The sequence below is a fragment of the Streptomyces sp. NPDC079141 genome (assembly GCF_040686775.1).
GTDB lineage: Bacteria > Actinomycetota > Actinomycetes > Streptomycetales > Streptomycetaceae > Streptomyces.
Genome location: NZ_JBFBLP010000011.1, coordinates 168,162 through 224,366, shown reverse-complemented (window position 1 = coordinate 224,366; position 56,205 = coordinate 168,162). Strand labels below are relative to the sequence as shown.

Sequence of the window (56,205 nt, the reverse complement as noted above, 5' to 3'; positions counted from 1 at the left end):
CCTCCAGTTCCTGGGGCTTGCGGACGTCGCCGAGATGGACGACGGCGCGTTCGGGGTGGCGGGTGCCCGGGCGGTAGGTGATCTCGGCCTGGGGCCAGCCGAGTTGGCGGTCACGCCGGCCGGGGCGGACCAGGGTCGCCTCGTTCAGTGAGCGGTGCCCGTCCGCGTCCTCCTGGACGATCACCATCAGGAACCGGTCCTCGAACCGGACCGGGCACCAGATCCAGTGGAAGCCCTCGGTCGGGTGCTCCTCGGCGAGCCGTCCACCCTCCTCCCCCGGTACGGGCCGCACGCCCCAGCTGCGGTCGCGGGTGCCGGTCCACTCGGCGGCGGTGACCCGGAACTCCTCGCCGGCCGCGCGGATCACGCCTGCCACGCTTCCCGCCTGCACGAACCGGCGCCCTTCGAGGGTCAGCCGGTCACCGCGGCGCTGGAGGTGATGGGGTTCCCACAGGGCCGGGAAGTCGGCGGTCCAGGTCAGGTCGTACGACAGGGAGTCGTCCTCGCCGACCAGCCGCAGTCGGCTCAGCGGCCGCTCGACCTCGATCCTCAGCGGTCCGACGGCGAGCCGCATCCGATCGTCGCCGAGCGCGTCCGAGGCCCGTACCGCGTGCAGGGTGTCGCCCACGCGCAGGGTCGCGTAGGAGTCGATCACCCCGAGGTTGGGATACACCCCGAGGCCGAGGATCAGCAGGGCTCGCCCCCGGTGGTCGAGGACGTGGAAGATGCAGCGGTCGTAGGCGTTCCGGTCGCCGGTCGCGACATGCTTCATGGACAGCGGGACCTGGTGCACGGGGTACTCGTCGAGCGGTACCGGGCGGTCGTCGTCGGCCACGGGAAACCTCCCTGGAGGCGGGCTGGCCTGACGGTACGTCAGGCAACCTCGGGTGGCCAGAGAAGGAACCGGACGCCCGCGAACGCACGCCCGATTCCGTCCATCGGTGACCTGCCCGGTCGCCCCCGCGTTCCCCTGGTATGACCCCCACATATTCAACGACCGGGCGTCAGCGACGCATCTTCGTGCCACCACCCGCAGAATCGGTTCCGCAGCCCCCTCCGCCGCATCGGGCCCCGCCGCCCCAGCCGGCGCCGCCGCAGCTCCAGGACCCGCCCATCTACCGTGATCTGCTGCGGACCTGGGCCGACCGCGGCCGCACCCTGCCGGGCCGCCACGACCCGGAGTGGGTCCGGCTGGCGGCGCCGACAGTGCGGCCGGGGCAGTTCAGCGCCCCTCGGGACCCGCGAGGTGACGGGCGATGACCATGCGCTGGATCTGGTTGGTGCCCTCGACGATCTGGAGCACCTTGGCCTCGCGCATGTAGCGCTCGGCCGGGAAGTCGGCGGTGTAGCCGTAGCCGCCGAGGATCTGGACGGCGTCGGTGGTCACCTTCATCGCCGCGTCCGTGCAGTGCAGTTTGGCCATGGCCGCCTGCTTGGCGAACGGCCGGCCCGCGTCCCTGAGGCGCGCGGCGGCCAGGTACAGCGCGCGGCCCGCCTCGATCTGGGTCGCCATGTCGGCGAGCATGAAGCGCAGCCCCTGGAAGTCGGAGATCGGCCGCCCGAACTGCCGCCGCCCGGTGGCGTACGCCACGGCCTCGTCCAGGGCCGCCTGGGCCACCCCGATCGCACAGGCCGCGATGCCGAGCCGCCCGGAGTCCAGCGCGGACAGGGCGATCGCGAAGCCCTGCCCCTCCTCGCCGAGCCGCCGGTCGTCCGGGACCCGGACGCCGTCGAAGTGGACCTGCGCGGTCGGCGAGCCCTTCATGCCCATCTTCTTCTCGGGCGCGGCGCCGCTCAGACCCGCCGCGTCACCGGGCACCAGGAAGGCGGTGATCCCGCGCGGGCCGTCCTCGCCGGTGCGGGCCATGACCGTGTAGAAGTCGGCGATGCCGCCGTGGGTGATCCAGGCCTTGGTGCCGGTGATGACCCAGTCTTCGCCGTCCCGTACGGCCTTGGTGCGCAGGGACGCGGCGTCCGAACCGGACGAGGGCTCGGACAGGCAGTAGGCGCCCAGCAGGCCCCCGCCGAGCATCGCGGGCAGGTGCTCGACCTGCTGCTCCTTGGTGCCGTAGGCGGCGAGCGCGTAGGAGGCCAGCGTGTGCACGCTGACGCCGAGGCCGACGGTGAGGCGGGCCATGGCGAGCTCTTCGAGGACCTGGAGGTAGACCTCGTACGGCTGGTCGCCGCCGCCGTACTCGGCGTCGTAGGGCAGGCCGAGCAGGCCGGATTCGGAGAGCAGGGTGAAGACCTCGCGCGGGAAGTGTCCGGCGTCCTCCTCCTCGGCCGCCTTCGGGGCGATCTCACGCTGGGCGATGTCGCGGACGAGCGAGATCAAGTCCCGGGCCTCGTCCGTGGGCAGTTGACGGTCCACCGGCTGCGGGGCGTGGTCGGGCATGGCGACGCTCTCCTCCCTGTCGGGCACATCGACGGGTGTGCGCCTTGGGTGGGGCGACTCCGCCGGGTCTGACTGATGTCGGCCGATGCTCGCTCTCCCGGGTCTCGGAAGCGGCTGACCAGCGGCTGCGCGCTGTGAGTATGCCCGATCGCAGGCATCCCGTCACCAGTTAACGACCGCTTACTCCAAGAATAATCCACGGGCGAACGGCGAGGTCGCCAAATTGGTCCGAACCATTGACCGCACTGGTCTAGTCCTCCTACTGTGCGGACCAACGCTTTACCGCGTTCATGCCAATCGGCGCGCGTTCCCCTCTCCCCCACGAGGAGACACCCGATGCACACTTCGCACCGCCCCCGTGCCCGGTTCCGATCCCTGATCTCCGCCGCGTGCGCGGCCGTCCTCGGCGCCGGGCTGCTGGCCGGCGCGGGCACGGCCACCGCCAAGTCCTCCGCCCCGGAGGTGACCGCCGGCTCCAAGGTGATCGGCTACTTCACCGAATGGGGCACCTACGACCGCAAGTACTACGTCAAGAACATCGAGACGTCGGGCTCCGCGGCCAAGCTCACCCACATCAACTACGCCTTCGGCAACGTCACCGGCGGCAAGTGCGTGATCGGCGACAACTACGCCGCCACCGAACGGACCTACACCGCGGCCGAGTCGGTGGACGGCGTCGCCGACACCTGGGACCAGCCGCTGCGCGGCACCTTCAACCAGCTGCGCGAGCTGAAGAAGAAGCACCCGAACCTCAAGGTCCTGTGGTCCTTCGGCGGTTGGACCTGGTCGGGCGGCTTCGGCGAGGCGGCACGGAACCCGGCCGCGTTCGCCCAGTCCTGCTACAACCTCGTCGAGAACTCCAAGTGGGCGGACGTCTTCGACGGCATCGACATCGACTGGGAGTACCCCAACGCCTGCGGCGCCACCTGCGACACCAGCGGCCGGGCGGCCTTCAAGAACCTGATGCAGGCCCTGCGCGCCAAGTTCGGCACCGGCAACCTGGTCACCGCGGCGATCACGGCCGACGCCACCGCCGGCGGCAAGATCGACGCGGCGGACTACGCGGGCGCCGCCCCGTACGTGAACTGGTACAACCCCATGACCTACGACTACTTCGGCGCCTGGGACGCCACCGGCCCGACGGCTCCGCACTCACCGCTCAACTCCTACGCGGGCATCCCGAAGGCCAACACCTACACCTCGGCGACCATCGCCAAGCTCAAGGGCCTCGGCATCCCGTCCGCCAAGCTTCTGCTCGGCATCGGCTTCTACGGCCGCGGCTGGACCGGAGTCACACAGTCGGCGCCCGGCGGTACGGCGACCGGCCCCGCCGCGGGCACCTACGAGCAGGGCATCGAGGACTACAAGGTGCTCAGGACCAAGTGCCCGGCCACCGGCACCGTGGGCGGCACGGCCTACGCCAAGTGCGGGAACAACTGGTGGAGTTACGACACCCCGGCGACCATCGCGACGAAGATGACGTACAAGAACCAGCAGGGTCTGGGCGGCACGTTCTTCTGGGAACTGAGCGGTGACACCGCAGGCGGTGAGCTGATCAGGGCCATCAACTAGCCCCCGCGAGGGGGGACTTGGGGCGGGGGACCACGAGCTCCCGCCCCTTCGTCACGCCTCCCGGCGGGCGGGCGGCGGGGCCGGGTGGGCGGGGTCGAGCTCCTCGATGGCACGCATGGCGCCGCCCAGCGTCTTCACCAGCAGCTCGCGCATGGTGTCGCGGGAGAGCGTGGGGCGGTCGATCCAGTCCAGGGCGGCGCCCTCGACGCTGCACACCCAGGCCACCAGGCCCATCCGGGCCAGCGGGGAGAGGTCGGCACGCCCGTACGCGCCCTCGGCGATGGTCGTGACGATTGCCTCGCGCACACCGTCCCGGATGGCGTGCACCTCGGCGTCGAAGCCGACGCCGCCGCTGACGATCGTGCGGTAGGCGGCCTGGTTGTGCTCGGCGTAGCGCAGATAGCTGTCGATCGTGCGGTGGACCCGGTCCACCGGGGGCAGTTCGACGCCGCTGCCCGCGTAGGTCACGAGGTCGGCGACGGAGTCCTGGATGATCGCCAGGTAGTAGCCGCGCTTGGACTGGAAGTAGTAGTAGATCAGCCCCTTGGCGACATGCGCCTGCCGGGCGATGTCGTCCATCGAGAGCGCGTCGTAGGAGATGTCGGCGAACAACCTCCGCCCGATGGAGATGAGTTCGGCACGGCGCGCCGCCGACCGCTCGGTGCCGCGCGCCCGGGGACGGGGGACGGCATCGTGCTGCTGACTGATACTCAATTTCGACCCTGGTCTCCAACGGGCGGCGGGACATCCGCAGTATGACAGGTCAAATACGGGGTCGGGCCACGGTGGACGGGGCGTTGGTCAGAGCAGGCCCAGCTGGGTCGCAAACATGGCGACGACCACGACGAGGACCCAGCCCATGACGTGCTCCAGGACCTTCGGGCCGTCGTCCTTGGGGCCGCCGGTGCGGACGCGTGCGGCGGTGGCTGAGTTCGCGGTCATGGCTTCTCGCTGACGTCGTGCGTGCGGGACGGAGCCCCGTGTCGTTCTGTCCACCTTGCCACCCGGCAGGGCATTTGCGGCGGAGACCTTGGTCACAGCGAACGGCCCCCGCCGCTGCCCCGCGAGGGCCGTTCGCCCCGGCCGTCAGCGCACGCCGACCGCCGCGAGCGCCGCGCACTGGCGCACGCTCGGACGGGCGGGGAAGTACAGATAGCAGACGCCGCCGGTACCGGAGACCACCTTTCCGGTGGAGTTGTACCGCTTTGTCCTCAGCCAGATGTTCTCGAACTCCCGCCGCAGATACACGCGCCGCACCGCCTCGTTGCTCGGCGAGGCCGGGTCGTTGGCGATCACGTCGCCCTCGGCGGTGAAGCCGATCACGGTCATCAGGTGCCCGGAGGTGCCGTAGCCCGCCCCCGTGAGCTCCTCCCTGAGGAAGGACTGGGACGTTATGGCCGGGATGCCGGCCGCGATCAGCGTCTCCAGGTCGGTCAGCGAGGCGAGCCGGGTGACCACGCCCCGGAGGTCCTTGAACGTGGCCGCGTAGGCGGCGTTGAACGGCCAGTTGCCGCAGCCCGCGTACTGGTAGTCGTAGGTGTACCGGGCCGCGTGGCACACCTGGGGGTCGGCGAAGGAGGGGTCGACCCAGGCCAGCTGCTCATCGGTGAGCCGGCCGCCCCAGTACTCGATGATCATCTGCGAGGAGGTGGGGCTGCACCAGGCCTCGCCGCCGTTGTCGTACTCGGGGTACTGGCCGACGTGGATCTCCTGCGAGTACCGCGGGACCGTCAGCTCCTGGGCGAGGCCGGGGGTGGAGGCCGGGACGGTGAAGCGGTCGGGGACGTCGGAGCCCATGGCGCCCACCCGCCACACGGTGGGGGTGATCCTCGCGCCGGGCTTGCGATAGAGCGTCAGCCGAAGCCGGTACGAGGTGAGGCGCAGCCCGGATGCCGTGTCGTCGATCGCGAAGGTGTCGGTCCAGATACTGCTCTTGCCGTCGCCCTGGTCGTCGACGGAGGTCCGCCTGATGTCCTCGTCACCCGCGGCCCACCGGCCCATCACGAACCACGGCGTGTCCGTGCCGTCGGAGTACGTCCCCCTCAGCTCGACCTGGATCCAGGTGCCTGCCGGGGTGTGCGCGTTCCAGGAGGCGATCGCCTCCGTCGAGGGCACGGTGAGCCGGTGCACCGGGGAGGTCCAGGTGGCGTACTCCCAGGTGGCGGTCTTGCCGGTGTGCGGGTCGGTGTAGTCGATGGTGCCCACCGGGGCGCCGATCACGATGCCGGGACGGGCGCCCGCGACGGCGCGGGTGCCCTTGGCGGAGCCGGAGCGCCAGTCGCTGTACGTCGTCCAGGCGCGGTTGTCGATCGTGCGGGCCGGAGCCTCGGCGGCTCCGGCGGTGTCCGTCGCGGGGCCGGCGGCCGCCGGGCCGGCGCCACCGGCCACCGCTGCGGCGACCGCGACGGCCAGAACGGTTCTGCGGGACGGCTGTTCGGATCTGCTCATGGGCGGAAGACCCCCAGGTGTCCGAGTCGGGGCAGGTCCAGTGCACGGTGTGTGCGCCAACTATGGACGCAGGCGAAGGCTCCTGCCAGCACTTCGGCCCATGCCGCGCCAGGAATATTGGCCTCGACCACTGGCATGCGCCGGGGCTCCGCATCACTAGACTTCCGGTGCACGCACGACTCACCCCGGGACCAGCCATTCACGACCTCGCCGCACGGCTTCGCCGCCTCCCCGCGTCCTGCGGGCCGGTGCGTCTGATCGGGGTCGACGGGCACGCCGGCTCCGGCAAGTCCACGTTCGCCGCACGGCTGGCCGAGGCCCTGGACGGGGCGCCGGTGCTCCATCTCGACGACCTGGCCAGCCACACCGAGCTGTTCGACTGGACCGGCCGGCTGCTCACCCAGGTGATCGAGCCCCTCTCCCGCGGCGGGACGGCGCACTACGCCCCCTACGACTGGCGCGCCCGCCGCTTCGGGACGCCACTCCCCCTGCCGCCCGCCCCGGTGATCCTGATCGAGGGGGTCGGCGCCGGACGCCGCGCGCTGCGGCCGTATCTGGCCTGTCTGCTGTGGATGGACCTGGCGCCGGCACAGTCCTGGGCGCGGGGGCGGTCGCGGGACGGTGAGGAGCAGCGAGAGTTCTGGGACGGATGGGTAAAGGCGGAACAGAGTCACTTCTCCGCGGACCCGTCGCGACCCTTCGCCGACATTCTGGTGCGGCAGTGCGAGAAGGGGTACGAGCTGCTTTCCGGGCCTGCTGGGACCGCTGAACCGGGCGGCACTTTCACTCAGAGTGATGGACCATCCGCAATGTGGTGAACTTGTGAAGACGGGCCCGCGAGAACTTGCCGGAGTGCTCCAACTCGGCTTGACCCAAGGGTCGTACAGGTCTTACGTTCTCAATGTGCGGCCGTTCGAGGCCGCCCCTCAGACGCGAAGCCCCCGGTTGTTCCCCCGTGATCGGGGGCTTCGTTCTGCCCGCGGCCCGTTTTCCGGGCGCGACGAGGCGTGATTCGCTCACCCTGGGTCACCATCCCCCGTGCATGCCATCCGCTCCCACCTCACCAAACGGCCGGTGCGGCACCCTGGGGCGGGCGACACCACCGCAGGTACGATGCCCTCGGTGCGACCTAGGACGGACTGCTCTGCGCACCGCGCAACTCCGGTCCGCAGTACGGCGGTTCGATGAAGGCGGCCGACGGGCGACGGCCCGGGGGCCAACCGACGGGGGCACGGTTTGTGGGGGACGTGATGGACTTCGGCACGCAGGGCCCCGAGGCCCCGGCCGACCTCGCCTGGCTGCGAGGCGTGGATGCCTACACCATGGGCGCTTATCCGCAGGCGGAGGAGGAGTTCCGCACCGCGGTGCGGATCGATCCCGGGATGGCCGACGGCTGGCTCGGCCTGCACGCGCTGCGCGTCGACACGACGACCGCGCTGCTCAGGATGTTCCGGCACCGGGACCGCTTCGGCGAACAGCGCTCCCGGCACCGCCGCACCCTCAACTCCTGGTACTGGCTGGGCTGGTGGGTGCAACCGGTGCTGGAGAGCCCGCGCGACCTGCTGCTCGCGCACGCCTCGCACTGGCTGGACGGCCGCCATGTCCCGGAGCTCGACCGGGCGCTCGCGGGCCTGCCGCCGGTGGACGCCGACCCCCAGGTGCGCTTCCTGCACGCCTGCCGCGCCTACCTGGTCAAGGACTGGGAGCAGCTGGTCCGGCACACCGACCCGCTCCTGGACGACGCCATGCTCGGCATCGAGGCCGGTCTGTTCGGCGGCATGGCCCGGGTCCGCCTTGAGATGTACGGCCAGGCCGAGCCCCTGCTGTCCGCGGCCCTGATGCGCTGCCGCAGCGAGCAGCCGCAGCGCAAGGAACTGCGCTACTGGCTGGCCCGGGCCCACGAGGGCACCGGCCGGTCGGCGGCCGCCCTCCCCCTGTACCGGGCGGTGCACCGGGTCGACCCGGCCTTCATGGACACCTCGGCCAGACTCGCGGCGATCGCCGAGGGCGACGGCTACGACGACGCGGGCGACCTCGCACCGATCACGCTCACCGGGCTCGGCCAGGACATGGTCGAGGGCCCGGACGGCCTCGACCCGCTGTTCGGCATGGAGGGACGGGACCTGAAGCTGTCCGACCCCGGTCTGCCGCCCACCGGTCCGCTGCCGCCGGTGCCCGATCCGGCGGTGCGCGAGAAGGCCGGGCCCAGCGCCCAGCCGTTGCCCGCCGGGCCCACCGATCCCGGGTTACTGGAGGAGGCCCTCGCCGAGCTGGAGCGCATGGTGGGCCTCGAACCGGTCAAGCGCCAGGTCAAGGCGCTCTCCGCGCAGCTGAACATGGCCCGACTGCGGGCAGGGCAGGGCCTTCCGGTCCAGCCGCCCAAGCGGCACTTCGTCTTCTCCGGCCCCTCCGGCACCGGCAAGACCACGGTCGCCCGCATCCTGGGCCGGGTCTTCTACGCCCTGGGCCTGCTCGGCGGCGACCACTTGGTGGAGGCGCAACGGGCCGATCTGGTGGGCGAGTACCTCGGCCAGACAGCCGTGAAGGCCAACGAGCTGATCGATTCCGCACTGGGTGGCGTGCTGTTCGTCGACGAGGCGTACTCGCTGTCCAACTCCGGCTACGGCAAGGGCGACGCGTACGGCGACGAGGCCCTCCAGGTGCTGCTGAAGCGGGCCGAGGACAACCGCGACCACCTCGTGGTGATCCTGGCCGGCTATCCGGAGGGCATGGACCGGCTGCTGGCCGCCAACCCCGGCCTGTCCTCGCGCTTCACGACCCGCGTCGACTTCCCCTCCTACCGTCCCCTCGAACTCACCTCCATCGGCGAGGTGCTGGCCGCGGAGAACGGTGACGTGTGGGACGAGGAGGCGCTGGACGAGCTGCGCTCGATTGCCGGGCACGTCGTGGACCAGGGGTGGATCGACGAGCTCGGCAACGGGCGGTTCCTGCGGACCCTGTACGAGAAGAGCTGTGCGTACCGGGATCTGCGGTTGACCACCTATCCCGGCACGCTGACGCGGGACGACTTGTCGACACTGCGGTTGCCGGATCTGATGCAGGCGTACGGCGAGGTGCTGTCGGGAAGGGGCCCGCAGGATCCGTCGGCCATGTGACCTCCGGATCCCGCGGGCGCCCGCCCCCGCCTACGACGCCAGCATCTGCTCCGGCTCGGGCTCCGGCTGCTTCGGCACCTCCCGGTGCGCCGGGTCGGTCACCTCGCCCACCAGCAGTTCCAGTACGTCCTCCAGCGCGACCAGCCCCAGTACCTTGCCGGACGCGTCCGCGACCTGCGCCAGATGCGTGGCCGCCCGGCGCATGACCGTCAGCGCGTCGTCCAGCGGCAGCTCCGAGCGCAGCGTCGTCATCGGCCGCCAGACCTGCTGCGGGACGGCCCGGTCGGAGTCCTCCAGGTCGAGGACGTCCTTCACATGCAGATAGCCCATGAAGGCGCCGGTCTCCACCGCGACCGGGAAACGGGAGTACCCGGTGCGGGCGGTGAGCTCGACGATCTGCCCCGGGGTGACCGACGGCGGGACCGTCACCAGCGACTCGCGCCTCAGGAGCACGTCCGTGACCGGGCGGGAGCCCAACTCCAGGGCGTCCTCCAGCCGTTCCTGCTCCTCTGGGTCGAGCAGCCCCGCCTGTCCGGAGTCCTCGACGAGCCGGTTGAGCTGCTCGCTGGTGAAGACCGCCTCGACCTCGTCCCTGGGCTCGACCCGGAAGAGCCGCAGGATGCCCTGGGCGCAGGCGCCGAGGGCGAGGGTGATCGGCCTGCACAGACGGGCGAAGGCGACCAGCCCGGGGCTGAGCCACAGCGCGGCCTTCTCCGGGGCCGCCATCGCCAGGTTCTTCGGGACCATCTCGCCGATGACGAGGTGGAAGAAGATCACGGCCGCCAGGGCGATCACATAGCCCAGCGGGTGGATCATGCCGTGCGGCAGGTGCATCCACTCGAAGACCGGCTCCAGCAGATGAGCCACCGTCGGCTCGGCAACCGCGCCGAGGGTCAGCGAGCAGACGGTGATACCGAACTGGGCGGCCGCCATCATCTGCGGCAGGTGTTCCAGGCCGTACAGGACCTGGCGGGCCCGCTTGGTGCCGAGCGGTTCGATCTGGCTGCGGCGCACGGAGACCAGGGCGAACTCGGCGCCGACGAAGAAGCCGTTGGTGAGCACGAGCAGGGCGGCGAAGAGGAGTTGGAGCACGCTCATCGGACGGCCTCCACCACAGGCGCGGTGCGCACGAGGCGTACCCGCTCGGCGCGGTAGTGGCCGACCTGGCGCACCGACAGCCGCCAGCCGGGCAGTTCGGCCCGGTCACCGGGGACCGGGATCCGGCCGAGCAGGTCGGCGACGAGTCCGGCGACGGTCTCGTACGGCCCCTCGGGCACGTCGAGGCCTATGCGCTGGAGGGTGTCGACGCGGCAGCTGCCGTCGGCGTCCCAGGCGGGGCGGCCGTCCTCCGCGGGGGCGGCGGCGAGTTCGGGGACGTCCAGACCGTCGTGCTCGTCGCGGACCTCGCCGACGATCTCCTCGACGATGTCCTCCAGGGTGACCACGCCGGCCGTGCCGCCGTACTCGTCGACGACGACCGCGATGGGCTGCTCGCTGCGCAGCCGGGCGAGCAGCGGCCGGACCGGCAGCGTCTCGGGGACCAGCAGGGCGGGCCGGGCGATCCGGCCGGCCGGGGTGCGCAGCCGCTCGGCCGCCGGAACGGCCAGGGCGTCCTTGAGGTGGACCATGCCGACGATTTCGTCGATCCGCTCGCGGTAGACCGGGAAGCGGGACAGGCCGGTGGCACGGGTCAGGTTGACCACGTCCTCGGCGGTCGCCGACGACTGCAGCGCGCTGACCCTCACCCGCGGGGTCATCACGTGCTGCGCTGTCAGCTCGCCCAGCGACAGCGTCCGTACGAACAGGTCGGCGGTGTCCTGCTCCAGGGTGCCGGCCCGGGCGGAGTGGCGGGCCAGCGAGACGAGTTCGCCGGGGGTGCGGGCGGAGGCCAGCTCGTCGGTGGGCTCGATGCCGAGCGCGCGGACGAGACGGTTGGCGACGGAGTTCAGGCCGGCGATCACCGGGCGGAACACGCGCGCGAAGAGGTGCTGCGGACCCGCTACGAAACGCGCGACCTGCATCGGCCGGGACACCGCCCAGTTCTTGGGCACGAGCTCGCCGATCACCATCTGCACGGCCGAGGCCAGGAGCATGCCGATGACCACGGAGACGCCGGAGACGGCGCCCTCGGGGATGCCGATCGCGGTGATCGGGCCGTGCAGCAGCTCCGCGAGCGCCGGTTCGGCGAGCATGCCGACCACGAGGGAGGTGATGGTGATGCCGAGCTGGGTGCCGGAGAGCTGGAAGGAGAGCTCCTTCAGCGACTCGACGACCGTACGGGCGCGGCGGTCGCCCTCGGCGGCGGCCTTCTCGGCCTCCGGCCGCTCGACCGTCACCAGGCCGAACTCGGCCGCCACGAAGAAGCCGTTGGCGAGGATCAGCAGGAATGCCGCCGCAAGGAGCAGCAGGGGGATGGTCATGCCGCCGCCTCGGTATGTCGGGAGGGGGCGGCGCAGGTACTACAGGACGATCCGTCCATCGCTGGAGGGAGTCACTCCTCGGGTAGCAGGGGGCCTCTGAGGACCAGGGGGAACATCAGCGGCGGAGGCGCCGGGAAAACGCCTCCGCCAACAGATTAATCAAGACAGGGCTGTCTACGGCAGATGCCTCGTGCCGTGGGCCTCCACGAGCGCCCGCAGCGCGCGGGCGTCGGTGATGGCCCGCTGCTTGGCGATGCCCGGCTGAATGCCGAGCGCGGGCAGGCTGGTGCCGTCACTGAGGTTGAGGAACACCCAGGGGTCGCCGGGCCGGAGGTTCACCTGGATGATCTCGGCCCAGTCCAGCTGTCGCTTGCTCGCGATGTTCACCACGGTCACACCGGAGTCGTCGGCGACGACCTTGACCCGGGCGAGCATCGCCAGGACACCGAACATCAGCGCCCCGGTGAGGATGAAGCTGAGGCGCTCTCCGGGGCCGAGCTTCTCCAGCAGCAGGGCCACCGCACTGATCACCACGAAGATCGCGGCACCGGCGGTGAGCAGCACGGCACGGGTGCGTCCCGGCCGGAAGGTGACAGGAAGGGCAGGGAGTTCGGACATGACGTACGGCTCTCAGAGGCGGCAGGCGTGGATGGCCGTCGTCAGGATGGCCCGCGCGCCGATGTCGTACAGGTCGTCCATGATCCGCTGCGCTTCCTTGGCGGGGACCATCGCACGGACGGCGACCCAGCCCTCGTTGTGCAGCGGGGAGACGGTCGGGGACTCAAGGCCGGGCGTGAGGGCGACGGCCTTCTCCAGCTGCTCGACGCGGCAGTCGTAGTCCATCATCACGTAGGTCCGGGCCACGAGGACGCCCTGGAGGCGGCGCAGGAACTGCTGCACCTTGGGCTCGTTCTCCGCGGTGGTGTCCGCGTCGATCCGGCGGATGACGACGGCCTCGGACTTCATGATCGGCTCGCCGAAGACCTCAAGGCCCGCGTTGCGCAGGGAGGTGCCGGTCTCGACGACGTCCGCGATGACCTCGGCGACACCGAGCTCGATGGCCGTCTCGACGGCGCCGTCCAGGTGGACGACGGAGGCGTCGATGCCCCGGTCGGCGAGGTGGCCCTCGACGATGCCCTCGTAGGAGGTGGCGACCGTCTTGCCCTTCAGGTCCTCGACGCCGTTCGCGGTGCCGGGCTTGGCGGCGAAGCGGAACGTGGAGCGGGCGAAGCCGAGCGGGAGGATCTCCTCGGCCTTGGCGCCGGAGTCGATCAGCAGGTCGCGGCCGGTGATGCCGATGTCGAGGCGGCCGGAGGAGACGTAGATCGCGATGTCGCGGGGGCGGAGGTAGAAGAACTCGACCTCGTTCTCCGGGTCGACGATCCGCAGCTCCTTGGACTCCCGGCGCTGCTGGTAGCCGGCCTCATGCAGCATCTCCGCCGCAGGGCCTGACAGGGAACCCTTGTTGGGGACGGCGATGCGCAGCATGAGGTCGGCTTCCTTTGTTCGTTCTCTACGGGGGTGAGGTACGGGTACGGCTCAGAGGTGGGCGTAGACGTCGTCGAGGGAGATCCCGCGCGCGACCATCATCACCTGGACGTGGTACAGCAGCTGCGAGATCTCCTCGGCAGCCGCCTCCTTGCCCTCGTACTCGGCGGCCATCCACACCTCGGCGGCCTCTTCGACGACCTTCTTGCCGATGGCATGGACGCCCTTCCCGACCAGCTCTGCGGTGCGGGAAGTGGCGGGATCGCCGTGGGCGGCCTTGTGCTGGAGCTCGGTGAAGAGCTCCTCGAACGTCTTATTGGACATGGTGGCGCCCACTCTACGCGGTACGCGAAAAGCTCAGCGCCACGGTTCAGATACTGAGCGGAGCGTGGCCGCGGTGGCCACCGCGGCCGTCACCGCCTCGTGCCCCTTGTCCTCGTTGGAGCCGGGCAGACCGGCCCGGTCCAGGGCCTGCTCCTCGTTGTCACAGGTGAGCAGGCCGAAGCCGACGGGCACGCCGGTGTCCACGGAGACCTGGGTCAGGCCCTGGGTGACGCCCTGGCACACGTACTCGAAGTGGGGGGTGCCGCCGCGGATGACGACACCGAGGGCGACGATCGCGTCGTAGCCGCGCCCCGCGAGGACCTTGGCGACGACCGGGAGTTCCCAGCTGCCGGGGACCCTCAGCAGGGTCGGCTCGTCGATCCCCAGGTCGTGCAGGGCGCGCAGGGCGCCGTCCACCAGACCGTCCATCACCTTCTCGTGCCACTGCGCCGCGATGACGGCCACCCGCAGGTCGCCCACGTTGCGTACGGACAGTTCCGGTGCACCCTTGCCGCTCACGTCTCTCCTCGGTGTCCTTGCTTACTGGTTGCCGCACGTGGAGGCGGGGGTCGCCTCCAGCCAGGGCAGGTCGTGCCCCATCCGGTCCCGCTTGGTGCGCAGGTACCGGAGGTTGTGCTCGCCCGCGGTCACGGGCATCGGCTCGCGGTCGGTGACCTTGATGCCGTGGCGGACGAGCGCGTCTGTCTTGTCGGGGTTGTTGGTCATCAGCCGGACGCTGTGCACGCCGAGATCCTCAAGGATCTGCGCCCCTGCGGCGTAGTCCCGGGCGTCGGCCGGCAGGCCGAGTTCCAGGTTGGCGTCCAGGGTGTCGCGGCCGCGCTCCTGGAGCTCGTAGGCGCGCAGCTTGGACAGCAGGCCGATGCCGCGTCCCTCGTGGCCGCGCAGGTAGACGACGACTCCGCGGCCCTCGGCCTGGATGCGCTCCAGTGCGGCGTCCAGCTGGGGTCCGCAGTCGCAGCGCAGGGAGCCGAAGACATCGCCGGTGAGGCACTCGGAGTGGACGCGGACCACGACGTTCTCGCCGTCGCCGATCTCGCCGTGCACCAGGGCGACGTGCTCGACGCCGTCGACGGTGGAGCGGTAGCCGTACGCGGTGAAGGTGCCGTGGGAGGTCGGCAGATGGACCTCGGCCTCGCGGCGGACGGTGGGCTCGGCGCTGCGGCGGTAGGCGATCAGGTCCTCGATGGAGATGATCGTCAGGCCGTGCTTGCGGGCGAACGGGATCAGCTCGGGCAGGCGCAGCATCCTGCCGTCCTCGCCGGCGATCTCGACGATCGCGCCGGCCGGGCGCAGTCCGGCGAGCCGGGCGAGGTCGACGGCGGCCTCGGTGTGGCCGTTGCGCACGAGCACGCCGCCGGACTTGGCGCGCAGCGGGAAGATGTGGCCGGGGCGGACGAAGTCGTCGGCCACGGCGTCGCCGCTCGCCAGCAGCTGGAGGGTGGTGGCGCGATCGGAGGCCGAGATGCCGGTGCTCACACCGTGGGCGGCGGAGGCGTCCACGGAGACCGTGAACGCGGTCTTCATCGACTCGGTGTTGTCCTCGACCATCTGCGGGAGCCTGAGTCGGTCCAGTTCCGCGCCCTCCATGGGGGCGCAGATCAGGCCGCGGCACTCGCTCATCATGAAGGCGACGATCTCGGGGGTGGCCTTCTCGGCGGCGATGACGAGGTCGCCCTCGTTCTCGCGGTCCTCGTCGTCGACGACCACGATGGGCCGGCCGGCCGCGATGTCGGCGATGGCCTGCTCGATCGGGTCGAGCGACCAGTCCTCGATGTTGTCGCTGCTGTACAGAACCGGAGCCGTGCTCATGCGGGCGCTCCTTCCAGGACGGGCCGCGCGTCCTTGCGGGAACGCAGCCACCAGTCGCGCATGCCCCACAGGACAAGCGCGCCGTAGATGACGTAGACGAAGCCGGAGAAGGCGTAGCCGTTGTTGAAGCTCAGGGGGACGCCGACCAGGTCGACCAGGAGCCAGGCGAACCAGAACTCGACCATGCCGCGGGCCTGCGCGTACATGGCGACGATGGTGCCGACGAAGATGTAGGCGTCCGGCCAAGGGTCCCAGGACAGGCTCGGGTACGCCTTGAACAGCAGGGCCACGGCGACGGTGCCGGCGGCGCCCGCCGCGATCATCGCGCCGCGCTCGCGCCAGGTGGCGAACCGTACGGAGATGTGTCCGTCGGCGGCCCGGCCGGTGCCGCGGTTCCACTGCCACCAGCCGTACAGGGCCACGGCCATGACGACGGCCTGCTTGCCGGCGCTGCCCGTCAGATGGCCGTAGAAGGCGCCGAAGAGGATGAGGCCGGCGGCGAACTGCACCGGCCAGCTCCACACCGAGCGCCGCAGGCCCAGGGCGAGGGCGAGGAGGCCGAAGATGTTGCCGACCATGTCCGACCAGATGATGTGCTGGTCGAACAGGACGAAGGCCTCGGAGTTGAGCCAGTTCACCGCTGCGCTCCCTGACCCGCCGCGAGCAGCCGCTCGACGTACTTGGCGACGACGTCCACCTCAAGGTTGACCGGGTCGCCGGGCTGCTTGAGGCCGAGCGTGGTCAGGGCGAGGGTGGTGGGGATGAGGCTGACGGTGAAGTAGTCGGGGCCGGCGTCGACGACGGTGAGGCTGATGCCGTCGACGGTGATGGAGCCCTTCTCGACGACGTACCGGGCGAGGTCCGCGGGGAGCGAGACCTTCACGATCTCCCAGTTCTCGGACGGCTTGCGCTCCAGCACCTCGCCGGTGCCGTCGACGTGTCCCTGCACGATGTGGCCGCCGAGGCGGGCGCCGACTGCGGTCGGGCGCTCCAGGTTGACGCGCGAGCCGACGCCGAGGGCGCCGAGGCTGGAGCGGTTCAGGGTCTCGGCCATCACATCGGCGGTGAACTCGTCGCCCTCGTGCTCGACCACGGTGAGGCAGACGCCGTTGACCGCGATGGAGTCACCGTGCTTTGCGCCCTCGGTGACGACGGGGCCCCGCAGCCGGAAGCGGGAGGCGTCGCCGAGGTTCTCGACGGCCGTGACCTCGCCCAGCTCTTCGACGATTCCGGTGAACACTTCCCGGGTCCTCCTGCCTCAATAGGGCACGGACTCCGGGGCTGTCGATGACGACAGAAAGTACGGGCGACGACACCGGGAGCGACGCCGGAAAAACCCGTCCACGAAGGGACGAGCTCATATCGGCGGCGCGCACGAATGCCCGCCCGCCGCGCACTGCCTCCCATCCGGACTTTAACCGTCGGTCCAGGAATTTCACCTGGTCAACCGGCCGCTGGAGGCGACCGGGTCGCGGACTGTAACCGCCGGTTCGGACTTTCACCGACCCCGGAGTGCGCTGCTTCTGGTACAGAGCCAGTGTGCCACGCCTGATCGGCGTCCATGCGGGTGAGGGCTGTGGGGTGGCTCACAAGCCATGACCGGATACCTCCGTTCCTCAATTGGTCCATACCTATTGACGCATTGGTCTAGTCCTCCTTAGGGTCTGCGCAACTTCCCTGGAGAGGAACCGACTTGCTGTCACGCAACCGAGCCAGACCCGCCCTGCTCGCCGCCCTCGGCGCGGTCGCCGGCCTGGTGCTCGCGGGCCTGCCGGCCACCGTCTCGCACGCCGCCGACCAGGAGTCCTGCCGTCCCGACGGGCTGTACAAGACGCCCGGCGTCGACGTCCCGTACTGCTCGGTCTACGACGCCGAGGGCCGGGAGAAGATGGGCACCGACCACCAGCGCCGGGTGATCGGCTACTTCACCGGCTGGCGCACCGGCAAGGACGGCACGCCCGCCTATCTGGCCCCCGACATCCCGTGGGACAAGGTCACCCACCTCAACTACGCCTTCGCCCACATCGACGGCTCCAACAAGATCTCCGTCGGGGCGGACGGCGCCACCAACGCGGCGACGGGCATGACCTGGCCGGGCGTGAGCGGCGCCGAGATGGACCCGGCCTACTCCTACAAGGGCCACTTCAATCTGCTCAACAAGTTCAAGAAGCAGCACCCGAACGTCAAGACGCTGATCTCGGTGGGCGGCTGGGCCGAGACCGGCGGCTACTTCGACGACAACGGCACGCGCGTGAACTCGGGCGGCTTCTACTCGATGGCCACCAACGCCGACGGCTCGGTGAACCAGGCGGGCATCGACACCTTCGCGGATTCCGCCGTCGACTTCATCAGGAAGTACGGCTTCAACGGCGTCGACATCGACTACGAGTACCCGACGACCATGAAGGACGCGGGCAACCCGCTCGACTGGTCCCTCTCCAACGCCCGCCGCGCGGGCCTGGTCAAGGGCTACGCCGCCCTCATGAAGACCCTGCGCGAGAAGCTCGACCGGGCGGGCGCGGCGGACGGCAGGCACTACCTGCTCTCGGTCGCGGCGCCGTCCTCGGGCTATCTGCTGCGCGGCATGGAGACCTTCCAGGTCCAGAAGTACCTGGACTACGTCAACATCATGTCCTACGACCTGCACGGCGCCTGGAACGAGTACGTCGGCCCGAACGCCTCGCTCTTCGACGACGGAAAGGACGCCGAACTCGCGGCCGCGGGCGTGTACTCCACCTCCCAGTACGGCGGAATCGGCTATCTGAACACCGACTGGGCCTACCACTACTTCCGCGGTTCGATGCCCGCCGGCCGCATCAACATCGGACTGCCGTACTACACCCGGGGATTCAAGAACGTCACCGGCGGCACGGACGGGCTGTGGGGCAAGGCCCCGTCCACGAACTGCCCCGCCGGGTCCGGGCTGACCAAGTGCGGTGACGGCGCCAGTGGCATCGACAACCTCTGGCACGACCTCGACACCAACGGCAAGGAGTCGCCCGCGGGTTCGAACCCGATGTGGCACGCCAAGAACCTGGAGAAGGGCGTCGTCGGGGACTATGTGACCAAGTACGGCTTCCCGGCCGACACCGCGCTGACCGGCACCTACGCCCGCAAGTACGACTCCACGCTGGTCGCGCCCTGGCTGTGGAACGCCGAGAAGAAGGTCTTCCTCTCCACCGAGGACGAGCAGTCGGTGAACGCCAAGGCCGACTACGTCGTCGACAACGGCATCGGCGGCACCATGGTGTGGGAGCTGGCCGGTGACTACGGCTGGAACGCGGCCAAGGGCCAGTACGAGCCGGGGTCCACGCTGACGACGGCCATGTACGAGAAGTTCAAGTCGGCCTCCCCGTACGGCGCGAAGCGGTCGACGATCGACCTGCCGAGCCAGGCGCTGGACATCGACGTCGACTTCGGGCAGTTCCCGCTCGGTGACTCCAACTACCCGATCAGCCCCAAGCTGAAGATCACCAACAACACGTCGGTGGCTCTGCCGGGCGGTACGGAGTTCCGGTTCGACTACGGCACCTCGGCTCCCGGCAACGCCAAGGACCAGTCGGGCTTCGGGACTTCGGTGATCCGCAGTGACCACACGGGGACGAACGTCGGCGGGCTCAAGGGCGACTACCACCGTGTCTCGCTGAAGCTGCCGAGCTGGCAGACGCTGGCGCCGGGCGCGTCGGTGGAGCTGGACTTCGTGTACTACCTGCCGGTGTCGACGCCGTCGAACTGGACGGTGACGTTCGGCGGGACGACGTATGCGCTGGCCGGGGATCTGGCACGCGGGACGTCTGTGGTGGAGCCGGGGGGCTCGTCTCCCTCGCCCACACCCTCCGATACGGCGTCTCCCTCGCCGACGCCTACCGACGGGACCGGTGCGTGCACGGCAGCGGCCTGGAGCGCGACCACGGAATACCTCGGGGGCGCCACGGTGTCCCACAAGGGGCACTCGTGGAAGGCCAAGTGGTGGACGAAGGGCGAGGAGCCCGGCACCACCGGTGAATGGGGCGTGTGGCAGGACCTCGGCGCCTGCTGAGCCCCTCCCGGACCGGCCCGGCGGCGGTGACGACGGCCCTTGCCCGCCGCTGGGCCTCTCAACTCCTGCGTCTGGCAGGGTTAAGGGCATGACGACCGCGACCGCCGACGAGTTCGAGAGGCACCGGCCCCGGCTGTTCGGCCTCGCCTATCGCATGCTCGGCTCCGCCGAGGAGGCCGAGGACACCGTCCAGGACGCGTATCTGCGGTTCAGCGGAGCCGACCGTACGGCGATCGAGCGGCCGGGCGCCTGGCTCGCCAAGGTCGTCACCAATCTCTGCCTCACCCGGCTGACCTCGGCCCGGGCACGGCGCGAGCAGTACGCCGGCCCCTGGCTGCCGGAGCCGGTCGTCACCTCCGACGGCACGCTCGGGCCGCTGGAGTCCGCCGAACAGCGGGACGCGGTGTCCATGGCGATGCTGGTCCTGCTGGAGCGGCTCACACCGACCGAGCGGGCCGTGTACGTGCTGCGGGAGGCGTTCGCCTACGGCCACCGCGAGATCGCCGAGGTGCTGGAGCTGACGGAGGCCAACTGCCGTCAGCTGTACCGGCGGGCGGTGCTGCGGGTGGGCGATCCCGAGTCCCGGTTCGAGCCCGCGCCCGAGCGGCAGGACGAACTGGTCAGGGCCTTCGTCACGGCGGCCCGCGAGGGCGATCTCGCCGGTCTGGAGAAGCTGCTGGCGGCCGATGTGACCTGGTGGGGCGACGGCGGTGGCAAGGTCACGGCGGCCCGGCGGCCGATCCTGGGCCGGGAGAAGGTGCTGCGGTTCCTGGTGGGGACCGGTCAGCGGTTCCTGGTCGGGGTGGACTTCACGGCGGTCGAGGTCAACGGCGCGGTGGCGCTGGCCGCGTGGGACGGCGACAGGCTGGTCGGGGTGGTCGCCTTCGAGGTGCGGGACGGCCTTGTCGCGCATGCCCGGGCCGTGGTCAATCCGGACAAGCTGGGGTTCATGGGGCGTCAGCTGGCACGGGCGTAGCGGGCAGGCTGGTCGGAGCCCGTAGGGGCCGGCTGTCACATTTCAGGTGGGGTACTCGGTCCTGGCTGATGAAGGGTGTTCCGACCGGGAGCGCCCGGCATCCGAAGGGACTGAACAGCATGACCACAATCCTGGTGACCGGCGGCACCGGCACGCTGGGCCGGCTCGTCACGGAGCGGCTGCGCGCTGACGGGCACGAGGTGCGGGTGCTCAGCCGGCACGCCCAGCCCTACGCCGTGGACCTGCGGGCGGGCGGCAGCGGGCTGGACGCGGCCGTCGAGGGGGTGGAGACGGTCGTGCACTGCGCGAGCACGCCGCGCGGTGGGGACCAGGAGGCGGCGGCCCATCTGATCGCCGCTGCGCGGCAGGCCGGGGTCAGTCACCTGGCGTACATCTCGATCGTCGGGGTCGACCGGGTGCCGTTCGGCTACTACCAGAGCAAGCTCACCGTGGAGAAGCTGATCGAGGACTCGGGGCTGGGGTGGACCGTGCTGCGGACGACTCAGTTCCACGACCTGCTGGTCCAGGTGTTCGCCGGGCTGGCCAAGCTGCCGGTGATGCTGCTGCCGGCGGGGGTGAAGGATCAGCCCGTGGAGGTTGCGGAGGTCGCGGACCGGTTGGTGGAGCTGGCGGTGGGTGCGCCTGCGGGGCGCGTCGCGGACATGGCCGGGCCGGAGGTACGGACGCTGGACTCCCTTGCCCGGGCGTATCTGAAGGCGGTGGGCCGTAAGCGGGCGGTGGTGAACGTGCCTCTGGTGGGCCGGGCTTACCGCGCCTTCCGGGCGGGCGGGCATCTCGCTCCGGAGCATGCGGTGGGGAAGGGGACGTTCGAGGAGTATCTGGCGGTGCGGTTCGGGCGGTGAGGGGTGTTGTCCCTGGGGGCTGCCGCCCCCAGACCCCCGCTTCGGCCCTGAACGGGCCTCGTCCTCAAACGCCGGACGGGCTGAGTAAGTCAGCGTTTGAGGAGCGGGGGTCCAGGGGGCGGAGCCCCCTGGGGCGGGGTCGAAGGGGCGGCAGCCCCTGGAGGACGGGAATGGGTAAGGGCGGCGGGGGCGAGAAAAGCCCCCACGCCCACCTACCGCCCCGGCGGCGCGAACAACTCCTCCTGCGCACGGTCCCGGGCCGTCAGCAGCGCCCCGCGCAGCACCGCTCCCCCACCCAGCGTGCTGGCCCGCACCTCCGTGGGCAGCGGGGACAGCCGGGTAAGGCGTTCCTGGACGCGCGCCGCGAGGGCCGCGCCGCCCGCGCGGCCGATCTCCCCCGCCAGCACCACACACCCCGGATCCAGCACCGAGATCACCGCGGCCGCGCCCAGCGCCAGCCGGTCCGCCAGAGCATCGAGGAAGCCCTCGAACGCCCCGTCGGCGACCGCCGCCCGCACCAGCCCCGCCGCATGAGGCTCACCCGGCACCACAGCCGCCGTCACCCCGTGCGACAACGCCAGCGCCGCCACCGCCGCCGCCCCGGCGAGGGAGTGGAAACCCCCGTCGCAGTCGTGAGCGGAGGGCAGCCCGGCCGTCCCGGGTACCGGCAGGAAGCCGATCTCGCCCGTGCCGCCGGAAGCACCGCGGCGCAGGGCGCCGTCGAGGACGACGGCAGCGCCGACCCCGAGGCCCAGCCACAGCAGTACGAAGGTGTCCCGGTCCTGCGCCACCCCGTCCCGCTGCTCGGCCAGCGCGGCGAGGTTCGTCTCGTTCTCGACGCTCACCCGCGCCTGCGGAAGCCGTTCCTGGAGGGCGGCCACGAGGCGGCGGTGCCACTCGGGCAGGCCGGTGGAGCGGCGGAGTTCACCGGTCGCCGGGTCGATCAGGCCGGGCGCGCCGATGCCGACGGTGTGCAGCCGGTCCACGCCGGCCTCCTTCGCCGCCCGCTCGACCAGCGCCACCGCCTGCTCGACGGCCGGCCCCGTCCCGGTGTCGTCGGTGATCGGCCCGGACGCCTCGGCGAGCACGTCCCCCACCAGGTCGGACACGACGACGGCGACGCCCTCGGTGCGGACGTCCAGGGCCGCGAGATGGGCGCGGTCGGCGACGATGCCGTAGAGCTTGGCGTTGGGGCCGCGGCGCTGTTCGCCCGACTCTCCGACGACCGAGATCAGTCCGGCGGCGGTGAGGCGTTCGACGAGGTCGGCGACGCTCGGCCGGGACAGGCCGGTCAGTTGCTTCAGCCGGCCTGCCGTCAACGGGCCCTCCTGCTGGAGCAGTCGCAGGGCGAGGCGGTCGTTGATGGCCCGGGCGGTGCTGGGGGATGCGGGCGGCATGCCGGGATCCTTCCAGATCGGCAGGGCCGTGCGGTCCGCGGCCCGGCAAATCCCCTATCTATCAGGCAGGGTTCCTGATAGTTTACCGCGGCAGACGCCAGGACCGGGCACGGGGAGGGACCGGACAATGAGTGAAGTGGCCTACGACGCAGGCGAGGTGCGGCGGGCGCGGTACGCCGTGGCCGCCGTGTTCGCGGCGCACGGCGCGGTGACCGGCTCGTTCGCGACCCGGGTGCCGTGGATCCAGGACCACGCCTCGGTGAGTGCGGGCCAGCTGGGCCTCGCCCTGGCCTTCCCCGCGCTCGGCGCGTCGGTGGCGATGCCGCTCGCGGGCGGGATCACCCACCGCTTCGGCGCCCGGAACGCCCTGCGCGGACTGATCACCCTGTGGACGCTCGCGCTCACCCTGCCGTCCCTGGCCCCGAACCTCCTCACCCTCTGCCTGGCCCTGTTCACCTTCGGCGCCACCGCCGGCATGGCGGACGTGGCGATGAACGCGCTCGGCGTCGAGGTCGAGAACCGTCTGGGCCGGTCGATCATGTCCGGGCTGCACGGCATGTGGAGCGCCGGCGCCGTGCTCGGCTCGCTCGGCGGCACACTCGCCGCGCATCTCGGCACGGACGCCCGGCTGCACCATGCGCTGGCGGCCGTCGTCCTGACCGTGCTCGGCGTGACCGCGTGCGCCTGGGTGCTGGACCTCCAGGCTGCCCAGGGCGAGGAACCGCCGCCCCGGTTCGCCTTGCCGCCCCGCTCTGCCCTGCTCATCGGCGCGGTCGGGTTCTGCGCGGTGTTCGCGGAAGGGGCCAGCCTGGACTGGTCGGCCGTCTATCTGCGCGATCAGCTGGACAGTTCGGCGGGGCTGGCGGCCGCGTGCACGACGGGCTTCACGCTCACCATGGCGGTGGCCCGGATCGCGGGCGACAAGGTGGTGGACCGGTACGGCGCCGTCCGCACGGTCCGGTTCGGCGGCGTCGTCGCCGCGCTGGGCGGTCTGCTGATCGTCGTGGCGGGCCATCCCGCGGTGGCGATGACCGGCTTCGGGCTGATGGGTCTGGGCATCGCGGTGGTCGTACCGCTGTGCTTCGCCGCGGCGGGCCGCAGCGGCCCGAACCCCAGTCAGGCGATCGCGGGCGTCGCGACCATCACGTACACCTCGGGCCTGGTCGCGCCGAGCGCGATCGGCGGGCTGGCCCAGGCGACCAGTCTGGTGGTGTCGTTCGGTCTGGTCACCCTGCTGTCGTGCGGGCTGGCCGCGTTCGCGGGGGTGCTGCGCACCGCCGAGCGCGACCGGCCCACGATCAAGCGGCCGGACGCAGCAGTTCCCGACCCACGGCCCTGAACGTCTCACTCCACGGCGCGGGCCGGAGCGTGGCGGCGTCCAGTCGGACCAGTACCCGGGCGCCCTGCGCGTACGTCACCGCGCCGTCCGCCGAGCAGAAGCGGAAGCCGTAGGTCAGGCCGGTGTTGCCGAGCCGCTCCAGCCACAGGTGCACGGCGTACGGGCCCGGCCTGGTCACCGGCGCCTCGTAGCCGATCCGCAGTTCCTTCACCGCGTTGCAGGCGTCGCCGGCTGCGGCCCAGTCGCCCTCGAAGCGGAAGCCGTGCTCCTGCCACAGGGCGGCCCAGGCCCGCTCCACCATCACGGGGTACCGGGCGTTGTGCAGCAGTCCGAGCGCGTCGAGGTCGTCGAAGTGGACGGTGACGGGGACGAGCCGGCCGTAGGCCAGGGCGGGGGCTATGGGGGCTTCGGCGGCCACGGTGGTGCTCCTGGGGCGTAAGAGATGACAGCGCCTCATCCTAAGCGGTCGCTCAGCACCCCCTTTCACCCCTGACAATGGTCCGGACAACCGCACGCACGACCGAAAGCGAACCGCACCATGGATCTTGGCGTCCGCTGGAAACTGCACGGCGACGGACGCACGCCGGCGCCCGGCGCGGTGGTCCGGCCCGACGAACGGCTCTCCTGGCCCCGCACGGCCGGGCTCGGCGCCCAGCACGTGGTGGCGATGTTCGGGGCGTCCTTCGTGGCGCCCGTCCTGATGGGCCTGGACCCCAACCTCGCGATCATGATGTCCGGTGTCGCGACCGTCGTCTTCCTGCTGGCCACCCGGGGCCGCGTGCCCAGCTACCTGGGCTGCTCCCTGTCGTTCGTGGGCGTCGCGGCGGTCATCCGCGCCCAGGGCGGCAGCAGCGCGACCGTGACCGGCGCGGTCTTCGTCGTCGGCGCCGCGCTGTTCCTGGTGGGCCTCGCGGTCCGGCGGTTCGGGGCGCGGATCATCCACGTGGCGATGCCGCCGATCGTCACCGGCGCGGTCGTGATGCTGATCGGCTTCAACCTCGCCCCGGTGACCGCGGCGACGTACTGGCCGCAGGACCAGTGGACGGCCCTGCTGGTGATGCTGTTCACCGGTCTGGCCGTGGTCTGCCTGCGCGGCTTCTTCTCCCGGATCGCGATCTTCCTGGGCCTGGTCTTCGGCTACGGCATCTCGTGGGCCTTCGACCGGATCTTCGGGCAGATCCACTCCGTCGACGCGAGCGGCAAGCTCACCGACCACTGGCGCCTGGACCTCTCCGGTGTCGGCCAGGCGGACTGGATCGGGCTGCCGACGCTGCACGGCCCGTCCTTCGAGTGGTCGGCGATCCTGGTCGCCCTGCCCGTCGTCATCGCCCTGGTCGCCGAGAACGCCGGGCACGTCAAGGCGGTCGGCGAGATGACCGGCGACGACCTGGACGGCAAGCTCGGCACGGCCATCTCCGCCGACGGCATCGGCTCGATGCTCTCCACCGCGGTCGGCGGCCCGCCCAACACCACGTACTCCGAGAACATCGGCGTGATGGCCGCGACCCGCGTCTACTCCACGGCCGCCTACTGGGCCGCCGCCGGCTTCGCCCTCCTGTTCGGCCTGTGCCCGAAGTTCGGCGCGATCGTCGCCGCGATCCCGGGCGGCGTCCTCGGCGGCATCACCGTCATCCTCTACGGCATGATCGGCCTGCTCGGCGCCCAGATCTGGATCAACGCCAAGGTCGACCTGCGCAACCCGCTCAACCTGGTGCCGGCCGCCGCGGGCATCATCATCGGCGTCGGCAACGTCACCATGGAGTTCACCGACACCTTCCAGCTGAGCGGCATCGCCCTCGGCACGCTGGTCGTCATCACCGGCTACCACGCCCTGCGCGCCTTCGCCCCGGCCCACCTCAAGACCCAGGAGCCGCTCCTCGACGAGGGCACATCCTCCTACGACGAGGCCAGGTCGTAGGCGTACGACGGGCTGAACGTCCCCGGCGTCCCCTTGCAGCCGTCGGACTCCCCCGGCAGCTTGACCCACAGATAGGCGTCGATCCGGGCCTCGCCGGTGCTCAGGGTCGGCGCCCGGCCGATCTTCCGTCCGGCGGGGTCGCACCACTCGCCGTCGGCCGGGGCACCGTTGCCGTTGCGGCTGGTGTCGACGACGGCGCCGAGGCTCGCGGGGCCGCCGAGGGCGTCGAGGACCTGTCGGTCGTAGGCGATCTCGTCGGCGGTGGTGTGGAAGTTGGAGACGTTGCTGAAGATCCCGTCGGAGGACGCCGTCGAGGCGGCGCCGGCCTGCTTCAGCCAGCCCGCCTGCTTGCCGGCCGCGTGCCAGCCTGAGTGGCCGGCGTCGTAGTACACGCGCGCCCGGGGGTTGGCCTCCTTCAGGACGCGGCCGGCGCGGGCCAGGGAGGCGAAGCGGTCGGCCCGCTCGCCGCCGGAGAGGCACTCGGACTGGGCGATCGAGTCGGGCTCCAGGACGACGACGACATCGCCCGAGCCCAGCCCGGCGGCGAAGCGGTCGATCCAGTCGTCGTAGGCGTCGAGGTCGGGCGCCCCGCCCTGGCTGGCCCCGCCGCAGTCGCGGTCCGGGATCGCGTACGCCACGACGACCGGCACCCGTCCCTGCGCCGCGCCGCCGGAGGTGACCGCGCGGACCCGGGCGGTGATGGTGTCCGGCGTGAAGTCGGCGAACCACACCGCGGCCGGGTGGGTGGCGATCCGGGACTGTATGACGCCGTGGCGCGGGTCGCCGGCGTGGTCGCGGACCCAGTCGAGCACCTGGGACTCGGAATGGCGGTACAGGCGGGTGGACACGGCGGCCGTCTGCCGCTCGCGCTCGGTCCTGGACGGCGAGGGCGTGGCGGACGCCTCCTTCTTCTTCGTCGGCGAGGCGGTGGCGGAGGGCGGCTCGGTGGCCGGCGGGGACGGCGAGGGCACCGCCGGCAGGGACTCAAGGCGCGGTGAGTGGGTCACCTCGGGCCGGGCCTCGTCCGAGCCCCGCTCGTCGTCGAGCGCCGAGATCATCCCGGACGCGGTGCCGACGGCGACCACGACGGAGGCCGCCGTGACCATGGCGGCGCGTCGGCGCCGGGACCTGCGTGCTGCGCGACGCTGGGCACGTAAGCCAGCCACGGCGTCGATCCCCCTCCCCCACGACAGACGGTGCGTTCCCCCGTTCTGGGGAAGCGTCGGGCCCGCCGTCACTCCGGTCAGCCTAAAGCTGGGACTCTGCCCCCATGGCGCAATGCGAACAACTCACCACCCCCGTCGACGCGGTCGTCTCCCGTATGCGCGCCCTCGACGCGACCCTGCCCGAACGGGACGGCGTCGCCGTCTTCAACCGCGTCTACCTGGCGGTGACGGAGGCCGTCGACCGGCGCATCGACGCCGGCCGCTTCCCCGACCCGCGGGCCGCGATCACGCTGGACGTACGGTTCGCGGAGCGCTATCTGGCCGCGGTCGACACGGTCACGGACGACCGGCGCCCGCCCGCCTGCTGGCGGCCCCTGTTCCAGCTCCGCCGCCATCCCGGTGTACGCCCCCTGCAGTTCGCCCTCGCGGGCATCAATGCGCACATCGGCCACGATCTGGCGCTCGCCGTCGTGGACGCCTGTCGTACGCTCGACTGCGAACCCGCCGACCTGGAGGACGAGTTCGACCGCGTGGGTGATCTCCTCGTCTCGCTGGAGGAGCGCATCCGCGAAGATCTGATGCCGGGCCCCGACCTCCTCCAGATCGCCGACCCGCTCACCCATCTGCTCGGCTCGTGGAGCCTGGAGCGCGCCCGGGACGCCACCTGGTCCGCCGCGCGGGCGCTGTGGGCGCTGCGCCGACTCCCCGATGTGGCCGAGGAGTTCACCGAGCGCCTGGACGCGGTGGTGGGACTGGCGGGACGCATGCTGCTCACGCCGCTGCCGGACTGAGCCGGGTCCGACTGGCACATCCGCGTGCTCGCAGTACGTTGGCCGGTGGGGGCACACCGATCGCGAAGGAGCACGCAGTCATGGCCATCCGTCTCGGACTCGGTCTTCCCCAGCTCCGGCAGTACGACCTCGCGCGCGACGTGACGGACGTGGCCCGTACCGCCGAAGAGATCGGCTACGACAGCCTGTGGGTGTACGAACGGGCCCTTGTCCCCGAGAACCCCGCCCAGGGCCTGTACGGCGTCCCCGGCCTGCCCTGGCCCGACTGGTACCGCGGCATGGCCCATCCGCTGGTCACGCTGACCCTGGCCGCCGCGGTCACCGACCGGGTCCGGCTGGGCACGGGCATCGTGGTCGCGCCGCTGCACGGGCCGTTCCAGCTCGCCAAGGCCCTGGCCTCACTGGACGCGGCGAGCGGCGGCCGGGTGGTGGCCGGTCTGGGCCCGGGCTGGTCGACCGAGGAGTTCGCCGCCGCGGGCGTACGGCCGTACGAGGAGCGCGGCCGGGCGCTGGAAGAGGCGATCAAGGTCTGCCGGGCGGTGTGGGGCCCGGACCCGGTGTCCTACGACGGCCCGAACGCCAGGATCGATGCGGCCTTCGTGGGCCCCAAGCCGGTGCGACCGATCCCGGTCCTGGTGGCCGCGGGGGCCGCGAAGGCGCTGGCCCGGGTCGTGGACCACGGCGACGGGTGGATCCCGGTCGCCATGGGCGCGCGGGCCTATGCCACCGCCTGGCACCAGCTCCAGGACATCGCCGCCGAGCGCGGCCGCACCCGGTCGATCGACCGGGTGCCGCGGGTGAACGCCATGTACTCGGCCAAGGCCTACGACGGCGACGACCGCCACCCCTTCCAGGGCAGCGTCGACCAGATCGTGGCGGACCTCGCGGCGCACGCCGAGGTCGGCATGGAGGAGGTCCTCCTCGACCTTCAGACCACCCCGCGCGACGCCGAGGAGCTCAAGGACGTCGCGGCGGAGGTGTTCCGGGCGGTACGGGCCGCCGGGCTCTAGTCCTCGGGCAGCTCGACCGGCGCGATCTCGTCGTACTTGTCGCCCGGACCCGGGTTGGTCGCGTCGGTCGCCCCGCCGAAGTGGTGCATGACGCCCCAGACCGCGTTCAGCGCGGTCTGGATCGCGCCCTCGGCCCAGCCGGCCGTCCAGGAGATGTCGTCGCCGGCGAGGAAGATGCCCCGCTTGTCCTCCGGCAGCCGGTCCTGCATGAAGTGCGTGAACAGGCGGCGCTGGTAGCGGTAGTGGCCCGGCAGGTTGGCCTTGAACGCGCCCATGAAGTAGGGCTCGTTCTCCCAGGAGACGGTCACCGGGTTGCCGATGATGTGCTTCCTGATGTCGACCTTGGGGTAGATCTCGCCGAGCGACTTCAGCATGACCTCCATCCGCTCGTTCGCGGACAGCGGCAGCCACTTCAGGCTGTCGTCGCACCAGGTGTAGGAGAGGCAGATGACGGCGGGCTTGTCCGGGCCGTCGTCCAGCAGGTAGGTGCCGCGGGTCATGCGGTCGGTGAGCGTCATCGACATGACGTCCCGGCCCGTCTCCTCGTCCTTGTCCAGCCAGAACGGCCGGTCCACGGGCACGAACAGCTTCGAGGACTCCATGTAGTGGGTGCGCTCGATCGCCGTCCAGTGGTCGATCGGGAAGAGCGAGTCGTCGCAGGCGATCTTCGACAGCAGCATCCAGGACTGGGCGGTGAAGATCGCCGCCTGGTAGGTGCGGATGTCGCCGTTCGCGTCCGTCACGGTGATCCCGTTACCGGCGGTGCGGTGCAGCCGGGTCACGGCCGGGCGGGGCGCGCCGTTCTCGTGCAGGCTCGCGAGCGAGGTGCCGTACGCCCAGTGGACGATCTTCTCCGGCTCGCGCTCCCACAGACGCAGCGGCAGCTGCTGTGAGCCGCCGACGATGCCGCGGTGGTGGTCGTCGGCCTCGGTGTAGACGACGCGCAGGATCTCCAGGATGGAGTTGGGGAAGTCGGTGTCCCAGCCGCCGGTGCCGAAGCCGACCTGGCCGAAGATCTCGCGGTGCCGGAAGGACTTGAAGGCCTCGGAGTCGCAGAGGAAGCCGTAGAAGGTCTGGTTGTCGAGCTTCTCGACGAGCTTCGCCCAGATCTCGCGGATGCGCGGGACGTCACGCTCGCGCATGGCCTGGTTCATGTCGGAGAAGTCGGCGCCCTCGTCGAGACACTTGTTCCAGGCCTCGGCGACGTCACGGTAGACCTGCGGCAGGTCGGCGATGGTCTCGGCGTAGTGCGACTCGCCCTTGAGGTCGACGACGGTCGAAGGCGTCGCCTCGGCAAGGGGGTTGGGGAAGGGCCGGGTCTGAAGACCCACCAGGTCGATGTAGTGCTGGAGCGCCGTGGAGGACGGCGGGAAGCGCATCGCGCCCATCTCGGCGGTCAGGCCGTCGGTGCCCGGGCCGTCGAAGTCGACGGTCCGCAGCCGGCCGCCGATCCGGTCGGCCTCGTAGACGACGGGCTTGAGGCCCATCTTCATCAGCTCGTACGCGGCCACGATGCCGGACAGGCCGCCGCCGATGACCGCGACCTCGGTGCCGTGCTCGGTCGCGGGTATCTGGCCGAGCCCCGCCGGGTGCGCGAGGAAGTCGTCGTACGCGTACGGGAAGTCCGGCCCGAACATGGTGATCGGGGGCTGCTGCTCGTCGGCGTGCTGGACGGCGTTGGGCACCGTGGACGTCATGGGGTACGGACTCCTTGCAACACAGTGATCAGGGGGATGTCAGACCAGGGACCCGTAGAGGCCGGGGCGGCGGTCCGTCAGATACGGGTTGGCCTCGCGGGAGGCGGCCACGAAGGCGGGGTCGGCGTCGGCGAACACCAGGTCCTCACCGCGTCCGGCGCGGGTACGGGCGACCCCGTCGGGACCGGCCAGGGTCGAGAGCCCGACGAACTCGAACTCCCCTTCCTGACCGACCCGGTTGACGTACGCGACGTACATCTGGTTCTCGAAGGCCCGCACCGGGATCATCGACTCGGCGACGAACTGGAACGGGTGCATCTGCGCCGTCGGGACGACCAGGAGGTCGGTGCCGGCCAGGCCGTGGGCGCGGACGTTCTCCGGGAACTCGACGTCGTAGCAGATCATGAGCCCGACGCGGAGGCCGCCCAGTTCGGCCTGGACGACCGGCTGCTCGCCCGGCGTGAAGTGGTCCCGCTCGAAGCAGCCGAAGAGGTGGGTCTTGCGGTAGTTGGCCAGGCGGCTGCCGTCGGCGGAGATCAGCTGGGCCGAGTTGAAGACGACGTCGCCGTCGCGCTCGGGGTAGCCGTACGCGATGGCGAGACCGTGCCGTGCGGAGATCTCGGCGATCGCGTCCGCGGAGTCGCCGTCGGCGGGCTCGGCGAGCCGGGCGATGTCGTCGCCGATCGCGTACCCGGTCAGGAACATCTCCGGCGCGGCCAGCAGCCCGGCACCCGCGGCGGCGGCCCGGCCCGCGGCCTCGTCGAGCACCTTGAGGTTCTCGACGACCGAGCCGGGGCGGCCGGAGCTCTGGAGCAGGGCGGTGCGCATGCGTGTCCTCACCGGGGCGAAAAGGGTGGTTGTGGGGGCCAGATAGACGGTACGGGCGGCGGGCTCGACCGGACAAGGAGGAGCCGTTGCGCGCTGGTGAGCGGTTTGTTGCGTCGACGGCAGGGGCGGCGGCGATTCGTTGCGCGCCCCGAGGAGGAGCTCACGCCCCGAAGGGGCGCGGGGCTGTATCGATATGCGGCTCCGCCGCGCGGGCGCGACCAGCCACGACGGCGCCGCAGCCGGCGGAGCGCTCAATCGGAGCCCCTGCCCAGAAGCACCGCCGTCACCAGGTACGGAATCGCGAACACCGCGAAGACCGTGCTGTGCGCGGCCGTGCCGCCGAGGACCGCGTAGCCGGCGTACACGGTGATCGTGCCCAGCTCCGTGGCCAGTCCCGCGACCGAGGTGAGCGTGGCGCGGCCGGTGCCCTCGATGCGGTGCTGGAGCCGGGCGTCGGCGACGACGGTCGCCAGCTGGAAGCCGCCGAAGGCGAGGGCGACGAGGGCCAGGCCGAGCGGGGTGCGGGAGCCGGCGCCCAGGGCCAGGGCGAGCGCGGCGCCCGCGAGCAGCCAGGCGAAACCGCGGGTACCGAGGCGTTCGGCCCGCCCGGCGAGCAGGCTGCCCGCCGTGGCTCCCGTCCAGATCAGCAACAGCAGGTAGGGCACCAGCCGGTCGGGAACGCCGGTGTCCCGGACCAGCAGCGGGGTGTACTCGTCGAGCGCGCCCCACACCGCGCCGACGGCCGGCACGAGCAGGATCGCGCCGCGCAGGGACCGGTCCCCGCGAGCCTCGGAGAGTCCGGCGCGCAGGGTCGCCGACCAGCTGCCGCTCTCGGCGCCCGCCGCCTCCCGGTGCTCCGGGAAGCGGGTGGCCACCGCCGCCGTGAGCAGGCAGGCGAGCACGCTCGCCGCGCCCACCGCCGCATAGCCGCCGTACGCGAACACCGGCCCGGCCCCCGCCATCGCCGCCATGACGGCGACCAGGCCTGCCGCCTGGGCCCTGCCCATCACGCGCGCGTACCGGTCGGCCGCGCCGAGCCGGTCCAGTTCCTCGTAGACCAGCGCCTCCAGGGCACCGGAGCCCAGCGCTCCGCGCACGCCCCACAGCACGAAGCCGACCGCGAAGGCCCAGTACGAGGGGACGAGGACCCACAGGGCGAAGCCGACGGCGGTGAGCAGCGGGCCGAGCCACAGCAGCAGCCGGCGCGAGACGGCGTCGGCCCAGGCGCCGGAGGGCACCTCCAGCAGCACGCCGGTGACCGACCACAGGGCGAAGAGGGAGGAGATCTGCCACAGCGACAGCCCGGTGTCGACGAACAGCAGCGCGTACACCGGGTAGAGCAGGACGAATTCGTCGAGGAACGCGTAGCCGTACAGCGTGGTCGTCAGGCGGCGGACGCCGGTGTCGGGCACGCGTGCGGGTGAGAGTGTCATGAGGCCTTCCCGAAGGGGCGGATCGGACGCGGTGGGTACGGCGTCCGAGGCGGCCCTCGGGAGGCACGACTGGTGGATCAATGTCGCCAGGTCATGGCACCGATGTTAGGCGGGCCCGGCCCCTTCGTGCACGGAAAATGTGGTGATCACCGCCGCGTGGTCGGAGGGCCAGTCGTTGTCCTCGACGTCCGGCAGGAGCCGCGGACGGCCGCTGACATGCGTACGGGAGCCGAGCACCCGCAGTCCCCGGTGCAGCACGAAGTCGATGCGGTCCTGGGGCTCCTCGGCCTCGGCATGAACCGGCGACCAGGTGTGCCCGGGGTCCTGGACCGGGTCGGGATTGGCCTCCCGGTAGGAGTCCTTGAAGCCCGCCTCCTCCGCCGCCCTCGTCACCGGCCACTCGACGTCCGGCCAGTCCAGGTGGGAAGGGCAGTTGAAGTCGCCCACCAGCACGACCGGCACCGAGTCGCCGATCCTGCGCAGCGTGTCCCGCATCTGCGCGAGCCGCACGCCTTCGTGAACGGTCGGGTCCCCGTCGGTCACGTACGGCCCGTACGACCGGTAGTCGAGATGGGCCGTCCAGATGTCGATCTCCCGGTCCCCTACGGCGATCCGGGCGCCGGCCGCCCCGTAGAACCCGACGTCCGGGTCGCCCAGGCGGGCCGTGATCGGGAAGCGGCTGACGATGCCGAGGTTCTCCCCGGCCCGGTGGTGGTGCCAGCCGAGCGCCTCGGCGAGCTCCTCGGCGGCAGTGCCGTACGTCTCCTGGAGGCCGACCACGTCCGCACCGGTCTCGGCGATGATCTTGAGCTGCTTGGCCCGGTGGTCGCGCACCTTGGTGCCGCCGTACCAGAGGTTCCAGGTCATGACGCGCAGTTCGTACGGCAGCAGGGCGCGCAGTCGCTGCGGGGTGACGCCGGTCAGGGTGTCCAGGACGGTCCGTCCGGGCGCCGCGTCGATGGGGGCCAGCGAGGGCACGGCGAGGACGGTGCAGCCGGCCGCCTCGGCGGAGCTGACGCCGGTCTGCGTGTCCTCGACGGCGACGCAGGCGGCGGGGTCGACGCCGAGGGCGTGGCAGGCGGCGAGGTAGGGGTCGGGGGCGGGCTTGGTGTGCTCGGTGTCGTCGGCGGTGACGGAGACGGCGAAGCGTGCGCTGCCGAGCGCCTCCAGCACGGTGTCGGCGACGGCCCGCGGCGAGGCGGTGACCAGCGCGGTGGGCACACCGTCGCGGGCCAGGGCGTCGAGCAGGTCGAGCGCGCCGGGGCGGGGCACGATCCCGGTGCGGACGCGGTCGGCGAACCCCCGGTGGAGGGCTTCCGCGAGGTCCGCGGCGGGCCGGCCCGTCTGCGTGGCCAGCCAGTCCGCGGTGTGCTCGACCGGTCGGCCCAGTACGTCCGGCTCGTCCGCCTCGGTGAGCGGCCGTCCGGCGACCTGGGCCACCGCCTCCCACCACAGCCGCTCGGTGTCGACGAGGGTGCCGTCCATGTCGAAGAGCACGGCTTGAAGCATGTGGGTCTCTCTCATCCTTGGGTACGTTCCGCCACCAGCACCGGCCGCTCCGGCAGCGACACGCGCACGGCTGCGCCGACGGCGGGCGCCTCGTGGGCGGGCAGGTCGGCCTTGACCTCGGTGCCGCCGTCGAGTCGAACGGTGACCCGGACGACCGCCCCCAGGAAGGCGGTGGCCACGACCTGGGCGCCGCCCGTCTCGTCGGGCCGCACTCGAACGGCCTCGGGGCGCACCAGGACGTCCACCTCGCCGGTCCCGGGCGCCTCCCCGTCGACCGGCAGGCGCTGTCCGAGCACCTCTACCTCGGACCCCTTCAGGGATCCGGGGATGCGGCTCATCGTGCCGACGAACTCGGCGACGAACGCGGTGGCGGGCCGGCCGTACAACTCGGCGGGGGCGGCGCACTGTTCGAGCCGTCCGGCGCGCATCACGGCGACCCGGTCGGCCATGGACAGCGCCTCCTCCTGGTCGTGCGTGACGAACAGGGTGGTGATGCCGAGCTCCTGCTGGAGCCGCCGGATCTCCTCGCGCAGGCTCAGCCGCACCTTGGCGTCGAGCGCGGAGAGCGGCTCGTCGAGCAGCAGGACCCGCGGGCGCAGCGCGAGCGCGCGGGCGAGCGCCACCCGCTGCTGCTGTCCGCCGGAGAGCTGGTGCGGGAACCGCCCGCCCTTGTCGGCGAGGCCGACCAGATCCAGCAACTCGGCGGCCCGCGCCCGCCGTTCGGCCGTGCGCACCTTGCGCATCCGCAGCCCGAAGGCCACGTTGTCGAGCACGTCGAGGTGCGGGAAGAGGCTGTACGACTGGAACACCATCCCGGCGTCGCGGCGGTGCGCGGGGACGTCGGTGACGTCGTCGCCGTCCACCAGCACCGCACCGGCGTCGGGGTGTTCGAACCCGGCGAGCATGCGCAGGGCGGTGGTCTTGCCGCAGCCGGACGGGCCGAGCAGGGCGAGGAGTTCGCCGGGCCGGACCGCCAGATCGAGGCCGTCGAGGGCGAGGGTGGCCCCGAACGACCGGCGCAGGCCGCGGAATTCGACGGTGGCCGCCTTTTCGAGCGTCTTCATGATCGGGAGTCCTTAGGAATACGTCCGCCGAAGCCGGCGAGCACGAGGAGCAGCACCCAGGTCACCAGCAGGCTGAGCACGGACACGGCGACGGACAACTGGGCCTGCGAGCCGCTGACGTTGACGATCCACACGGCGAAGGGCTGGAAGCCGAGCAGCTGCGCCACGGTGAACTCGCCGAGCACCAGCGCGAGGGTGAGGAAGGAGGCGTTGAGCAGCGCGCCGCGCAGATTGGGCAGGACGGCCCGCACCAGCGCCTGCGGCCGGCTCGCTCCGCAACTGCGCGCGGCCTCGACAAGGGTGCGTACGTCGATGCCGCGCAGCCCGGCGTCCAGCGCGCGGTACACGAACGGCAGCGCCATCACGACGTACGCCAGGACCAGTACGACGGGGAAGTCCGGGTTCTGGACGGCCACGAACGTCTGGAACAGCGGCGTGCGCGACAGATGCTCGGGCCCCCACTTCAGGACGGTGCCGATACCGGCGACGAACGCGATCGGCGGGACGACCAGCGGCAGCGAGCACACCACCTCCACCACCGGCCGCAGCCGTTGTGCGCCGAGCCGCAGCGCCACGGTGGCCGGCACCGTCAGCAGCAAGACCACGGCGATGGTGGCGGCGGCCAGCTCCAGCGAGAGCAGCAGGCTGGAGACGAAGCCGTCGGTGGCGAGGATCCGGGTGTACGCCTCGAAGGTGAGGCCCTGGCCGGGCACGTCGACCGTGAAGACCACGGACGCGGCCAGCGGTACCAGGAAGTACAGCGCGGCGAGGCCCAGCACGCCCCCGCGCCACAGGTTCAGGCGAGCCATCGCGCACTCCGTCGTTGCAGGGGCAGGTACACGGCCATGACCAGGCCCGCGACGAGGACCATGTCGAGGCTGAGGGCGAGCGCCACGTTCTCCTGGCCGACCAGCACATTGCCGGACAGGGCGTCCGCGATCTGGAGGGTGACCAGCGGGACGGAGCTGCCGACCATCGCGGCGGCGGTGGCGTAGGCGGCGAAGGCGCTGCCGAAGAGCAGCACAAGACCGCCGAGGAGGCTCGGGGCGAGGACGGGCAGGGCGACGTGGAGCCAGTACTGCGCCGGGGTGGCGCCGTTGCTCTGCGCCGCCTCGCGCCACTGGACGCGCAGTCCCTCCAGGGCCGGGGCGATGGTGAGCACCATCAGCGGGACCAGGAAGTACAGGTAGACGATCACCAGTCCCCAGAAGCTGTACAGGTCCCAGCCCTTGTCGGTCAGGCCCAGGTGCCGGGTCAGCACACCGGCGTTGCCGAGGGTGGCGACGAAGGCGAAGGCGAGCGGGACGCCGCCGAAGTTGGCGAGCACCCCGGACGCGGTGAGCACGGCCTCGCGCAGCGCGCGGGAGCGGGAGGTCACCACGGCCTGCGCGAGCGGCAGTCCGAGCAGGGCCGCGAGGGCCGCGGAGACGGCGGACAGCTTCACGCTGCCGAGCAGGGCCGTCAGATACGCGCCCTGGAGCGAGGCGGTGAGGTTGGCCGTGCTGTACGCACCGGTGTCCTTGGCCGTGAAGGCGCCGTCCAGGACGGCGAAGGCCGGGAGCCCGAAGGCCAGCGCGGTGAAGGCGAGCAGCGGGACGACGGCGAGCCCGCCGAGGGACCGGCGCCGCCGCTTCACCGCAGCGGCGGGCGCCGTGTCGACCCGGGTGAGGGTGGCCGTCATCCGGCGACGGCCCCCGCCCAGCCCTGTCCGAGGACGGTCTTGGCCTTGTTCTGCTGGGCCCCGGTCGGGAAGGAGGGCGTCCCGGCGACCTCGGGCAGCTTGGCCGCGGCGGCCTTGTCGAGGGTGCCGGCCTGCTGCATTGCGGGCATCAGGGCGGGACGGGCGAAGCCCTTGAGCCACAGGTTCTGGCCCTCGGCGCTGTAGAGGTACTCCTCCCACAGACGGGCGGCGGCCGGGTGCGGGGCGTCCTTGTTGACGGCCTGGGAGTAGTACTGGGAGAACCTGCCGTCCTCCGGTACCGACACCTGCCAGTCGACGCCCTTGGACTTGAACTCCTCGGCGTAGCCGGCGTTGAGGTAGTCCCAGTCGATGCTGATCGGCGTCTCGCCCTTCTCGACGGTGGCCGGGGTGGACTCGACGGGCGTGTAGTTGCCGTTGTCCTTCAGCTTGGCGAAGAAGTCGAGGCCGGGCTGGATGTCGTCGAAGGAGCCGCCCTCGGCCAGCGCGGCGGCCCAGACGCCGCCGAAGGCCGAACCGGACTTGGTGGGGTTGCCGTTGAGCGCGACCTGGCCCTTGTAGACCGGCTTGAGCAGGTCGGCAAAGGTCTTGGGGCACACCTTGACGCGCTTGGCGTCGCAGCCGATGGAGATGTAGCCGCCGTAGTCGTTGTACCAGCGGCCCTGTGCGTCCTTCTGCTCCGCCGGGATGTCGTCGAACGCCTGCACCTTGTACGGCGCGAGCAGCCCCTGCTGGGCGGCGCTGAGCGCGAAGGAGCTGCCGAGGTCGAGGACGTCGGGGGCGCGGTCCTGGCCCTTCCTGGACGTCACGGCGTTGATCTCGTCCTGGCTGGAGCCGTCCGGGTTCTCGACCTGGACCTCGATGCCGTACTTCTTCTCGAATCCGTCGATGAGGGCGCCGTAGTTGGCCCAGTCGCGGGGCAGCGCGATGGCGTGCAGCGTGCCCTCCTTCTTGGCCGCCTGCACCAGCGCGTCCATGCCGCCGAGGTCGGCGGCGGAGGTGGCGGTGGCGGCGCTCTTGCCGTCGGCGGTGGTCGACGCGTCGTCGGGGGCGGCACCGCAGGCGCTCAGGGCGAGTGCGGCGACGACGGCGAGGGCTCCGCCACGGGCGGCGGTTCTCGGCAGGGACAGGGTCACGACTGCTCCAGGGGACGCACGAGGGTTCAGGAGATGCTGCGAACTTGTCTGAACAAGTTGGCCTCAGTACGCCCGTCGCGGGTGTCCCGCTCGTAAACAGTGGAGAAACCCTGAGCCCTGATTCTGTGCACAGTCCCGGCTGACACGGATCAACCACGGAAGTCGATTACGCTGATCACGCTGTGCACAGCAACCGAACCAGAGGGGAAGCATGGCGGCGCGACACGAGGAGATCGCCGACGAACTGCGCCGGGCGATCGACCGCGAGGAGTACACCGTCGGCAGTCTGCTGCCCGCCGAGACGGAACTCGCGGCCCGCTACGGCGTCTCGCGCGGCACCGTCCGGCAGGCGCTGGCGGCAGTCACCGCCGAGGGGCTGATCGGCTCGCGCCAGGGCGCCCGGCGCGTGGTGCTGGCCGGCCGCCGCAGCCAGAGCTTCGCCGAGCTGCGCAGCTTCGCCCAGTGGGCCCGCGCTATGGGCCGCGAGGCGACCGGGCACGTGGTGGCACAGCAGTTCCGCCCGGCCACCGCCGAGGACGCCGGGCGCCTCCAACTGGCCGTGGGTACCGAGGTGTTGCAGGTCCTGCGACTGCGCGGGCTGGACGGCGAGCCGGTCCTGCTGGAGCGGACCGTGTACGCGGACTGGATCTCCCCCGCCGTCGCGTCCATCGAGCCGGACTGTCCGTCCGTCACCCAGCGCCTGTTCGAGGACACCGGTCTGGTCTTCGCCTACGGCGAGCATGTCATCGACGCGGTGGCGGCGGGCGCCCAGGACGCGGAACTGCTCGGCATCCGCCGCACCAGCCCGCTGCTACGGGTCCGCCGTGTGACCACGACCCGCGAGGGCCGCCCGGTGGAGTGGTCGGACGACCGCTACCGCTCGGACGCGGTGAGCTTCAGCGTGCACAACTCGATAGGGAACAACGCGCTGGCCCGGAAGACGGGCGACGCGCTGTAGGACCGTCAGGTCGGTGACCCGGAGGAGAAGCGCCGCAGCAGCGGCGACAGCACCAGCACCGACTTGGTCCGTTCCACGAACGGCTCCCCGGCGATCCGCTCCAGGACCCGCTCGAAGTGCCGCATGTCGGAGGCGAAGACCTGTACGACCGCGTCCGCGTCCCCGGTCACGGTGGACGCGGCCACGACCTCCTGGTACCGCTCCAGACCTCGCCGGATGGTGTCCGGCGAGGTGTTGTGCCGGCAGTAGATCTCGACGAACCCTTCGGTCTCCCAGCCGAGCGCCGACGGGTCGACCCGTACGGTGAAGCCGGTGATGGCTCCGGTCGCGCGCAGCCGGTCCACGCGCCGCTTCACGGCGGGCGCGGACAGGCCGACGAGTTGCCCGATGTCCGCATAGGAGCGGCGGGCGTCCTCGGCGAGGGCGTGCACGATGCGTTCGTCGAGATCGTTCAGCACTGCGGGTGGTTCACTTCGTTTCTGCTGTGGCAAGACGGGAACGGCGGAAGCCGTACACGAAGTAGAACACGAGACCGGCGGCCATCCAGAACCCGAAGACCACCCAGGTGACGGTGTCGAGGCTGAACATGTTGTACGCGCAGAACAGGAAGCCCAGGACCGGCAGGACCGGCCCGAAGGGCACCTTGAACGTGCGCTCCAGCTCCGGGCGCTTGTAACGCAGGACGATCACCGCGATGTTGACCAGGGCGAAGGCGAACAGCGTGCCGATGCTGGTGGCGTCGACCAGCTTGCCCAGCGGGATCAGCGCGGCGAGCACACCGCAGAAGGCGGACACGATGACCGTGTTGAGGCGGGGCGCGCCGGTCTTCGGGTGGACCTTGCCGAGCGCCTTGGGCACCAGGCCGTCGCGGGACATCGCGAAGAGGATGCGGGTCTGGCCGTAGAGGACGGTCAGGACGACGCTCGCGATGGAGATGACCGCGCCGAGGGCGAGCAGGGTGCCCCAGAAGGTCTGGCCGCTGGCGTCGTTCATGATCGCGGCGAGGGAGGCCTCGGAGCCCTCGAACTTCGTCCAGTTCCAGGCGCCGACGGCGACAGCGGCGACGAGGACGTACAGCACGGTCACGATGATCAGCGACAGCATGATCGCCCGGGGCAGGTCCTTCTTGGGGTTCTTCGCCTCCTCACCGGCGGTGGAGGCGGCGTCGAAGCCGATGTAGGAGAAGAACAGCGTGGCACCGGCGGCGCTGACGCCGGCCATGCCGAGCGGCATGAAGTCCTCGTAGTTGCCGGACTTGAAGCCCATGAAGCCGACGGCGCAGAACAGCACCAGGGCGGCGATCTTCACGGCGACCATGATCGTGTTGGCGCGGGCGGACTCGCGGACGCCGCCGAGCAGGAACACCATCGCCAGCAGGACGACGATCAGGGCGGGCAGGTTGATGATGCCGCCCTCGCCGGGCGCCGAGGACAGCGCGGCCGGGATGGTGACCCCTATGGTCCCGTCGAGCAGCTCGTTGAGGTACTCGCCCCAGCCGACGGCGACGGCGGCCACGGACACGCCGTACTCCAGCACCAGGCACCAGCCGCAGACCCAGGCGACGAGTTCGCCCATGGTTGCGTACGCATACGAGTACGAGGAGCCCGCGACCGGGATGCTGCCCGCCAGCTCGGCGTACGACAGCGCCGAGAACAGGGCCGTGAGACCGGCGATGACGAACGCCAGGGTGACGGCCGGGCCGGCCTCGGGGACGGCGTCGCCGAGGACGACGAAGATGCCGGTGCCGAGGGTGGCACCGATGCTGATCATGGTGAGCTGCCACAGTCCGAGGGAGCGCCGCAGCGAGCCTCCCTCACCCTGGCCGCCCTCGGCGACCAGGTGTTCCACGGGCTTGCGACGCATCAGACGCGCGCCGAGCCCCGGGGACGGGGGTGCGGCCTGTGTCTGCTGCGGGGGTGTGCCTTGATCGAGCACGCGCTGACTCCTTCGTCGCTGCGACTGCGCGACGGAGACCAGGCGGATACTGCGGGAACCCACCGAGCGGGGTCCCCGCCACGCCACGTACGAGGCGACAGCCTATGAGCTGGGGCGTTGCCGTTGTAATGCAGCAACCTTGCGTGTGCCCGGATGATCATTGCGTTGATCGGGGCTGGGCGGGCGTTCGTTGCACGACGGCTGTCGACCGTTGCGCGGGGCCCTTCCGGACCCGGAAACGCGAACGGCCCCCGTCGTGTTCGACGGGGGCCGTTCGGACGGACTGTGCGTCAGCTCCAGCTGGCGTGCAGCGGCTTGCCCTCGGCGTAGCCGGCGGCGCTCTGGATGCCGACGACGGCCTTCTCGGCGAACTCCTCAAGGGAGCCGGCACCGGCGTAGGTGCAGGACGAGCGGACGCCCGCGATGATCGAGTCGATCAGGTCCTCGACGCCCGGACGGGCCGGGTCGAGGAACATGCGCGAGGTGGAGATGCCCTCCTCGAACAGCGCCTTGCGGGCGCGGTCGTAGGCGGACTCCTCCGAGGTGCGGTTGCGCACGGCACGCGCGGAGGCCATGCCGAAGGACTCCTTGTAGGCGCGGCCCTGGGCGTCGTGCTGGAGGTCGCCCGGCGACTCGTAGGTGCCCGCGAACCAGGAGCCGACCATCACGTTGGACGCACCGGCGGCCAGCGCCATCGCCACGTCACGCGGGTGCCGGACGCCGCCGTCCGCCCACACGTGCTTGCCGTACTTCTTCGCCTCGGCTGCGCACTCCAGCACCGCCGAGAACTGCGGCCGGCCCACGCCGGTCATCATGCGGGTGGTGCACATGGCGCCGGGGCCGACACCGACCTTGATGATGTCCGCGCCCGCCTCGATGAGGTCGCGCACACCCTCGGCGGCGACGATGTTGCCCGCCACGATCGGGACCTGCGGGTCGAGCGCGCGCACCACCTTGATCGCGCTGATCATCGACTCCTGGTGGCCGTGCGCCGTGTCGATGACGAGCGTGTCGACACCGGCGTCCAGCAGCTGCTTGGCCTTGCCGGCCACGTCGCCGTTGATGCCGACGGCGGCGGCGATGCGCAGCTTGCCGTTCGCGTCCACGGCGGGCGTGTACAGCGTGGCGCGCAGGGCGCCCTTGCGGGTGAGGATGCCGGCGAGCTTGCCGTCGGCGTCCACGGCCGGGGCGTAGCGCCGGTTGTGGTGGTCGAGGGTGTTGAAGGCCTCGCGGGGGTCGATGTCCGCGTCGAGCAGCAGCAGGTCGCGGGACATGACCTCGGCGAGCTGCGTGAAGCGGTCCACGCCGGTCAGGTCGGCGTCGGTGACCACGCCGACCGGCTTGTGGTCCTCGTCCACGACGACACCGGCGTTGTGCGCGCGCTTGGGCAGCAGCGCCAGCGCGTCGGCGACGGTCTGGTGCGGGGCCAGCACGATCGGGGTGTCGAGGACGTGGTGGCGGCTCTTGACCCAGGAGACGACATCGGTGACGACGTCGATCGGGATGTCCTGCGGGATGACCACCAGGCCGCCGCGCCGGGCCATCGTCTCGGCCATACGGCGGCCGGCGATGGCGGTCATGTTGGCGACGACGAGCGGAATCGTGGTGCCCGTGCCGTCCGGGGAGCTGAGGTCCACGCCCTGCCGCGAGCCGACCGCGGAGCGGCTCGGCACCATGAACACGTCGTCGTACGTCAGGTCGTACGCGGGCTGGATGTCATTGAGGAAACGCACGTGCTGCACATCCCAGTCGATCAAAGGTGGCCCCCGGACAGGTCAGCCAGGGGGAAAGAGCACGTACTTCATTGTCCCATGTCGGCCGGAATGCCATACACAGTCTGTTCATCCAGGCTGGTCAGACGCCGTTAGGAGGATCCTCCAAGCGCAAGGGCCACGGTGACCGCGGAGGCCTGCGAGAACACCTCACGGGCGATCTCCCACTCCTCCGGACGCGCCCCGGCAAACAGCTGCCAGTTCCGTACGACGACCACGACGGCGTCCTCGGGCCACAGGCCGGGATCCGACAGGACGTCGGCCAGCGCGTCCCAGTTGCGGCCGAAGTAGTCCGGCAGCCCCAGGTCCCGCAGGCACCGGTCCATCAGCCCCGCCTTGTCGGTGACCCCCGCGAGGTCCAGCGTGGCCAGGACTTCCGTCATCTCAGTACCGCCCTGAACGAGTCGTGGTGAATGTCGGTGCACACAGAGCAGCGCCCCGGGAGCGAACCGCAGCAGCATGCCACCGATGCCGCCACGGCCCCCGCCCCCGGGGCGCTCCCGTCATGACCTTCCGTCAGAGGCCGTCCGGGTCGGCCCGGTTCAGCGCCGGCTTCGGCGTCGGCCCGGCCGTCATCAGGACGTCCGCCGCCGCCGTGTCCGTCACCAGGCTGGTGACGAGCCCGGAGCGCAGCACCGCGTCGATCGCGGCCGCCTTCCGCTGCCCGCCCGCGATCGCCACGACCTCGGGGATACGGCGGAGCTGGTCGGCCTTGACCGTGATACACCGCTCCCCCAGGTCACGGCCGATCCGGCGGCCGTCGGCATCGAAGAGGTGCGCCGACATCTCGGCGGCGACGCCGAGCGAGGCGTAGTGCGCCCGCTCCTGGTCGCTGAGCATGTCGTGCACCGTGGAGATGCCCGGCTCCCAGGAGCCGATGGAGACACAGGCGACCGTGACCTTGTCGAAGTACTCGAAGGCCCGGGCGATCCCGGTCTGGTTGCGCAGCGCCGCCGCGGTGGCCGCGTCCGGCAGCAGCATCGGCGCGTAGATGGGGTGGGCGTCGCCGCCCGAGACCTGGGCCGCCCGGCGGACCGCCTCCACCGAGCCGCGCTCGGCGGTGCCGGCGTCGTACACGCCCGTCAACTGCACGACCGTGCACGGCGGCAGCCGGTCGAGGGCGGCCGCCATGTGGATGGTGGACCGGCCCCAGGCCAGCCCCAGCACATCACCTTCGTTCACCAGCTCGCCGAGCAGATCGGCGGCCACTTCTCCCAGGTTCTCCGGATCGGGAGACTCCTCGGCCTCCGCCGGGGACTCCACCACGACGGCATGCCGCAGGCCGTAGCGGGCGCGCAGCGCGTCCGAGCGCTCTGCGTCCAGCTCGGCGGGGACTCGGATCTCGATACGCACGAGATCCCGTTCAAGAGCGGTCTCCAGGACCCGGGCCACCTTGAAGCGGCTGACGCCGAACTCCTCCGCGATCTGGATCTTGGACTTGCCCTCAAGGTAGAAGCGGCGGGCCATGGCCGCCGCCTGCACCAGCTCAGCGGGTCCCATCCGCATGGCTGACCGGCCCGCCGACATACCCGACACGGCGATCTCCTCACTACTGCTGTTCACACTCTGGATTCGCCGTTCATCCTTGCAGATCCGGCGCGCTTGATCAGCCCTGATGGGCGCCGTTCACGTTCCCTTGGCTCAGTGGTCGCATGCCCAGGCCGCGGACTTGGACACGGTTTCCGCCTGTGCACGCAGGGCGCGGACCGCTTCGGCGGGGTCCTGAGCCCCGTACACCGCCGAACCGGCCACGAAGACGTCCGCGCCCGCCTCCGCGCACTGCTCGATCGTCGAGGCCGAGACCCCGCCGTCGACCTGAAGCCACAGCTCAAGGCCGTGCTTGCTGATCAACTCGCGGGTCCGGCGAATCTTCGGGAGCATGATGTCGAGGAACGCCTGGCCCCCGAAGCCCGGTTCGACCGTCATGATCAGCAGCATGTCGAGCTCGGGGAGCAGGTCCTCGTACGGCTCGATGGGCGTCGCGGGCCTGAGCGCCATGGAGGCACGGGCCCCCTTGGCGCGGATCTCGCGGGCCAGACGCACGGGCGCGGCGGCGGCCTCGACGTGGAAGGTGACGGAACCGGCCCCCGCCTCGACGTACTGGGGCGCCCACCGATCGGGGGCCTCGATCATCAGATGGCAGTCCAGCGGAGTGTCCGTCGCACGGGCGAGCGACTCTACGACCGGCACACCGAGCGTGAGGTTCGGGACGAAATGGTTGTCCATGACGTCGACGTGGAGCCAGTCGGCTCCTTCGACCGCCTTCGCCTCGTCCGCGAGGCGGGCGAAGTCGGCGGACAGAATGCTGGGATTGATCTGCGCGGCCATGACCCAAGCGTATGCGCTCCGCCGAAGTTGAGCGGCGGGGGTATGGGGGGTGGCGGTTTTGGGCCGTCTGCGGGTTGTATGTGGCTGGTCGCGCCCACGCAGCGGCAGCCGCAAGTCAAGTACAGCCTCGCGCCCCTCGGGGGCCGGTGCGGAGGTTTCCATGCGGAGTGACCGGGGTGTCGCCCACTTCGTCTGTGGACGACGGGCCAAGTGGGTCGTACTGGTGCTGTGGCTCATCCTGCTGTTCCTTACGGCGCCGTTCGCCCAGAAACTCACCGATGCCCAGGACAACGACGCCGCCTCCTGGCTGCCCGGCTCGGCCGAGTCCACCCAAGTGCTGGAGATCTCCGAGGACTTCAGGCCCGAACAGATACCCGCGGTCGTCGTCTATGCCCGGGAGAGCGGGCTCACCGCCGCGGACAGGGCGGCCATCGAGGAGGACGTCCAGCAGCTCAAGCAGCTCTCCGACCACGGCATCCGCGGCGACGAGACCCGCGGCCCGGTCTACGACCGGGAGACCGATCCCCGCGCCGCACAGATCTATGTGCCGATCACGATGGACGAGAAGGGCTGGGAGCGGATCGCGCCCGCGGTCGACTCCATCCGGGAGGACGTCGGCGAGGGCGGGAACGGCCTCGCCGTGCACATCACGGGCCCGGGCGGCACCTCGGCCGACTTCGCCGAGGCCTTCGAGGGCATCGACTCCACCCTGCTGCTCTCGGCGATGGCGGTCGTCATCGTCATGCTGCTGATCACCTATCGCAGCCCCACGCTCCTGCTGGTCCCGCTGCTCGCCGTGATCGCCGCCCTGTTCACCTCGCAGGCCCTGATCTACCTGCTCGCCGAGCATGCGGGCCTGACGGTCAACGGCCAGAGCGCGGGCATCCTCACCGTCCTCGTCTTCGGGGCGGGCACGGACTACGCGTTGCTGCTCGTCGCCCGCTACCGGGAGGAGCTGCGCCGCCACGAGGACCGGCACGAGGCGATGGCGCTGGCCCTGCACCGCGCCGGCCCGGCCGTGATCGCCTCCGGCGCGACCGTCGTCCTGAGCATGCTGGTGCTGCTGGCGGCCGAGATGAACTCGACGAGGGGTCTCGGCCCGGTGGCGGCCATCGGCGTGGCGGTCGCCCTGCTGGCGATGATGACCCTGTTCCCCGCCATGCTGGTGATCTGCGGCCGCTGGATCTTCTGGCCGGCGATCCCGCACCTCGGCACCCCGAACCCGGCCGACAGCGGACTCTGGGCCCGCATGGGCCGCCGCTTCGCCGTCCGTCCGCGCATGGTCTGGGGTGTCACGGCGGTGACCCTGGCGATCTGCTCCCTCGGCCTGATCCAGATGCGTGCCGAGGGCATCAGCAACGCGGACGCCTTCACCGACAAGCCGGACTCGATCACCGGCCAGGAGGTCTCGGCGCGCTACTTCCCGGCGGGCAGCGGCGATCCGCTGGTCATCATCAGCAACCAGGCGCAGGCCCAGGAAGTCGGCCGGGCCGTCGCGGAGACCGAGGGCGTGGTTCCCGAATCCCTGGGCCTGCCGGCGGGCACCAAACCCTCCTTCGAGGGCAAGGTCCTCTTCGAGGCCACGATGTCCGACCCCGCCGACAGCGAGGCCGCGAAGCAGACGGTGGAGCGGGTCCGGGACGCCGTGCACGCGGTGCCGGACGCCGACGCGCAGGTCGGCGGCGGTACGGCAGCCCTGCTGGACATGGACGAGGCGACCACGCGCGACAACATAGTGATCATCCCGCTGGTGCTGGTGGTCGTCCTGCTGATCCTGTGCGTGCTGCTACGCGCCCTGATCGCCCCACTGCTGCTGATCGGAACGGTGATCCTGTCGTTCGCCGCGGCCCTCGGGATCAGTGCGCTCGCGTTCCGGTACCTGTTCGACTACGCGGGCGAGACGACGGACTTCCCCTTGTTCGTCTTCGTCTTCCTGGTCGCCCTGGGCATCGACTACAACATCTTCCTGACCACCCGGATCCGCGAGGAGGCGGCCCGCCAGGGCACCCGCCAGGGCACGGTGACCGGCCTCGCCGCGACCGGCGCGGTCATCACCTCCGCGGGCCTGGTCCTGGCCGGCACCTTCGCCGCCCTGGGCACGCTCCCGATGGTCGCCTTCGCCGAGATCGGCTTCGCGGTGGCGCTGGGCGTGCTCCTGGACACCTTCATCGTGCGGTCGGTCCTGGTCACGGCGCTGTTCCTGGACGTGGGGAAGAAGGTGTGGTGGCCGCATGAGCTGGCCCGCCACGACGGCGCGGAGACGCCGTCCGCGGAGAAGGAATCGGTGAGCCAAACGCCCTGAGGGGCGCGGGGCTGTCTCGATGTGCGGCTCCGCCGCGGTGGGGGTCCCTCCCGCGCGAGCGAAGCCGAGCGTGGGGGAGCGACAAGCGACGGCGGACCCGCGCCCGCCTCCGCTACGGCGCCGTCCGCCGGATCAACGCCAGATACATCGCGTCGGTCCCGTGCAGATGCGGCCACAGCTGCACATCGGGCCCGTCCCCCAGATGCGGCACGCCGGCCATCAACGGCCGCGCGTCCATGAGTTCCGCCGAGGGGAACTGCTTGAGCACGTCGTCCACGACCGCCCGCGTCTCGGCGAGGTGCGGGGAACACGTGGCGTACCCGACGACGCCCCCGACCCGCACGGACTCAAGCGCGGTCCGTAGCAGGGCCCGCTGCAGCGGCGCGAACCCCTCAAGATCCTCCGGCCGCCGCCGCCACCGCGCCTCCGGCCGCCGCCGCAGCGCGCCGAGCCCGGTGCACGGCACGTCCATGAGCACGCGGTCGAAGGCGCCGGCCTGCCACGGCGGCCGGGTCCCGTCGGCGGCGATGACCTGATACGGCCCCGGGTTCCCGGCCAGCGCCTTGGCGACCAGTCCCGCCCGGTGCGGCTGCTTCTCGGAGGCCAGCAGTACGGCACCGCGCTCCGCGGCCAGCGCGGCGAGCAGCGCGGCCTTGCCGCCCGGCCCGGCACACCCGTCGAGCCAGCGCGCGTCGCTCCCTTCGAGCGGCGCGTTGGCCAGCGCGAGGGCGACGAGCTGACTGCCCTCGTCCTGCACCCCCGCACGCCCCTCCCGTACGGCCTCGATGGCACCGGGCTCGCCGCCCTCGGCCAGCCGCACGGCGTACGGCGACCAGCGCCCCGGCACCGCGGCGTCCTCGTCGAGGAGTTCCTCGGTCGTGGCCCGCCCGGGCCGGGCGACCAGAGTCACCTCAGGACGCTCGTTGTCGGCCTCCAGCAGCTCCTCGATGCCGGCGCGTCCGCCGCCGAGCGAGTCCCACAGCGCGGAGACGACCCAGCGCGGATGCGAGTGCACCACGGCGAGGTGGTCCTCGGGGTCCTCGTCGTAGGGCGGGGCGACCTGTTCGATCCACCCGTCGAGATCGTGCTGGGCGATCTTGCGCAGCACGGCGTTGACGAACTTGGCCCGCCCGTCGCCGAGGACGACGCGGGCGAGCTCGACGGAGGCGGACACCGCGGCGTGCGTCGGGATCCGTGTCCCCAGCAACTGGTGCGCGCCGAGGCTCAGCACGTCGAGCACCGGCGGGTCGACCTCCCTGAGCGGCCGGTCGACACACGCGGCGATGACGGCGTCGTACGTCCCCTGCCGCCGCAGCGTGCCGTAGACGAGCTCGGTCGCCAGGGCGGCGTCCCGGCCGTCGAAGTCCCCCTTCTCCCGCGCCTTTCGCAGCAGGGGCGGCAGAACGAGGTTGGCGTAGGCGTCCCGCTCGTCCACGGCCCGCAGGGCCTCGAAGGCAAGGATGCGGACGGGGTCCTTCTGGGGCCGACGGTAGGGCTTGCCGGGTTTGCGGGGCCGACGGGAGGTGTCGCTCACGAAAAAGGTGCTCCGGATTGCTGGATGAAGTGTGCGTCCAGCGTACGTCTCGCCCCTGCCCGGTGCGCGGCCGGTCAGGCGCCCACGCGCTCGCCTTCCCCGATGCGCACACCGCGCGCCCAGTCCGCCGCCCGCATCGGCTTCTTGCCCTGGGCCTGCACCCACAGCAGCTCCACGGCGTAGGAGCCGGTACCGACGTGGACGCTGTTCTTGCCGACGGACAGTTCGCCCGGGGCCAGGTCGGTGCGCTGCGGCACCGGCGTGACCTGGATGAGCTTGAGCCGCTCGCCCCGGAAGACGGTCCAGGCGCCGGGCGCCGGGGTGCACCCGCGCACCACCCGGTCCACGCGCAACGCGGGCGTGGCCCAGTCCACCTGGGCGTTCTCGACGGTGATCTTCGGGGCGACGGTGATGCCGTCGCCCGGCTGCGGTACGGCCTTCAGCGTGCCGTCCTCGATCCCGTCCATGGTCGCGGCGAGCAGCCCGCTCCCCGCGAACGCGAGCCGCGTCAGGAGGTCTCCGGCGGTGTCGGTGGGCCGGATCTCCTCGGTGACGGTGCCGTAGACGGGACCGGAGTCCAGCCCTTCCTCGATGAGGAACGTGGACGCACCCGTGATCTCGTCGCCCGCCATGATGGCGTGCTGCACGGGAGCGGCGCCGCGCCAGGCGGGCAGCAGCGAGAAGTGCAGGTTGACCCAGCCGTGGGCCGGGATGTCGAGGGCGACGCGCGGCAGCAGCGCTCCGTATGCGACGACGGGGCAGCAGTCCGGCGCGATCTCCCTGAGCCGCTCCAGGAATTCGGGGTCCCGCGGCTTGGCGGGCTTCAGCACCTCGATCCCGGCCTCCTCGGCCCGCTCGGCCACGGGAGACGCGACCAGCCTCCGCCCCCGCCCGGCCGGCGCGTCGGGCCGCGTGACGACGGCGGCCACGTCGTGCCGCCCGGAGGCGATCAGAGCGTCCAGAGCGGGAACGGCGACCTCGGGGGTACCGGCGAAGACGAGCTTCATGGGCGGGTAAGGGCCTCTCGGGCGGAAACGAGTGACGGGCAGCCCCCAAGTCTATGACCACCAAGGAGGAGCCGCCGACGGCGAGAACCCCCACAGGAGAGCCGGCCGAAGGCCGAGGCGCGAACAGGCGCACTACGGCGCACGCATATGCCACCACGCCCCCGCTGCGTGACCAGCGGAGCGTAAACGCGTTGGTCAAGAAAGAGTTGACCACAGTGGGCCGCACATCGCGCGGCCCCATCCTTTTCAACGCCGGTTCGAGAGGCTTGTTCATGGCCGACCACGCAACCCACGACGCCCAGGCTCGGGCCAGCCTGCACTTGCTGGTGCGGGACATCGAGCGGGTCCGCCGGCAGGTGGACGCACTGCGCACCCTCACCGCCCAGTTGGGCAACGTCTACCGCCCGCGCCGCTCCGGCCCGTCCACAGGCTTCGTCGTCTACGGACGCGCCCCCGCCCCGACGGTTCGTCTCGCCCAGGAGCTGCGGGACAGTGTCGAGACCCTGGTCACGGCCGCCGTGGACTTCGACCGTTCACTCGGCTTCTCGTGGGACGCGGTGGGCTCCGCCCTCGGCGTCACCAAGCAGGCGGTCCACCGCCGCTACGGCGCCCGCCGCGCCGCGACCCAGGCCGCCGCCGAGGCCGAGCGGACGACCGAGCCGACGGGCAGCCGCACGGTCAACGTCAACACCGGCATCCCCTCGGTGCCGACGGTCCCCGCGGCCAGGTCCATGCCGACCCAGCCGACGGCGGGCAGCCCCGTCCTCCGCGACGAGGCAAGACCCACGGCCTTCCCCGGCCCCCGCAACGGCTGACACCCCCAGCCCCTCTGTCCTCCCGCGCCGACATCGGGAGGACAGGGGCCGCGACAGCACGCCAGCGTCCCTGCCTTCCCGCCCTCACGGCGCGAGCCGTCCGAGCCGCCTGCGCCCACATCCGGAAGCCAGGGCCCGCACCACCCCCGCCACCGCACCTCACCCAATGTCAGGCGGATCGACCCGAACCCGCACCGCGGCCTCCCCGCCCGCACCGCCGCGGGCCATCCGAGCCGCCTGCGCCGCCTTCAGCGCCGCCGCCAGCGCGGACCCGCTCCCCGGCGGCACCCGGATCAGCGCACGCTCCCAGTGCTCCCCCGCCGGCGGCGCCCCGGTCCTCCGTGGCCGCCCCGCGGCCGTGACGGGCAGCGGCACCGGGCCCAACACCTCGGCATCCCGAGGCAGTTCCACGGCCCGCAGAAACTCCCCGACCGCCTCCGTCGCCCCCGACACGGCCGCCATCCGCGACACCGGCGGAAAGCCCAGCTCGGCCCGCTCGGCCAGCTCCCGCACCGCATGGCCGACGGGATCCCATCGCACCAGTGCCTGCACGGGCCGCAGGGTCGGCTCGGCAACGACGACCACGGTCCCCCCGGCGCCCTGCGGCCGCACCAGCGAGGCGGCCGCGATCCATCGCCGCAACGCGTCCTCCCCGGCCCGCAGATCGGGCCGCCCGAGCATGGCCCACCCGTCCAGCAGCAGCGCCGCCGCGTACCCGCCCTCGGCGACCGGCTCGGCCCCGGGCGTGCTCACGACGAGCGCGGGCGCGCCCGGCACCGTGTCCAGGACATGCTCACGTCCGGAGGTCCGCACCGGCACGGCGGGAAACGCCCGCCCGAGCTCCTCCGCGGTCCGCCGCGCCCCGACCACCTGCGCCCGCAGCCGGAAGGAACCGCACTCCGGACAGTGCCAGGCGGCCTCCTCACGCCCGCACCACCCGCACCGCAGCGCATCCGCGTCCTGCGCCTCCAACGGCCCGGAGCAGTGCCGACAGCGCGCGGGGGCCCGGCAGTTGGCGCACGCCATCCGCGGCACGTACCCCCGGCGCGGCACCTGAACAAGCACGGGCCCTTGCCGCAGCGCGTCCCTGACGGCCTGCCAGGCGAGCGAGGGCAGCCGAGCGGCGCGCGCGGCCTCGTCCCGGGCGAGATCGGTGTCCCCGACGGTCCGCACCAGCGGAGCCGCGGCCCGTACGTGCTCCCGGGCGGCGACGAGCGGCCGCGCCCACCCGCTCTCCACGAGCTGCGCGGCCTCCACGGTGCAGCTCCAGCTGCCCAGCAGGAAGCCGCACTTGTCCTGGGCGGCCCGCAGCAGCAGCACATCGCGCGCATGCGGCTGCGGCGCGTGCGGCTCGCTGTGGCTGTCGTCCCCGTCGTCCCAGATGGCGACCAGTCCGAGGTCCCGCACCGGCGCGAACATGGCGGCGCGCGTCCCCACGACGGCCCGTACGGAGCCCCGCCGTACCGCCAGCCACTCCCGGTACCGCTTCTCGGGCCCGGCGTCGGCGGTGAGCACGGCGTGCCGCCCCTCCCCCAGCAGCGAGGTCAGCGCGGCGTCGGCCCGCGCGACGGCCCGTCCGTCCGGCAGCACGACCAGCGCCCCCCGCCCGGAGGCGAGGGTTGCGGCAACCGCCCGGGCCAGCTCGTCGGCCCACTCGGGCCCGGGCAACGCGTTCCACACGGCACGCGGCGCCCCTCCCGAGGCCAGCGACTCCAGGAACGCGGCCCCGTGCTCGTACCGCCGCCAGGACCCCGCCTCGGGCGCCGTCGGCGCCGGCCGGGGCTCCGGCGAGGGCCGCTGCTCGGCCCGCGCGTTGCGCGGCGGCACGGCGAGCTGAAGCACATCGGCGAGACTCCCCGCGTAGCGGTCCGCGACCGCCCGCGCGAGGCCCAGCAGCTCCTCACTGAGCACCCGCTCCGGCGACACCACCTGCGCCAGCGCCGCCAGCGGCCCGGAGTAGTCGGACTCGGCGAGCCGCTCCACGAGGAACCCGTCGATGAGCCCCCCGCCCTCACGCCGCCCGTCCCGCACCCGATGCCGCCCGGCCCCGAACCGCACCCGCACCCGCACCCCCGGCTGCGCGTCCGCGTCCAGCTCCGCCGGCACGGCGTAATCGAAATACCGATCGAGATGCAGCACACCCTTGTCGACCAGTACCCGCGCAACCGGCAGCTGCTCCGCCAGCGCGGCCCCCCGCCACGTCCGGGGCTTGGCCCGGGGCTCCTTGGCCTTGCGCACACTCTCCCGAATCAGCGCGAGCTGCTCGGGCGGCGCTCCTTCGGCGCCACCACCGCTCTGCCCGTTATCGCTGCTCACGCTTGCATTCTTACCAAACACCACTGACAACCGACGCCCGCCCTGGATCGCCCCGGCCGCGGACCACGCCCACCGAGCGGCGCTTTCGCCGGGCGGACGCCGACTCCCCCGAGATCACGAACGTAGAGAACCGCAAGTCCGACCGTCCGGCCATTTCCCTCCCACGATCCGGCCCGAACCCAGCCCCGGACGCTTGGATCCGGCCTCCGGGCCGGTATCAGAACTGGAAACACGAAACTCCGCCGACCGCCTTGCCCGGACCACCGCACCGGCCGACGCTGGAACGCGACGACGGACGGCCCGGATCGTCGGCGGCGTCGGCATGAGGGGGGATCACATGCTGGAGCAGCCACCTGTGTTCGGCGCCGAACTGCGCCGCTTACGCATGACCGCCGGGCTCACGCTGGCCCAGTTCGCCGCTTCGGTGCACTACAGCAAGGGCCAGGTCAGCAAGGTGGAAACGGGCCGGCAACGAGCGACGCCCGAGTTCGCCCGCCTGTGCGACGCGGCCCTCGACGCGGGCGGCACGCTCGAAGCCCTCGCCACCCCCCACCCACGCCGCCGCCGGACCGCCCTGTCCCACGCCCCCGACCAGGCAGGAGTCATGCGAGGCGAACCCCGCAAGCCGGCCGAAGCCGCCCCACCGCCACCGACCCGTCGGCAACTGATCACGGCGGGAGCGATGTCCGCGTTCGGCATCGCGGCCACCGCACCGCCTCAGCCCGAGCCGACCGGGCAGCCACTGCTGGACGCATACCGCCTCCTGTTCGACCAGTACCGCCGCATCGGCCAGATGTCACCGCCGCGAGCCCTGCTGCCGGCGCTCGCCGAGCAGACGAACGCCCTGCGCGCCCTGGCCACCCGTACGGACAGCCGTACGACACAGGGCCTGCTGGTCCTCGCGGCACGCTTCGCGGAGTTCACCGGCTGGATGGCGCAGGAGGCGGGCGACGAAGCCGCGGCCGCCCGCTGGACGGACCACGCCGTGGACATCGCCCACGGCGCGGGCGACCGCCGGCTGGCCTCGTACGCACTGGTCCGCCGCGCCCTCATCTCCTACTACCGGGGAGAACCGGCCGACGCCGTCGCCCTGGCCGAAGGCGCCCTCTCCGGGCGGCTCCCGCCCCGCATCCGTGCTCTGGCGGCACAGCGCGCGGGCCAGGGGCACGCCCTGGAGGGTGACTACGACGCCTGCATGCGCCGACTCGACCAGGCCCGTGTGCTCTTCGGCCGCGCGGCGGCCGAGGAACCCGAGCCGAACGCACCCGTCCTCGGCTCGGCCCACCTCGCCGACCCGGTCTCCATGGTGACCGGCTGGTGCCTCGTGGACCTGGGCAGGCCCCGTGAGGCAGCCGACATCCTCGACGCCCAGTGCGCCCGTCTGCCGGCCCACGCCCTGCGGAACCAGGCCCGTTACGGCGTCCGGCGCGCCCTGGCCCACGCCCGGGCCGGAGAGATCGAGCACGCCTGCGAACTGACCGGGCACTTGCTGCGGCACACGGCCTGCGTGGGCTCCGAGACCGTCGCCACCGATCTGCGCCGCCTCGCCCGGGTCCTGGGCCGCCACCCCCGTCAGCCCGCCTACCGGGCCGTCGCGGCCCCGCTCACCGCCGCCCTCACGCCGTCGGAACTCTGACCGACGCCGTCCCTCCCCTTTCCAGCAGAGAGGTCGTTCCGTCATGCCCGAAATCTTCATCAACTACCGCACCGGCGACGGCGAGCAGGCCGCCGCGACCCTCGACAACGCGCTGCGCGCCCGCTTCGGCAACGAGCGCGTCTACCGCGCCAGCCGGTCGATCTCACCCGGCGACCGGTTCGACGACGACCTGATCACCAATGTGCGCCACAGCTCGGTCCTCCTCGCCCTCATCGGCGACCGCTGGCTGGACAAACCTGTCCTCGGCAACGACGACGACTGGGTCACCAAGGAGATCCTGGAGGCCTACCGCTACGACATCCGGATCATCCCGGTGCTCATCGGCAGGCGCACGGAACGACCGGCCAAGCGCGACCTCCCCGACTCCCTGCTCTGGCTCCCCGACTGCCAGACGCTGCGCTACGACCATCAGAACGACGAACGCGACCTGAAGCACATCGGCGACAGCCTCGCGGCCCTGGTCCCGGCCCTCGCGGCAGCCGACCGTACGTCCGCCGAGCCGGACGCACCCGCGGCCACCACCAACGCCACCGGCGACCTGCACCACTCGCAGGCGATCCAGGTGGGCCAGGCCACGAACAGCCCCATCCACATCGGCCCCGACGAATCACAGCACCACGTCCACCAGAGCGGCGACGGCGCGAACTACGTGGCGGGGGACAACCACGGAGGCATCCGCCAGAACTTCGGCACCACGCCCAGGGCCGAGGACGACGAACGATGACCGAGGCTCCCGAGCCACACTTCCGCGACCAGTACAACGTCTACGTCGGCCAGCTCCTCACTACGCCGCCCACACCTGCCCGGAAGGTCGCCGAGCACCAACTACGCAGCCTCCAGCGCCGGTTCACCCGCCCGCAGGGCATCAACGACGCCTACGACACGCTGGCGGAGCACCGCATCGTCTTCCTCGACGGCACCCCGGGCAACGGCCGGACCACGGCGGCACGCGTGCTGCTGCGGGAGCTTCCGCGCGGCGCGGGAACGTACCACGAGATCGACACCACGGAGGTGGGCAGGGCAAACGAGGTCCTCTCCCCCGATCTCGTCGGGGAGGGGGACCGGATGCTGCTGGACCTGTCGGCGTCGGGTGAGGCCGTATGGAAGCAGCACCACGACAGAC

The 56,205-nt window shown here is 71.6% G+C and carries 50 protein-coding genes and 1 riboswitch (2 of these 51 running past the window's edge); of the genes, 16 read left to right on the top strand and 34 right to left on the bottom strand.

Translation table 11 applies throughout. From position 1 onward, the window contains the following. Together AB0Q90_RS27725 and AB0Q90_RS27720 are read right to left on the bottom strand one after the other, a co-directional pair. Positions 1 to 772, bottom strand: partial view of a hypothetical protein gene (locus tag AB0Q90_RS27725; protein ID WP_363164640.1) — the 5' portion only. The gene continues 269 nt to the left of window position 1, outside the view; the window shows 772 of its 1,041 coding nt (coding positions 1-772); the start codon lies at positions 770 to 772; the stop codon falls past the left edge of the window. A 450-nt stretch (positions 773 to 1,222) separates the two neighbouring features. Beyond that, positions 1,223 to 2,395 carry an acyl-CoA dehydrogenase family protein gene (locus AB0Q90_RS27720; RefSeq protein ID WP_363164578.1) on the bottom strand — a complete coding sequence of 391 codons (1,173 nt, stop codon included), beginning with the start codon at positions 2,393 to 2,395 and terminating at the stop codon, positions 1,223 to 1,225. 336 nt (positions 2,396 to 2,731) lie between these two features. Between AB0Q90_RS27720 and AB0Q90_RS27715 the strand changes: the two genes are divergently transcribed. After that, a complete protein-coding gene (locus tag AB0Q90_RS27715; protein WP_363164579.1) occupies positions 2,732 to 3,967 on the top strand; it encodes a glycoside hydrolase family 18 protein in 1,236 nt (411 codons plus the stop codon). Between the two features lie 51 nt (positions 3,968 to 4,018). Here the strand turns inward: AB0Q90_RS27715 and AB0Q90_RS27710 are convergent, their stop codons facing one another. The 3 genes from AB0Q90_RS27710 to AB0Q90_RS27700 all read right to left on the bottom strand — a co-directional run bounded on the left by AB0Q90_RS27710 (position 4,019) and on the right by AB0Q90_RS27700 (position 6,415). Then, entirely contained in the window at positions 4,019 to 4,681 is a 663-nt protein-coding gene (locus AB0Q90_RS27710) for a TetR/AcrR family transcriptional regulator (protein WP_363164580.1), read from the bottom strand. Between the two features lie 87 nt (positions 4,682 to 4,768). Next, complete coding sequence (locus AB0Q90_RS27705) at positions 4,769 to 4,909, bottom strand: SCO1431 family membrane protein (RefSeq protein ID WP_363164581.1); 141 nt, start codon at positions 4,907 to 4,909, stop codon at positions 4,769 to 4,771. Between the two features lie 144 nt (positions 4,910 to 5,053). Beyond that, positions 5,054 to 6,415, bottom strand: a complete 1,362-nt coding sequence (locus AB0Q90_RS27700; RefSeq protein ID WP_363164582.1) for a peptidase C39 family protein — start codon at positions 6,413 to 6,415, stop codon at positions 5,054 to 5,056. A gap of 167 nt (positions 6,416 to 6,582) precedes the next feature. Between AB0Q90_RS27700 and AB0Q90_RS27695 the strand changes: the two genes are divergently transcribed. Together AB0Q90_RS27695 and AB0Q90_RS27690 are read left to right on the top strand one after the other, a co-directional pair. Continuing rightward, a complete protein-coding gene (locus AB0Q90_RS27695; protein ID WP_363164583.1) occupies positions 6,583 to 7,233 on the top strand; it encodes a hypothetical protein in 651 nt (216 codons plus the stop codon). A gap of 432 nt (positions 7,234 to 7,665) precedes the next feature. After that, positions 7,666 to 9,531, top strand: a complete 1,866-nt coding sequence (locus tag AB0Q90_RS27690; RefSeq protein ID WP_363164584.1) for an AAA family ATPase — start codon at positions 7,666 to 7,668, stop codon at positions 9,529 to 9,531. Between the two features lie 30 nt (positions 9,532 to 9,561). On the opposite strand, the gene AB0Q90_RS27685 is transcribed toward AB0Q90_RS27690, so the two are convergent. The 9 genes from AB0Q90_RS27685 to AB0Q90_RS27645 form a co-directional block, all read right to left on the bottom strand. After that, a complete protein-coding gene (locus tag AB0Q90_RS27685; RefSeq protein ID WP_363164586.1) occupies positions 9,562 to 10,629 on the bottom strand; it encodes a hemolysin family protein in 1,068 nt (355 codons plus the stop codon). Continuing rightward, positions 10,626 to 11,951, bottom strand: a complete 1,326-nt coding sequence (locus tag AB0Q90_RS27680) for a hemolysin family protein (RefSeq protein WP_363164587.1) — start codon at positions 11,949 to 11,951, stop codon at positions 10,626 to 10,628. Before AB0Q90_RS27680 ends, AB0Q90_RS27685 begins: the two co-directional genes overlap by 4 nt. Before the next feature lie 174 nt (positions 11,952 to 12,125). Then, on the bottom strand, positions 12,126 to 12,569 hold the full coding sequence (locus AB0Q90_RS27675; RefSeq protein ID WP_363164588.1) for a PH domain-containing protein: 444 nt from the start codon (positions 12,567 to 12,569) through the stop codon (positions 12,126 to 12,128). Between the two features lie 12 nt (positions 12,570 to 12,581). After that, the gene (gene hisG, locus AB0Q90_RS27670; RefSeq protein ID WP_363164589.1) at positions 12,582 to 13,439 is read right to left on the bottom strand and encodes an ATP phosphoribosyltransferase; all 858 of its coding nucleotides are present in this window, start codon (positions 13,437 to 13,439) and stop codon (positions 12,582 to 12,584) included. Positions 13,440 to 13,490: 51 nt separating this feature from the next. Then, the gene (locus tag AB0Q90_RS27665; RefSeq protein ID WP_030946750.1) at positions 13,491 to 13,763 is read right to left on the bottom strand and encodes a phosphoribosyl-ATP diphosphatase; all 273 of its coding nucleotides are present in this window, start codon (positions 13,761 to 13,763) and stop codon (positions 13,491 to 13,493) included. A 33-nt stretch (positions 13,764 to 13,796) separates the two neighbouring features. Beyond that, positions 13,797 to 14,282 carry a 6,7-dimethyl-8-ribityllumazine synthase gene (gene ribH, locus AB0Q90_RS27660; protein WP_363164590.1) on the bottom strand — a complete coding sequence of 162 codons (486 nt, stop codon included), beginning with the start codon at positions 14,280 to 14,282 and terminating at the stop codon, positions 13,797 to 13,799. 21 nt (positions 14,283 to 14,303) lie between these two features. Next, on the bottom strand, positions 14,304 to 15,593 hold the full coding sequence (locus AB0Q90_RS27655; protein WP_363164591.1) for a bifunctional 3,4-dihydroxy-2-butanone-4-phosphate synthase/GTP cyclohydrolase II: 1,290 nt from the start codon (positions 15,591 to 15,593) through the stop codon (positions 14,304 to 14,306). Then, complete coding sequence (locus AB0Q90_RS27650) at positions 15,590 to 16,231, bottom strand: nicotinamide mononucleotide transporter family protein (RefSeq protein WP_363164592.1); 642 nt, start codon at positions 16,229 to 16,231, stop codon at positions 15,590 to 15,592. The genes AB0Q90_RS27655 and AB0Q90_RS27650 overlap by 4 nt, the downstream gene beginning before the upstream one ends. Beyond that, a complete protein-coding gene (locus tag AB0Q90_RS27645; protein WP_363164593.1) occupies positions 16,228 to 16,833 on the bottom strand; it encodes a riboflavin synthase in 606 nt (201 codons plus the stop codon). Before AB0Q90_RS27645 ends, AB0Q90_RS27650 begins: the two co-directional genes overlap by 4 nt. Positions 16,834 to 16,982: 149 nt before the next feature. Continuing rightward, positions 16,983 to 17,113: riboswitch (FMN riboswitch) on the bottom strand. Positions 17,114 to 17,286: 173 nt separating this feature from the next. Between AB0Q90_RS27645 and AB0Q90_RS27640 the strand changes: the two genes are divergently transcribed. The 3 genes from AB0Q90_RS27640 (at position 17,287) to AB0Q90_RS27630 (ending at position 21,471) form a co-directional block, all read left to right on the top strand. Further along, entirely contained in the window at positions 17,287 to 19,632 is a 2,346-nt protein-coding gene (locus AB0Q90_RS27640) for a chitinase C-terminal domain-containing protein (RefSeq protein WP_363164594.1), read from the top strand. An 88-nt stretch (positions 19,633 to 19,720) separates the two neighbouring features. After that, on the top strand, positions 19,721 to 20,608 hold the full coding sequence (locus AB0Q90_RS27635; protein ID WP_363164595.1) for an RNA polymerase sigma-70 factor: 888 nt from the start codon (positions 19,721 to 19,723) through the stop codon (positions 20,606 to 20,608). Between the two features lie 119 nt (positions 20,609 to 20,727). Continuing rightward, positions 20,728 to 21,471 (top strand): SDR family oxidoreductase, encoded by a 744-nt coding sequence (locus AB0Q90_RS27630; protein WP_363164596.1) that lies wholly within the window; start codon positions 20,728 to 20,730, stop codon positions 21,469 to 21,471. Between the two features lie 212 nt (positions 21,472 to 21,683). On the opposite strand, the gene AB0Q90_RS27625 is transcribed toward AB0Q90_RS27630, so the two are convergent. Beyond that, positions 21,684 to 22,868 (bottom strand): ROK family transcriptional regulator, encoded by a 1,185-nt coding sequence (locus tag AB0Q90_RS27625; RefSeq protein WP_363164597.1) that lies wholly within the window; start codon positions 22,866 to 22,868, stop codon positions 21,684 to 21,686. Between the two features lie 127 nt (positions 22,869 to 22,995). Between AB0Q90_RS27625 and AB0Q90_RS27620 the strand changes: the two genes are divergently transcribed. After that, entirely contained in the window at positions 22,996 to 24,207 is a 1,212-nt protein-coding gene (locus tag AB0Q90_RS27620) for an MFS transporter (RefSeq protein ID WP_363164598.1), read from the top strand. On the opposite strand, the gene AB0Q90_RS27615 is transcribed toward AB0Q90_RS27620, so the two are convergent. Beyond that, positions 24,167 to 24,625, bottom strand: coding sequence for a hotdog domain-containing protein (locus tag AB0Q90_RS27615; protein ID WP_363164599.1), 459 nt, complete (start codon positions 24,623 to 24,625; stop codon positions 24,167 to 24,169). The genes AB0Q90_RS27620 and AB0Q90_RS27615 overlap by 41 nt on opposite strands. A gap of 120 nt (positions 24,626 to 24,745) precedes the next feature. Here AB0Q90_RS27615 and AB0Q90_RS27610 point away from each other — a divergent pair, with 120 nt between their 5' ends. Next, entirely contained in the window at positions 24,746 to 26,125 is a 1,380-nt protein-coding gene (locus AB0Q90_RS27610) for a solute carrier family 23 protein (RefSeq protein ID WP_363164600.1), read from the top strand. On the opposite strand, the gene AB0Q90_RS27605 is transcribed toward AB0Q90_RS27610, so the two are convergent. After that, a complete protein-coding gene (locus AB0Q90_RS27605) occupies positions 26,104 to 27,231 on the bottom strand; it encodes a glycoside hydrolase family 6 protein (RefSeq protein ID WP_363164641.1) in 1,128 nt (375 codons plus the stop codon). The two genes, AB0Q90_RS27610 and AB0Q90_RS27605, sit on opposite strands and share 22 nt — an antisense overlap. A 164-nt stretch (positions 27,232 to 27,395) precedes the next feature. Between AB0Q90_RS27605 and AB0Q90_RS27600 the strand changes: the two genes are divergently transcribed. Beyond that, positions 27,396 to 28,082 carry a DUF5995 family protein gene (locus AB0Q90_RS27600; protein ID WP_363164601.1) on the top strand — a complete coding sequence of 229 codons (687 nt, stop codon included), beginning with the start codon at positions 27,396 to 27,398 and terminating at the stop codon, positions 28,080 to 28,082. 80 nt (positions 28,083 to 28,162) lie between these two features. Further along, a complete protein-coding gene (locus tag AB0Q90_RS27595; RefSeq protein ID WP_363164603.1) occupies positions 28,163 to 29,092 on the top strand; it encodes a TIGR03619 family F420-dependent LLM class oxidoreductase in 930 nt (309 codons plus the stop codon). Here AB0Q90_RS27595 and AB0Q90_RS27590 read toward each other — a convergent pair. From AB0Q90_RS27590 to AB0Q90_RS27555, 8 genes are all read right to left on the bottom strand, one after another. Then, on the bottom strand, positions 29,089 to 30,789 hold the full coding sequence (locus tag AB0Q90_RS27590) for an NAD(P)/FAD-dependent oxidoreductase (protein ID WP_363164604.1): 1,701 nt from the start codon (positions 30,787 to 30,789) through the stop codon (positions 29,089 to 29,091). The genes AB0Q90_RS27595 and AB0Q90_RS27590 overlap by 4 nt on opposite strands. Positions 30,790 to 30,828: 39 nt before the next feature. Beyond that, positions 30,829 to 31,617: a carbon-nitrogen hydrolase family protein gene (locus AB0Q90_RS27585; protein ID WP_363164605.1), complete on the bottom strand. Its 789-nt coding sequence runs from the start codon at positions 31,615 to 31,617 to the stop codon at positions 30,829 to 30,831. 251 nt (positions 31,618 to 31,868) lie between these two features. Continuing rightward, positions 31,869 to 33,050 carry an MFS transporter gene (locus AB0Q90_RS27580; protein WP_363164606.1) on the bottom strand — a complete coding sequence of 394 codons (1,182 nt, stop codon included), beginning with the start codon at positions 33,048 to 33,050 and terminating at the stop codon, positions 31,869 to 31,871. A gap of 105 nt (positions 33,051 to 33,155) precedes the next feature. Next, the gene (locus tag AB0Q90_RS27575) at positions 33,156 to 34,574 is read right to left on the bottom strand and encodes an HAD-IA family hydrolase (protein WP_363164607.1); all 1,419 of its coding nucleotides are present in this window, start codon (positions 34,572 to 34,574) and stop codon (positions 33,156 to 33,158) included. Next, positions 34,571 to 35,623, bottom strand: coding sequence for an ABC transporter ATP-binding protein (locus AB0Q90_RS27570; RefSeq protein ID WP_363164608.1), 1,053 nt, complete (start codon positions 35,621 to 35,623; stop codon positions 34,571 to 34,573). The genes AB0Q90_RS27575 and AB0Q90_RS27570 overlap by 4 nt, the downstream gene beginning before the upstream one ends. Then, entirely contained in the window at positions 35,620 to 36,432 is an 813-nt protein-coding gene (locus tag AB0Q90_RS27565; RefSeq protein ID WP_363164609.1) for an ABC transporter permease subunit, read from the bottom strand. Before AB0Q90_RS27565 ends, AB0Q90_RS27570 begins: the two co-directional genes overlap by 4 nt. Then, positions 36,420 to 37,304 (bottom strand): ABC transporter permease subunit, encoded by an 885-nt coding sequence (locus AB0Q90_RS27560; RefSeq protein WP_363164610.1) that lies wholly within the window; start codon positions 37,302 to 37,304, stop codon positions 36,420 to 36,422. Before AB0Q90_RS27560 ends, AB0Q90_RS27565 begins: the two co-directional genes overlap by 13 nt. Beyond that, positions 37,301 to 38,458 carry an extracellular solute-binding protein gene (locus AB0Q90_RS27555; protein WP_363164611.1) on the bottom strand — a complete coding sequence of 386 codons (1,158 nt, stop codon included), beginning with the start codon at positions 38,456 to 38,458 and terminating at the stop codon, positions 37,301 to 37,303. The genes AB0Q90_RS27560 and AB0Q90_RS27555 overlap by 4 nt, the downstream gene beginning before the upstream one ends. Positions 38,459 to 38,669: 211 nt before the next feature. Here AB0Q90_RS27555 and AB0Q90_RS27550 point away from each other — a divergent pair, with 211 nt between their 5' ends. After that, positions 38,670 to 39,416 carry a GntR family transcriptional regulator gene (locus AB0Q90_RS27550; protein ID WP_363164612.1) on the top strand — a complete coding sequence of 249 codons (747 nt, stop codon included), beginning with the start codon at positions 38,670 to 38,672 and terminating at the stop codon, positions 39,414 to 39,416. 5 nt (positions 39,417 to 39,421) lie between these two features. On the opposite strand, the gene AB0Q90_RS27545 is transcribed toward AB0Q90_RS27550, so the two are convergent. The 6 genes from AB0Q90_RS27545 to rpe all read right to left on the bottom strand — a co-directional run bounded on the left by AB0Q90_RS27545 (position 39,422) and on the right by rpe (position 45,451). Next, complete coding sequence (locus AB0Q90_RS27545) at positions 39,422 to 39,874, bottom strand: Lrp/AsnC family transcriptional regulator (protein ID WP_048581051.1); 453 nt, start codon at positions 39,872 to 39,874, stop codon at positions 39,422 to 39,424. Between the two features lie 10 nt (positions 39,875 to 39,884). Further along, positions 39,885 to 41,351, bottom strand: coding sequence for an amino acid permease (locus tag AB0Q90_RS27540; protein ID WP_363164613.1), 1,467 nt, complete (start codon positions 41,349 to 41,351; stop codon positions 39,885 to 39,887). Between the two features lie 290 nt (positions 41,352 to 41,641). After that, a complete protein-coding gene (locus tag AB0Q90_RS27535; protein WP_363164614.1) occupies positions 41,642 to 43,084 on the bottom strand; it encodes a GuaB1 family IMP dehydrogenase-related protein in 1,443 nt (480 codons plus the stop codon). Between the two features lie 131 nt (positions 43,085 to 43,215). Next, on the bottom strand, positions 43,216 to 43,506 hold the full coding sequence (locus AB0Q90_RS27530; RefSeq protein ID WP_363164615.1) for a barstar family protein: 291 nt from the start codon (positions 43,504 to 43,506) through the stop codon (positions 43,216 to 43,218). A 133-nt stretch (positions 43,507 to 43,639) separates the two neighbouring features. Then, positions 43,640 to 44,650 (bottom strand): sugar-binding domain-containing protein, encoded by a 1,011-nt coding sequence (locus tag AB0Q90_RS27525; RefSeq protein ID WP_363164642.1) that lies wholly within the window; start codon positions 44,648 to 44,650, stop codon positions 43,640 to 43,642. A gap of 114 nt (positions 44,651 to 44,764) precedes the next feature. Then, a complete protein-coding gene (gene rpe, locus AB0Q90_RS27520; protein ID WP_363164616.1) occupies positions 44,765 to 45,451 on the bottom strand; it encodes a ribulose-phosphate 3-epimerase in 687 nt (228 codons plus the stop codon). A 160-nt stretch (positions 45,452 to 45,611) separates the two neighbouring features. Between rpe and AB0Q90_RS27515 the strand changes: the two genes are divergently transcribed. Further along, positions 45,612 to 47,753 carry an MMPL family transporter gene (locus AB0Q90_RS27515; protein ID WP_363164617.1) on the top strand — a complete coding sequence of 714 codons (2,142 nt, stop codon included), beginning with the start codon at positions 45,612 to 45,614 and terminating at the stop codon, positions 47,751 to 47,753. A gap of 112 nt (positions 47,754 to 47,865) precedes the next feature. Here AB0Q90_RS27515 and AB0Q90_RS27510 read toward each other — a convergent pair whose 3' ends face one another. Next, a complete protein-coding gene (locus AB0Q90_RS27510) occupies positions 47,866 to 49,287 on the bottom strand; it encodes a transcription antitermination factor NusB (protein ID WP_363164618.1) in 1,422 nt (473 codons plus the stop codon). A gap of 74 nt (positions 49,288 to 49,361) precedes the next feature. Further along, positions 49,362 to 50,294 (bottom strand): methionyl-tRNA formyltransferase, encoded by a 933-nt coding sequence (fmt, locus tag AB0Q90_RS27505; protein WP_363164619.1) that lies wholly within the window; start codon positions 50,292 to 50,294, stop codon positions 49,362 to 49,364. Positions 50,295 to 50,566: 272 nt separating this feature from the next. Here fmt and AB0Q90_RS27500 point away from each other — a divergent pair, with 272 nt between their 5' ends. Continuing rightward, on the top strand, positions 50,567 to 51,109 hold the full coding sequence (locus tag AB0Q90_RS27500) for a hypothetical protein (RefSeq protein ID WP_363164620.1): 543 nt from the start codon (positions 50,567 to 50,569) through the stop codon (positions 51,107 to 51,109). Between the two features lie 159 nt (positions 51,110 to 51,268). Here the strand turns inward: AB0Q90_RS27500 and AB0Q90_RS27495 are convergent, their stop codons facing one another. After that, the gene (locus AB0Q90_RS27495) at positions 51,269 to 53,425 is read right to left on the bottom strand and encodes a primosomal protein N' (RefSeq protein WP_363164621.1); all 2,157 of its coding nucleotides are present in this window, start codon (positions 53,423 to 53,425) and stop codon (positions 51,269 to 51,271) included. A 337-nt stretch (positions 53,426 to 53,762) separates the two neighbouring features. Here AB0Q90_RS27495 and AB0Q90_RS27490 point away from each other — a divergent pair, with 337 nt between their 5' ends. The 3 genes in view from AB0Q90_RS27490 to AB0Q90_RS27480 are tightly spaced (at most 43 nt apart) and all read left to right on the top strand, a layout consistent with a single transcriptional unit that may run on beyond the window. Further along, the gene (locus AB0Q90_RS27490; protein WP_363164622.1) at positions 53,763 to 55,061 is read left to right on the top strand and encodes a helix-turn-helix transcriptional regulator; all 1,299 of its coding nucleotides are present in this window, start codon (positions 53,763 to 53,765) and stop codon (positions 55,059 to 55,061) included. Between the two features lie 43 nt (positions 55,062 to 55,104). After that, positions 55,105 to 55,806, top strand: a complete 702-nt coding sequence (locus tag AB0Q90_RS27485; protein WP_363164623.1) for a toll/interleukin-1 receptor domain-containing protein — start codon at positions 55,105 to 55,107, stop codon at positions 55,804 to 55,806. Beyond that, positions 55,803 to 56,205 carry the beginning of a hypothetical protein gene (locus tag AB0Q90_RS27480; protein ID WP_363164624.1) on the top strand. Its footprint extends 1,523 nt past the window's final position, so only the first 403 of its 1,926 coding nucleotides appear in the window; it begins with the start codon at positions 55,803 to 55,805; its stop codon lies off the right edge, out of view. The genes AB0Q90_RS27485 and AB0Q90_RS27480 overlap by 4 nt, the downstream gene beginning before the upstream one ends.

Coding starts and splice junctions, on each gene's coding strand:
- AB0Q90_RS27720 (WP_363164578.1), bottom strand. CDS start 2,395: ATGCCCGACCACGCCCCGCAGCCGGTGGACCGTCAACTGCCCACGGAC.
- AB0Q90_RS27680 (WP_363164587.1), bottom strand. CDS start 11,951: ATGACCATCCCCCTGCTGCTCCTTGCGGCGGCATTCCTGCTGATCCTC.
- AB0Q90_RS27620 (WP_363164598.1), top strand. CDS start 22,996: ATGAGTGAAGTGGCCTACGACGCAGGCGAGGTGCGGCGGGCGCGGTAC.
- AB0Q90_RS27655 (WP_363164591.1), bottom strand. CDS start 15,593: ATGAGCACGGCTCCGGTTCTGTACAGCAGCGACAACATCGAGGACTGG.
- AB0Q90_RS27630 (WP_363164596.1), top strand. CDS start 20,728: ATGACCACAATCCTGGTGACCGGCGGCACCGGCACGCTGGGCCGGCTC.
- AB0Q90_RS27690 (WP_363164584.1), top strand. CDS start 7,666: ATGGACTTCGGCACGCAGGGCCCCGAGGCCCCGGCCGACCTCGCCTGG.
- AB0Q90_RS27560 (WP_363164610.1), bottom strand. CDS start 37,304: ATGACGGCCACCCTCACCCGGGTCGACACGGCGCCCGCCGCTGCGGTG.
- AB0Q90_RS27685 (WP_363164586.1), bottom strand. CDS start 10,629: ATGAGCGTGCTCCAACTCCTCTTCGCCGCCCTGCTCGTGCTCACCAAC.
- AB0Q90_RS27490 (WP_363164622.1), top strand. CDS start 53,763: ATGCTGGAGCAGCCACCTGTGTTCGGCGCCGAACTGCGCCGCTTACGC.
- AB0Q90_RS27665 (WP_030946750.1), bottom strand. CDS start 13,763: ATGTCCAATAAGACGTTCGAGGAGCTCTTCACCGAGCTCCAGCACAAG.
- AB0Q90_RS27715 (WP_363164579.1), top strand. CDS start 2,732: ATGCACACTTCGCACCGCCCCCGTGCCCGGTTCCGATCCCTGATCTCC.
- rpe (WP_363164616.1), bottom strand. CDS start 45,451: ATGGCCGCGCAGATCAATCCCAGCATTCTGTCCGCCGACTTCGCCCGC.
- fmt (WP_363164619.1), bottom strand. CDS start 50,294: ATGAAGCTCGTCTTCGCCGGTACCCCCGAGGTCGCCGTTCCCGCTCTG.
- hisG (WP_363164589.1), bottom strand. CDS start 13,439: ATGCTGCGCATCGCCGTCCCCAACAAGGGTTCCCTGTCAGGCCCTGCG.
- AB0Q90_RS27500 (WP_363164620.1), top strand. CDS start 50,567: ATGGCCGACCACGCAACCCACGACGCCCAGGCTCGGGCCAGCCTGCAC.
- AB0Q90_RS27530 (WP_363164615.1), bottom strand. CDS start 43,506: ATGACGGAAGTCCTGGCCACGCTGGACCTCGCGGGGGTCACCGACAAG.
- AB0Q90_RS27675 (WP_363164588.1), bottom strand. CDS start 12,569: ATGTCCGAACTCCCTGCCCTTCCTGTCACCTTCCGGCCGGGACGCACC.
- AB0Q90_RS27600 (WP_363164601.1), top strand. CDS start 27,396: ATGGCGCAATGCGAACAACTCACCACCCCCGTCGACGCGGTCGTCTCC.
- AB0Q90_RS27485 (WP_363164623.1), top strand. CDS start 55,105: ATGCCCGAAATCTTCATCAACTACCGCACCGGCGACGGCGAGCAGGCC.
- AB0Q90_RS27515 (WP_363164617.1), top strand. CDS start 45,612: ATGCGGAGTGACCGGGGTGTCGCCCACTTCGTCTGTGGACGACGGGCC.
- AB0Q90_RS27605 (WP_363164641.1), bottom strand. CDS start 27,231: ATGGTCACGGCGGCCTCCGTCGTGGTCGCCGTCGGCACCGCGTCCGGG.
- AB0Q90_RS27705 (WP_363164581.1), bottom strand. CDS start 4,909: ATGACCGCGAACTCAGCCACCGCCGCACGCGTCCGCACCGGCGGCCCC.
- AB0Q90_RS27585 (WP_363164605.1), bottom strand. CDS start 31,617: ATGCGCACCGCCCTGCTCCAGAGCTCCGGCCGCCCCGGCTCGGTCGTC.
- AB0Q90_RS27570 (WP_363164608.1), bottom strand. CDS start 35,623: ATGAAGACGCTCGAAAAGGCGGCCACCGTCGAATTCCGCGGCCTGCGC.
- AB0Q90_RS27550 (WP_363164612.1), top strand. CDS start 38,670: ATGGCGGCGCGACACGAGGAGATCGCCGACGAACTGCGCCGGGCGATC.
- AB0Q90_RS27595 (WP_363164603.1), top strand. CDS start 28,163: ATGGCCATCCGTCTCGGACTCGGTCTTCCCCAGCTCCGGCAGTACGAC.
- AB0Q90_RS27610 (WP_363164600.1), top strand. CDS start 24,746: ATGGATCTTGGCGTCCGCTGGAAACTGCACGGCGACGGACGCACGCCG.
- AB0Q90_RS27580 (WP_363164606.1), bottom strand. CDS start 33,050: ATGACACTCTCACCCGCACGCGTGCCCGACACCGGCGTCCGCCGCCTG.
- AB0Q90_RS27575 (WP_363164607.1), bottom strand. CDS start 34,574: ATGAGAGAGACCCACATGCTTCAAGCCGTGCTCTTCGACATGGACGGC.
- AB0Q90_RS27635 (WP_363164595.1), top strand. CDS start 19,721: ATGACGACCGCGACCGCCGACGAGTTCGAGAGGCACCGGCCCCGGCTG.
- AB0Q90_RS27525 (WP_363164642.1), bottom strand. CDS start 44,650: ATGTCGGCGGGCCGGTCAGCCATGCGGATGGGACCCGCTGAGCTGGTG.
- AB0Q90_RS27565 (WP_363164609.1), bottom strand. CDS start 36,432: ATGGCTCGCCTGAACCTGTGGCGCGGGGGCGTGCTGGGCCTCGCCGCG.
- AB0Q90_RS27625 (WP_363164597.1), bottom strand. CDS start 22,868: ATGCCGCCCGCATCCCCCAGCACCGCCCGGGCCATCAACGACCGCCTC.
- AB0Q90_RS27590 (WP_363164604.1), bottom strand. CDS start 30,789: ATGACGTCCACGGTGCCCAACGCCGTCCAGCACGCCGACGAGCAGCAG.
- AB0Q90_RS27700 (WP_363164582.1), bottom strand. CDS start 6,415: ATGAGCAGATCCGAACAGCCGTCCCGCAGAACCGTTCTGGCCGTCGCG.